This window comes from Moorena bouillonii PNG (genome assembly GCF_001942495.1).
Lineage (GTDB): Bacteria > Cyanobacteriota > Cyanobacteriia > Cyanobacteriales > Coleofasciculaceae > Moorena > Moorena bouillonii.
In genome coordinates, this window is record NZ_MKZS01000001.1 from 4,569,937 (window position 1) to 4,627,607 (window position 57,671).

46 protein-coding genes and 4 pseudogenes (1 of these 50 running past the window's edge) are annotated in these 57,671 nt (G+C 41.9%); 33 read left to right on the forward strand and 17 right to left on the reverse strand.

Annotation, left to right across the window (positions count from 1 at the left end; translation table 11 throughout):
* The first annotated feature begins 786 nt into the window (after window positions 1-786).
* The 4 genes from BJP37_RS18545 to BJP37_RS41245 all read left to right on the forward strand — a co-directional run bounded on the left by BJP37_RS18545 (window position 787) and on the right by BJP37_RS41245 (window position 3,089).
* Window positions 787-1,065, forward strand: a complete 279-nt coding sequence (locus BJP37_RS18545) for an HAD-IA family hydrolase (protein ID WP_158069655.1) — start codon at window positions 787-789, stop codon at window positions 1,063-1,065.
* A gap of 147 nt (window positions 1,066-1,212) precedes the next feature.
* Complete coding sequence (locus BJP37_RS18550; RefSeq protein WP_070394311.1) at window positions 1,213-1,497, forward strand: hypothetical protein; 285 nt, start codon at window positions 1,213-1,215, stop codon at window positions 1,495-1,497.
* Window positions 1,498-1,813: 316 nt separating this feature from the next.
* Window positions 1,814-2,029: a hypothetical protein gene (locus BJP37_RS18555; protein ID WP_075900937.1), complete on the forward strand. Its 216-nt coding sequence runs from the start codon at window positions 1,814-1,816 to the stop codon at window positions 2,027-2,029.
* Window positions 2,030-2,771: 742 nt separating this feature from the next.
* On the forward strand, window positions 2,772-3,089 hold the full coding sequence (locus tag BJP37_RS41245) for a glycosyltransferase (RefSeq protein WP_229415583.1): 318 nt from the start codon (window positions 2,772-2,774) through the stop codon (window positions 3,087-3,089).
* A 727-nt stretch (window positions 3,090-3,816) separates the two neighbouring features.
* On the opposite strand, the gene rpsU is transcribed toward BJP37_RS41245, so the two are convergent.
* Together rpsU and rbp are read right to left on the reverse strand one after the other, a co-directional pair.
* Window positions 3,817-4,017, reverse strand: a complete 201-nt coding sequence (rpsU, locus tag BJP37_RS18565; RefSeq protein WP_070394310.1) for a 30S ribosomal protein S21 — start codon at window positions 4,015-4,017, stop codon at window positions 3,817-3,819.
* An 820-nt stretch (window positions 4,018-4,837) separates the two neighbouring features.
* Complete coding sequence (rbp, locus tag BJP37_RS18570; protein WP_075900939.1) at window positions 4,838-5,143, reverse strand: RNA-binding regulator; 306 nt, start codon at window positions 5,141-5,143, stop codon at window positions 4,838-4,840.
* A 1,670-nt stretch (window positions 5,144-6,813) separates the two neighbouring features.
* Between rbp and BJP37_RS45100 the strand changes: the two are divergent.
* From BJP37_RS45100 to BJP37_RS41260, 3 genes and pseudogenes are all read left to right on the forward strand, one after another.
* A pseudogene (locus tag BJP37_RS45100) lies at window positions 6,814-7,777 on the forward strand (glycosyltransferase family 2 protein).
* Window positions 7,778-7,873: 96 nt separating this feature from the next.
* Window positions 7,874-8,677 (forward strand): annotated as a pseudogene (locus tag BJP37_RS42685) (oligosaccharide flippase family protein).
* Between the two features lie 48 nt (window positions 8,678-8,725).
* The gene (locus tag BJP37_RS41260) at window positions 8,726-9,313 is read left to right on the forward strand and encodes an MATE family efflux transporter (protein ID WP_198954104.1); all 588 of its coding nucleotides are present in this window, start codon (window positions 8,726-8,728) and stop codon (window positions 9,311-9,313) included.
* Between the two features lie 100 nt (window positions 9,314-9,413).
* Here the strand turns inward: BJP37_RS41260 and BJP37_RS43680 are convergent, their stop codons facing one another.
* Window positions 9,414-9,539: a hypothetical protein gene (locus BJP37_RS43680; protein WP_269087025.1), complete on the reverse strand. Its 126-nt coding sequence runs from the start codon at window positions 9,537-9,539 to the stop codon at window positions 9,414-9,416.
* 232 nt (window positions 9,540-9,771) lie between these two features.
* On the opposite strand from BJP37_RS43680, the gene BJP37_RS18590 reads away from it, so the two are divergent.
* The 4 genes from BJP37_RS18590 (at window position 9,772) to BJP37_RS18605 (ending at window position 15,504) form a co-directional block, all read left to right on the forward strand.
* The gene (locus BJP37_RS18590) at window positions 9,772-11,100 is read left to right on the forward strand and encodes an O-antigen ligase family protein (RefSeq protein WP_075900943.1); all 1,329 of its coding nucleotides are present in this window, start codon (window positions 9,772-9,774) and stop codon (window positions 11,098-11,100) included.
* Window positions 11,101-11,272: 172 nt separating this feature from the next.
* Window positions 11,273-13,300, forward strand: coding sequence for a GumC family protein (locus tag BJP37_RS18595; RefSeq protein ID WP_075900944.1), 2,028 nt, complete (start codon window positions 11,273-11,275; stop codon window positions 13,298-13,300).
* 3 nt (window positions 13,301-13,303) lie between these two features.
* The gene (locus tag BJP37_RS18600) at window positions 13,304-14,701 is read left to right on the forward strand and encodes a GH39 family glycosyl hydrolase (RefSeq protein WP_075900946.1); all 1,398 of its coding nucleotides are present in this window, start codon (window positions 13,304-13,306) and stop codon (window positions 14,699-14,701) included.
* Between the two features lie 218 nt (window positions 14,702-14,919).
* Complete coding sequence (locus BJP37_RS18605) at window positions 14,920-15,504, forward strand: acyltransferase (RefSeq protein ID WP_075900948.1); 585 nt, start codon at window positions 14,920-14,922, stop codon at window positions 15,502-15,504.
* Window positions 15,505-15,664: 160 nt separating this feature from the next.
* On the opposite strand, the gene BJP37_RS18610 is transcribed toward BJP37_RS18605, so the two are convergent.
* Window positions 15,665-16,378 (reverse strand): ComF family protein, encoded by a 714-nt coding sequence (locus BJP37_RS18610; protein ID WP_075900950.1) that lies wholly within the window; start codon window positions 16,376-16,378, stop codon window positions 15,665-15,667.
* 233 nt (window positions 16,379-16,611) lie between these two features.
* On the opposite strand from BJP37_RS18610, the gene BJP37_RS18615 reads away from it, so the two are divergent.
* A complete protein-coding gene (locus BJP37_RS18615) occupies window positions 16,612-19,260 on the forward strand; it encodes a putative PEP-binding protein (protein WP_229415361.1) in 2,649 nt (882 codons plus the stop codon).
* A 112-nt stretch (window positions 19,261-19,372) separates the two neighbouring features.
* Here the strand turns inward: BJP37_RS18615 and BJP37_RS18620 are convergent, their stop codons facing one another.
* A complete protein-coding gene (locus tag BJP37_RS18620; protein ID WP_075900952.1) occupies window positions 19,373-20,644 on the reverse strand; it encodes a glycosyltransferase family 4 protein in 1,272 nt (423 codons plus the stop codon).
* Window positions 20,645-22,547: 1,903 nt separating this feature from the next.
* Between BJP37_RS18620 and BJP37_RS39515 the strand changes: the two genes are divergently transcribed.
* From BJP37_RS39515 to BJP37_RS18650, 8 genes are all read left to right on the forward strand, one after another.
* On the forward strand, window positions 22,548-22,706 hold the full coding sequence (locus tag BJP37_RS39515; RefSeq protein WP_158069656.1) for a hypothetical protein: 159 nt from the start codon (window positions 22,548-22,550) through the stop codon (window positions 22,704-22,706).
* A gap of 232 nt (window positions 22,707-22,938) precedes the next feature.
* Window positions 22,939-24,108, forward strand: coding sequence for a DegT/DnrJ/EryC1/StrS family aminotransferase (locus tag BJP37_RS18625; protein ID WP_075900954.1), 1,170 nt, complete (start codon window positions 22,939-22,941; stop codon window positions 24,106-24,108).
* Between the two features lie 3 nt (window positions 24,109-24,111).
* Window positions 24,112-25,011, forward strand: coding sequence for a cyanoexosortase B (gene crtB, locus BJP37_RS18630; RefSeq protein ID WP_075900956.1), 900 nt, complete (start codon window positions 24,112-24,114; stop codon window positions 25,009-25,011).
* A 122-nt stretch (window positions 25,012-25,133) separates the two neighbouring features.
* A complete protein-coding gene (locus BJP37_RS18635; RefSeq protein WP_075900958.1) occupies window positions 25,134-25,961 on the forward strand; it encodes a cyanoexosortase B system-associated protein in 828 nt (275 codons plus the stop codon).
* Window positions 25,962-26,163: 202 nt separating this feature from the next.
* Complete coding sequence (locus BJP37_RS18640; RefSeq protein WP_075900960.1) at window positions 26,164-27,576, forward strand: polysaccharide biosynthesis/export family protein; 1,413 nt, start codon at window positions 26,164-26,166, stop codon at window positions 27,574-27,576.
* 619 nt (window positions 27,577-28,195) lie between these two features.
* Window positions 28,196-30,364: a GumC family protein gene (locus BJP37_RS18645; protein WP_075900962.1), complete on the forward strand. Its 2,169-nt coding sequence runs from the start codon at window positions 28,196-28,198 to the stop codon at window positions 30,362-30,364.
* A gap of 69 nt (window positions 30,365-30,433) precedes the next feature.
* The gene (locus BJP37_RS39520) at window positions 30,434-30,583 is read left to right on the forward strand and encodes a hypothetical protein (protein WP_158069657.1); all 150 of its coding nucleotides are present in this window, start codon (window positions 30,434-30,436) and stop codon (window positions 30,581-30,583) included.
* 106 nt (window positions 30,584-30,689) lie between these two features.
* Window positions 30,690-31,721 carry a glycosyltransferase family 2 protein gene (locus tag BJP37_RS18650; protein WP_158069658.1) on the forward strand — a complete coding sequence of 344 codons (1,032 nt, stop codon included), beginning with the start codon at window positions 30,690-30,692 and terminating at the stop codon, window positions 31,719-31,721.
* Window positions 31,722-32,290: 569 nt separating this feature from the next.
* On the opposite strand, the gene BJP37_RS18655 is transcribed toward BJP37_RS18650, so the two are convergent.
* On the reverse strand, window positions 32,291-32,839 hold the full coding sequence (locus BJP37_RS18655; protein WP_075900966.1) for a hypothetical protein: 549 nt from the start codon (window positions 32,837-32,839) through the stop codon (window positions 32,291-32,293).
* A 293-nt stretch (window positions 32,840-33,132) separates the two neighbouring features.
* On the opposite strand from BJP37_RS18655, the gene BJP37_RS18660 reads away from it, so the two are divergent.
* Genes BJP37_RS18660 through BJP37_RS18670 form a run of 3 tightly spaced genes read left to right on the forward strand, consistent with a single transcriptional unit; the run spans window position 33,133 to window position 37,567 of the window.
* Window positions 33,133-35,088 (forward strand): phosphorylase family protein, encoded by a 1,956-nt coding sequence (locus tag BJP37_RS18660; RefSeq protein WP_075900968.1) that lies wholly within the window; start codon window positions 33,133-33,135, stop codon window positions 35,086-35,088.
* On the forward strand, window positions 35,075-36,322 hold the full coding sequence (locus BJP37_RS18665) for a tetratricopeptide repeat protein (RefSeq protein ID WP_081431246.1): 1,248 nt from the start codon (window positions 35,075-35,077) through the stop codon (window positions 36,320-36,322). The genes BJP37_RS18660 and BJP37_RS18665 overlap by 14 nt, the downstream gene beginning before the upstream one ends.
* Window positions 36,323-36,370: 48 nt before the next feature.
* On the forward strand, window positions 36,371-37,567 hold the full coding sequence (locus BJP37_RS18670) for an IS4 family transposase (RefSeq protein WP_198953943.1): 1,197 nt from the start codon (window positions 36,371-36,373) through the stop codon (window positions 37,565-37,567).
* On the opposite strand, the gene BJP37_RS18675 is transcribed toward BJP37_RS18670, so the two are convergent.
* On the reverse strand, window positions 37,519-39,603 hold the full coding sequence (locus tag BJP37_RS18675; RefSeq protein ID WP_330359441.1) for a tetratricopeptide repeat protein: 2,085 nt from the start codon (window positions 39,601-39,603) through the stop codon (window positions 37,519-37,521). The genes BJP37_RS18670 and BJP37_RS18675 overlap by 49 nt on opposite strands.
* 542 nt (window positions 39,604-40,145) lie before the next feature.
* Here BJP37_RS18675 and BJP37_RS18680 point away from each other — a divergent pair.
* Together BJP37_RS18680 and BJP37_RS39525 are read left to right on the forward strand one after the other, a co-directional pair.
* Window positions 40,146-40,334 (forward strand): annotated as a pseudogene (locus BJP37_RS18680) (hypothetical protein); the annotation flags it as partial.
* 196 nt (window positions 40,335-40,530) lie between these two features.
* A complete protein-coding gene (locus BJP37_RS39525; protein ID WP_158069659.1) occupies window positions 40,531-40,668 on the forward strand; it encodes a hypothetical protein in 138 nt (45 codons plus the stop codon).
* A 115-nt stretch (window positions 40,669-40,783) separates the two neighbouring features.
* Here BJP37_RS39525 and BJP37_RS18685 read toward each other — a convergent pair whose 3' ends face one another.
* Window positions 40,784-41,188 carry an acyl-CoA thioesterase gene (locus tag BJP37_RS18685; RefSeq protein ID WP_075900974.1) on the reverse strand — a complete coding sequence of 135 codons (405 nt, stop codon included), beginning with the start codon at window positions 41,186-41,188 and terminating at the stop codon, window positions 40,784-40,786.
* A 411-nt stretch (window positions 41,189-41,599) separates the two neighbouring features.
* Here BJP37_RS18685 and BJP37_RS18690 point away from each other — a divergent pair, with 411 nt between their 5' ends.
* Complete coding sequence (locus tag BJP37_RS18690; RefSeq protein WP_075906244.1) at window positions 41,600-42,448, forward strand: alpha/beta fold hydrolase; 849 nt, start codon at window positions 41,600-41,602, stop codon at window positions 42,446-42,448.
* A gap of 456 nt (window positions 42,449-42,904) precedes the next feature.
* Window positions 42,905-43,636 carry a DNA/RNA nuclease SfsA gene (gene sfsA / locus BJP37_RS18695; RefSeq protein WP_075900976.1) on the forward strand — a complete coding sequence of 244 codons (732 nt, stop codon included), beginning with the start codon at window positions 42,905-42,907 and terminating at the stop codon, window positions 43,634-43,636.
* A gap of 426 nt (window positions 43,637-44,062) precedes the next feature.
* Here the strand turns inward: sfsA and BJP37_RS18700 are convergent, their stop codons facing one another.
* Window positions 44,063-44,374 carry a hypothetical protein gene (locus BJP37_RS18700; RefSeq protein ID WP_075900978.1) on the reverse strand — a complete coding sequence of 104 codons (312 nt, stop codon included), beginning with the start codon at window positions 44,372-44,374 and terminating at the stop codon, window positions 44,063-44,065.
* Between the two features lie 224 nt (window positions 44,375-44,598).
* Between BJP37_RS18700 and BJP37_RS18705 the strand changes: the two are divergent.
* From BJP37_RS18705 to BJP37_RS18720, 4 genes and pseudogenes are all read left to right on the forward strand, one after another.
* Window positions 44,599-44,793, forward strand: a pseudogene (locus tag BJP37_RS18705) (hypothetical protein); the annotation flags it as partial.
* A 443-nt stretch (window positions 44,794-45,236) separates the two neighbouring features.
* Window positions 45,237-46,058, forward strand: a complete 822-nt coding sequence (locus BJP37_RS18710; RefSeq protein WP_075900982.1) for a phytanoyl-CoA dioxygenase family protein — start codon at window positions 45,237-45,239, stop codon at window positions 46,056-46,058.
* Between the two features lie 95 nt (window positions 46,059-46,153).
* Window positions 46,154-46,888, forward strand: a complete 735-nt coding sequence (locus BJP37_RS18715) for a sulfotransferase-like domain-containing protein (RefSeq protein WP_269087026.1) — start codon at window positions 46,154-46,156, stop codon at window positions 46,886-46,888.
* Window positions 46,889-46,956: 68 nt separating this feature from the next.
* Window positions 46,957-47,943, forward strand: coding sequence for a methyltransferase (locus BJP37_RS18720; RefSeq protein WP_075900986.1), 987 nt, complete (start codon window positions 46,957-46,959; stop codon window positions 47,941-47,943).
* Window positions 47,944-48,228: 285 nt separating this feature from the next.
* On the opposite strand, the gene cobA is transcribed toward BJP37_RS18720, so the two are convergent.
* The 7 genes from cobA to BJP37_RS39535 form a co-directional block, all read right to left on the reverse strand.
* Window positions 48,229-49,890, reverse strand: a complete 1,662-nt coding sequence (gene cobA, locus BJP37_RS18725; protein ID WP_075900988.1) for a uroporphyrinogen-III C-methyltransferase — start codon at window positions 49,888-49,890, stop codon at window positions 48,229-48,231.
* 219 nt (window positions 49,891-50,109) lie between these two features.
* Complete coding sequence (locus BJP37_RS18730) at window positions 50,110-50,301, reverse strand: hypothetical protein (RefSeq protein ID WP_075900990.1); 192 nt, start codon at window positions 50,299-50,301, stop codon at window positions 50,110-50,112.
* Between the two features lie 387 nt (window positions 50,302-50,688).
* On the reverse strand, window positions 50,689-51,219 hold the full coding sequence (locus BJP37_RS18735) for a hypothetical protein (protein WP_143727680.1): 531 nt from the start codon (window positions 51,217-51,219) through the stop codon (window positions 50,689-50,691).
* 559 nt (window positions 51,220-51,778) lie between these two features.
* A complete protein-coding gene (locus BJP37_RS18740; protein ID WP_198954105.1) occupies window positions 51,779-52,318 on the reverse strand; it encodes an RICIN domain-containing protein in 540 nt (179 codons plus the stop codon).
* 381 nt (window positions 52,319-52,699) lie between these two features.
* Complete coding sequence (locus tag BJP37_RS39530) at window positions 52,700-52,846, reverse strand: hypothetical protein (protein WP_158069660.1); 147 nt, start codon at window positions 52,844-52,846, stop codon at window positions 52,700-52,702.
* Between the two features lie 186 nt (window positions 52,847-53,032).
* Complete coding sequence (locus tag BJP37_RS18745; protein ID WP_081431247.1) at window positions 53,033-53,821, reverse strand: HIRAN domain-containing protein; 789 nt, start codon at window positions 53,819-53,821, stop codon at window positions 53,033-53,035.
* A gap of 697 nt (window positions 53,822-54,518) precedes the next feature.
* Window positions 54,519-54,659 carry a hypothetical protein gene (locus BJP37_RS39535; RefSeq protein WP_158069661.1) on the reverse strand — a complete coding sequence of 47 codons (141 nt, stop codon included), beginning with the start codon at window positions 54,657-54,659 and terminating at the stop codon, window positions 54,519-54,521.
* Here BJP37_RS39535 and BJP37_RS18750 point away from each other — a divergent pair.
* Together BJP37_RS18750 and BJP37_RS18755 are read left to right on the forward strand one after the other, a co-directional pair.
* On the forward strand, window positions 54,658-54,864 hold the full coding sequence (locus BJP37_RS18750) for a hypothetical protein (protein WP_075900994.1): 207 nt from the start codon (window positions 54,658-54,660) through the stop codon (window positions 54,862-54,864). The genes BJP37_RS39535 and BJP37_RS18750 overlap by 2 nt on opposite strands.
* A gap of 191 nt (window positions 54,865-55,055) precedes the next feature.
* Window positions 55,056-55,298: a hypothetical protein gene (locus BJP37_RS18755; RefSeq protein ID WP_075900995.1), complete on the forward strand. Its 243-nt coding sequence runs from the start codon at window positions 55,056-55,058 to the stop codon at window positions 55,296-55,298.
* Between the two features lie 254 nt (window positions 55,299-55,552).
* Here BJP37_RS18755 and BJP37_RS36840 read toward each other — a convergent pair whose 3' ends face one another.
* Window positions 55,553-57,671, reverse strand: the final stretch of a protein-coding gene (locus BJP37_RS36840; RefSeq protein WP_075900997.1) for an nSTAND1 domain-containing NTPase. It continues 3,374 nt past the right edge of the window; the window shows 2,119 of its 5,493 coding nt (coding positions 3,375-5,493); its start codon lies off the right edge, out of view — the gene reads right to left on this strand; the stop codon is at window positions 55,553-55,555.

Genomic DNA, 57,671 nt, shown 5'->3' on the forward strand with positions numbered 1-57,671 from the left:
CATCACAATACCTGAATCATTTTACTTCAGTATAGCAGTTTGCAGACACGCCCTAGTCCCATTAACTGCTTATCTATCCTTACTTTTCCCTTGAATAGCAAAATCAGAGTAGTTAGGAACACATAGATATGGCAAGGCAAACCCAACACTGGATTAGGTGGGTTTTTAGGAGCTTAGTTTCAATATAGGTCAGATGGATCACACACTAGCCAAGATCATCAATACATCCCAATACGTATCATTTGATATCTTTGATACCGCAATTATACGCAATGTTTTAGAGCAAAGTGATGTCTTTACACTGGTTCAAAAGCAATATGATTATTGTCATTCCGAGTTATTACCAAATTATCCTAAGCTTAGACAAAAAGCATAAAAAAAATCTAGGGACAAACTCTGGAGACGAGAACAGGTCTCAGAGGTTGTCTGAGAAGTATCATTTGCTACATCCAAGCCCCCTAAATCCCCCGAGCGAGCAATCCCTCGCTCGGGGGACTTTTAGAAGCAAATTGACTCTTCCCCCAAATTTGGGGGGCTAGGGGGGCAAAATTCAGTATCAAAAAACTTTTCATATATCCTCTCAGAAGTTACCTTGGATACCATATTTGAGTGTTTGGTAGAAGATTTTGGACTTAATGACCAAAGCGCACAAATACTAAAAAAATTGAAATACAAACCGAAGGGGATGTTTGCAGACGTAATGAATTTATTTTTTCGGTCTATAACTATTGCCGAAAAATTTATAAACAGATTATTTTTATCTAAGATATGTATCTCCCCCTATCGGTGATCAATAAAATTATTCATTCGGCAGGCTATGATGATAGTGAAAAGCTATTTTTATCCTCTACTATAGGCAAAACTAAATTTAGAGGAGATATTTATGGATATGTTGTTGAAAAGCTAGGATGTAACCCAGAATATATCCTTCACATTGGTGATAATTATCAGTCTGATATTTTAAATGCCAAAGCCAATGGCTTAGTATTTTTTTTAATAAAAAAAAATACATATAGCTATCAAAAATTATTGGTTCCAAAAGGAAAAGTTTCATCAGCTTGTTAACAAAAACAATCTCTTGACAGTTCATTTTATCTAGCAACCATTATCAATCAGTATTATTGTGATACTCAGGATAATCAAACTAGTTACGAAGAGTAATTTTGGTATAACTTCGGGTTTAAGAATGTTGGAATCCTTTTTTTTAGTTTCATGAATTGGTTGCTAGATGCAACCACTAAAGATGGCATAGACAAAATTTTATTCTTATCCCGTGATGGTTATATCATGCATAAGGTTTATTACCTGCTAGCCGGATATAGAGATAATAGTCCAAGGGCAGAATATATGTATGCCTCAAGAGGAGCTCTCAATATTCCTAGCATCTTTGAATTAAACGATGTAGCGATGGATTTTTTAGCGAGTGGAACGGGTATCTTAACAGTTTCACAGTTTTTAGAGCGAATTGATATTGACCCTAAGCAATATCAGCAATAAATTCAAATGGCTGGTTTTTTAGATAGTCATCAAAAGGTTAAAACTAAAGAATATTCTATCCTATTTAATAATTTATATGAAGTCTTAAATAGTGAGATTAGACAGTTATAAAAATCTGAATTATTTTTTTAAAATTACATAAAACTTATTTTTATTTCAATGATCAATAAATAGCCATAGTAGATATATTAGGGAATGGAACCATGCAATATTATCTATCTACATTGCTTAAAAATTTTAGAAAAGATATAGAAATCAACGGATACTATTGTGAAACACTTAAGCAGGCGGCAAAAAATCATAAACAAAGAATTGATTGTCTAGTTATCTAATTGATTTAGGCAAGCCGAAATATTACAAAAATCTAGTAAAGCTATGCTTGCCATTGTTGGAGTTTATCCATGCCGCTCCCCATGGCAGTGTTAATAAGTATGCTTGTATAGGACAAGAGGTTAAGCCATTGCTTGATGAACATGACCTCAGCTTACAGGATAGAATAAAAGCCCTACTTATCCAAAAGGGTGCTTTATAATTCATTAGTCAATACCAGAAATTTCTCCAAAACTATCCCTTCATTAAGCCCCTCAAAAAAATTGCCACTCAACCTTTGTATAGAGTTATCAAAAATCCCACTCTTTATGAAGCCGAAAAACTGGGAGATATTGAGCATTCTGAAAGTTTTGGAAATATTAACGATAAACGGTATATAGCGTTTATCATAGCTATGAGGTACACATTATTTTTTCCCTCTTCCCTCTTCCCTCTTCCCTCTTCCCTCTTCCCTCTTCATTCTTCCCTGCTCCCTGCTCCCTGCTCCCTGCTCCCTAAAAACCAGAGATTTGTACCTCATGGGTATAAGACTTGCTATATTGCTAAACCTCCCACTGATATCCCTCTACTAGTATTGAGTGAGATTTTAGAAATTATTCAGTTCATTCAAATCATCCTATTGGCGTAGGGGCTATATAAAGAGGCTGTTAGCTAATATTTCTTCCTAAAAGGAATTACGAATTTTAGTTGGTTTCGCCCCCCTAACTACCCAAATATGGGTAGTAATGCTAATCAGTCCCTGAAACTGGTTATTTTTTAAAAAAAAATTGCCAATCATAGGATTTATAATCAGCATAAAGTTTTCAGTTCACATATCATCAGGAGGATATAACCTTGAAACCCTTAGTTAGTGTCGTAATACCTACCTATCGCAGACCAAAATTAGTTAAACGAGCTGTTGCGCTCTAGCTCAAACCCTTAGTCAAATTGAAGTCATTGTTGTTATAGATGGTCCGAATGAAGCTACTTGTGCCTCACTTGCAGAAGTGGATGACTCCAGGCTAAGAGTGATTGAACTGCCCACCAATCAAGGTTGCACCGCCGCTCGTAGGGTGGGGGTTGCTGCGGCTCAAGCCCCATGGATTGCTCATCTAGATGATGATGACGAATGGATGCCCCAAAAACTAGAACTGCAACTGGAAGCTGCTAATTGTTCCCAATACAAATACCCCATTGTCAGCTGTTACCTAATTGCTCGGACTCCCCAAGACGATTCGATTTGGCCGAGAATAATTCCCTCTAAATTAGAACCAATGAGTTAATATCTATTTGTTCGCAATACCTTATTCCAGGGAGAAGCAGTAATTCAAGGTTCAACTATTTTTACATCCAAAGAGTTATTGCAAAAAATCCCCCCCAGGAGAAGCGGTGAGGTTCACGAAGATTGGGACTGGCTGTTACGGGCCACTACTTTGGAAGAGGTAGGAATTGAGTTTGTGACTGAACCATTGTCAGTGTGGTATTTAGGATAAAACCGTCCTAGTATTAGTAGCACTACTAAATGGCGGAATTCATTAAACTGGATTCAAAAAGTACAAGACTTAGTCACACCCCGTGCTTACGCATCCTTTATCTTGACAGAGGTAAGTTCAAGAGCCGCCTTTGCTGGTGAGTGGAACGCATTTTTTCCCCTTCTCTGGTAAGCCATTCGCCATGGCAAACCCCTACCTATGGATATAGGTTTGTGGCTACTCTCTCCCAATACTCGACGCTGGTTGCGAAATTTACTGACTAAGAATCCTCAGCCATTAACAACTTGAGCAAAAAATCAGGTCATATCAAGTCCGCTTTTGTTGTTTGTCATTTGTAGTGTTCATAATCGAAGGTTGTTTTGGGTAATCGGTAACAGAAATAGGCAAGGGGTAATCGGTAATGGTACAGGAGTAATCGCAATTGCCAATTACCCATTACCTCTTACCTATTACCCACGCCTTACAATAACGATGCTACCGGAGTGGATCTAAAAAATTAATATAGGAATCTACCCTGCTAGAACCGTCTTCTACGGTTTCGGAGTCTTCGACGTTCCCGATGTCTCGCAATTTCTTTACGTTTGCGTTTTTGTGCAAATGTCTCAAAATGACGATTCTTTTTCATATCAGCAAAGATGCCAGCTTGGGAGACTTTTCGCTTAAATCGACGTAGGGCTGATTCTAAGTGCTCATTTTCACCAACCACCACTTGGGTCATTCAATGTCCTCCTGTTTTGATCGCTTCCGTGGTCGAATAACAAGTCATCATTCATCCCATAAGAACAGGACAGGGCAAACCTCTGATTGACTGACAAAACTCCTACAACTGACGGAAGGTGTTGGCATCCGGCCAGTTTTTAAAACGAATGGCTCATATCTCAAGTCCGTTAAAAATCATAATATTGCACCTGGATAGCCTGCACTCGTCTATGGCAAGGAAATCCGAATTTAGCCTGCCAAAAGCAAGCTCTCAAATCCTTATTTTTTCCTTACTCCTTGTCAAGGGAACTGTGATGGTTTATTTCCACGCTTCAGCCTGCAGAGTTTGCTACAATATATCGCTTAAAACTGACTTTAGCTATGAGCCGTGGAATTAATGGCTTTGCTTAATAATGGAATGATTTGAAGAGTTTTTTGGAATGGGCATCTTGCCCCTTCTCAATATTTTCGGGCAGCCAGGATGCCGACCCCACTCATATTCATTCCTTGATTCAGCAATACCGAATTAATGATATTTTTGGTTAACTCACACACTACAACTAGTGTGATTCTCGATCTGAACACTACCTATGTGGGTTTTCCTACTCTAGGTCTTAAAAGTCCATACTTGTCTGAATCAAAGAGTTTAAGATGCCTTCAATCCACTTATAGACAGCAATCCTAAGCACACTAGTATCTTTCAACTATAGTTCGGGTTTGCTTTACCCTACCAGGATTACTCCCTAAATTCTGACGCGCAGCGTAGAACTTGACAGGGGTAAAACCCCTGCCCTGTCCTCAGACCAGAGAATTGGGTTTTGATTTAGATCAAAGCGAGCTTAGTAGCGACGAGCACCGAAGTTATCACCTCTGCCGCGATTGCCCCCAAATGAGTTTCTTTTTTCCCGAGGCTTGGCTTTATTGACTTTGAGCTCGCGCCCCATCCATTCAGCTCGATCAAGCTCTTCAATGGCCTTTGCTTCTTCCTCCTCTGTGTTCATTTCCACAAAAGCAAAGCCCCTTAAGCGACCTGTTTCGCGATCGGTGGGCATGTGAATTCGCTTGATTTGGCCATATTCTTCAAACACAGATTTCAGATCCTCTTCTGTCACCTCACGTGCAAGGTTACCAACGTAGACAGACATACAATATCTCCAAAATTTGATTTATGTAGAGATAGAAATTTCGGAGGCATGCTTAGCAATATGAAACAGAAGAAACCTGTCAACACTGAAAACAAAAACTGCAACCGATACCTATACTCACCTTTTATGATAACATAGACATTAAGGTGACTAACCTCCTACTTGGGTTGTGCAATTAAGTTGTGCAATTAAGCTGTTGTGCATTTTAATTGCATAGTTGCCAGTGTTGAAACAAATTTTCATACACACTCCTCATCTCTGGGTCCCCCCTCACCGCCTTTTCATTATAGCCGCAAATCTCGATAAACCAGGGAAGGTGACCGAATTTGGGACTGAGCTTTTGACGGACGCTATCAGCGTGTCCCTTATCAGCCCATTTGGGGATAACCCAATGCTTATCACTAGTCGAACCAAAGTTTTTATAGTTATGTAAATTTTTGTGAATTTTTATTCCATCTGCTTGGAGCAAGGATGGGTGATTTTTTAACACTACTTAATGTAGCACCGTTTATTTTTGAACAAACTTCAATTTGTATTACATTAAGTAATATATGTAATGCTCATCCTGACTTTTCAGCATAAGTATAAATACTCAGGTTTAGCCAGGGATTTGTGATTAGCCCTTCAGGCGGCGGCGTAAGCCCCATTGCAAAATCCTCAAAATTCGTAATCTTTTAGAACTACACAATGTAGTGCATAATGTGTGTCATAAAGTCATACCAATTCTTCAAAGCTAGACTACATATGCAGATGGAGCGATGGGGCGATGGGGCGATGGGGTGATGAGGATATGAAGTTGATGTGCAGCCGTAATTTCCCAAATTGGTAAGCTAGTCTTTATTTAAATTCTATTGTTCTGATAGCAGGGGAGCAGTGGAGAGGGTTTGACGGTTTTTTTTCTGACTGAATAATATCCAATGTAAATGCGCAACAGTTTATCAAGTGATTGATGAAGGCAAAAGCTAAAAGCAATCCCAGCATTACCGACCTGATCAAGCAGGGCTGTTTCATTGTCGGACTAAAATGGATTTCTGGGGAGATAGGGAGATAGGGAGATAGGGAGATAGGGAGATAGGGAGATTTTTGCTAATAAAAAGGTATTGTTAACCTGAAAAAAACCTTCTCTCCATTACCCCAGCTAGCTTTCACCCGATTTAATTTACAATTTATTCATGAGCAATGTTATAGCCCTGCCCTGATCAAGGGAGGCAAGCAAAAGGCAATTTTTTAAAAAAAATCGCAAAATTATGTATTTTATATCTATTATTTATACCGCAATTATACTGAAATTTTACTAGATTTTACTGACTTAAATAATACTATAAAAAAACGAGTTTTTTCGAAAAATATTTTCAATAATTAATAGGATTTAATTATATAGCGTTTTCAAATGAGATGTGAAACTAGGATTGATGGGAAAAGGCAACAGGCAACAAGCAACAAACAACAGTAGAAAAAAAATGCTTGTTTTTTTTGTTTTATGAGAAATCAGGATTGGATTTCATGATCTATTTGGTTTAGCTATATATAGTCGAATTCAACGAAAATAAGTCAGTAGGATTTGACTGGGGAATGAGAGATTGAGAAATATATTTCTCACCTCATCACCCCATCACTTCATCATTTGTAGTTTGAATAAATGAAATTGATATTAGAAATAGGAGTTTTGAATGATTACTTCAGCAAAAGTCAGTGTTGTCGTTCCTGCTTATAACGTTCGCTCTTACATTTGGGAAGCGCTAGTCTCTCTTGAGCGTCAGTCTTATCGAGAATTTGAAGTCCTGATTGTTGACGACGGCTCTACTGATGATACCGCTGAACTCGTTAAACCGTTTTGTCGGCGGGATTCACGCTTTCAGTTATTGCAGAAGTCCAATGGAGGACTCTCATCGGCTCGTAACTATGGCATCCGTCATGCTCGTGCTAGCTACATCGCTCTACTTGATGCAGATGATGTCTACAAGCCGGACAAACTAGCTAAGCATGTGGCTGTACTGGATCGGGAACCAGAAGTAGGGGTTGTCTACAGTGCTTCACAAGCAATCCGTGATGATGGAAGTCCCACGATCATGCGTCTGAGTGGTAAGCCAGTTATGTCTGACCCACTCAAGCGCCCTACTGTACAAGAATTTCATTGGTCATGGTTCTAATGGTGTATTCCGAAGCTGTCTAGTGGATGAAGTCGGGGAATTTGACGAAGGGTTACGCAGTTCAGAAGATATAGATTTCTGGTTAAGAATTGCCGCTACGGGACGCTGGCGTTTTCATCGGGAGCCACAAATCCTGTGTTGCTACCGAGTTCGTCCTTTTGGACTTTCTTTTAACATAGCACAAATGCAGCATTCTCATGAACAGGTAATTAAATCAGCTTATGAACGGTCTCCAGAATTGGTAGAGAAAGTATTGCCGACGGCTTACGCTTATATGTATCGCTACCTAGCTCGATTATCTTTAACTGCTGGTGATGCAGCTAAAGCTGTTCACTTTATCAACCAAGCGTTAGCTGCCAATAGTTCAATCTTCTATCGCGATCCGCGATCGCTTCTGACGCTCGTAGCTGTAAGTCTGGCACCACTAGCCAAGCTGGTGATTAAGGGATCACTTGGCTCCGCAGAATACACAGCAAACAACTAAAAATTTTGTATTAGTCATGAGTCATTGGTCATTGGCCTTTGACCTGCAAGCCTTGTACATGCAAGTCTTTTGTCCCTTCCAAACCTTGCTAACCTAATGAAACTCAGCTCGTTACTCACAAGTGGGTTCTGGACAACATACGGAGCCCTCGGGACACGTCTGCTGGTATTGCTAAGTAACCTGATACTAGCTAGGTTGCTGTTGCCATCTGAATTTGGGGTGATCAGCGTTGCCTATATTTTTTGGTCTTTCCTAAATTTGTTCACCCAAGGCACCATCAACTCTTTTATTGTCTACAAGGGCATTGAAGACCAGCGTTATTTAAATACAACATACACAATTGCTATTGCCAGGGGATTGATGTTGGCAGTGGCAATGGTGGCGATATCCCCCCTAGCGGCTAACTTTTTCGGTGTACCAGAGCTGGTCTGGATTCTGGTCGTGTTCGCCTTTAATCTGCTGGTGGCTTCTATCCAGTCTGTTTATCAGGGAGTACTCACTAGACAGATGAGGTATCGGTAAATAGCCAATGCTACCATAATCGCCTCGTTCGTGCGAGTAGTCTCTACCACTGGTTGCGCCTTTATCGGTTTGAGCTATTGGTCATTTGTGGTGGGAGATGCTGCTTTTTGGTTTATAGAGTATTGGATTAGTCGTCGTCATGTAGAACACAAATTCCGCTTACAGATTGATCCACAGGCTAGCTCAGAAGTCTTGTCGTTCTGTTTTGGTGCCACTGTTTCCAGTTTGGGATTTTATGTAAATGCCAATGGTGACAACTTTGTAATTGGTAAACTGCTGGGTAATACTAATTTGGGATACTACAACTTTGCTTACCAATTGACCCAGACCATTAACACTGTAATGGGTGAGGTGATTAATCAGGTAGGAATGTCTTGATTCGCACAGTTAGAGAATGACGAAGAGCAGCAAAGTGTTCTAGTCACAATGGTTGAACAAATGGCTTTCCTGGGGGCTCCTCTATACGCCTTATTTTTTTTAGTGGTAGACGATCAGGTCATCTCTATGATATTTGGCCAGAAGTGGGTGCCAGCCTGCCAGGTAATTCCCTGGTTACTGGTGTTTGCTTACTTTAGGCTGATCAATAATTCACTGATTAATATGCTTGCAGCAAAAGGCAGAACTGGGATTAACGCCAAGGTTAACCTTATGATTGCTCCCGTAGCGTTCTTGAGCTTTATCATTGGTGCTGAGCAAGCAGGAATACTTGGGGTGGGAATTGCAGTTACTTTCGTGCTAGGAATTGTTTGGACAGTTTACTGGTGGTGGGTAGCTTGCGGAGCACTAGGTTGGCCATTGATTAAGTTTTTACTACCGTGCTTTAAAGCTGCTGTGATTGTACTGCTAGCAATTGTGAGTTGTCTAGGGTTACCAACAATCCTGAAGCCCTTCCTATTTATGAGTCTCTATATCGTCTGTATGCGCCTGATCGCTGCCAAACAATTTTTAAGTTACCAGTCTCTACTAGGGAAATTGGCTAATCAGCTGACAAAGTTAGGTAAAAGTCAGTTATAAGCTAATAATTCAGTAAATTTACTGAAGGTTAGGTTAAGCGAATGTACTGTTTAATCGGTAATTTCTCTAATCTAAATTAAGGCATTAAATAGGCACAATGTTATTGTGGCTGCTCATATATAGCAGTTATCACTTGAGTGATGGAAAAAGTCATGGATTGTAGGGAGTAGGGAGTAGGAATCCCCTCTTCCTTAATCAGGGGGGAATAAAATTGACTGTACCTCATAAGTATGATAAACCTTATCAAACAATACTGTTATGGAAACGGCAAAACCTTGCGGTGCGACCCGTGGCGAATTAAATTCTTAATGGGTCAAGCGCACCGGAGGGTATATCAATACAAATAAAAAAAGACAAATAACAGCCAAAACAACACTATAAACGAACGAAGCTAGCAGATTTGAATCACTCTCATATAATGAACGTGCTCTAAAACATCAAAGTATGGACTGTTAACTATGACCTCTAGCATACCATATTTCCAGACCAGAAACTTTAAACTGGGTGCCATGTCATTTCCAGAAAAAGTTATTTACTGGGTGATTGTGCTAACACCGCTCTGGTGGTTGTTGGGAATACAAACACTCTTCTACCCAGCGGTAGTTGTTGGTTTGTTAGGAGTAAACTTTGATATCGACAAACTCACTAGGGTATCGATACCTGCTTGTATCTGGGCTTGGTTAGGTATGGCTCTAGTCATGGTCTGGACTGCTACGTTTGGTCTCAATGACGTAGGGTTTGCCTTGCAGAAAATTGCTGCTACCTTCGTAACTTTTTTCAAAAGCTACTGTTTAATTGTTGCCGCACTGCTCCTACCGTTTTGGCATGTCATCAGGGTTAAGGTGGTCACCCGTGCTGTAGCTTGGATGGCAACAGGATATTTAGTGACTATCGCCATTGAGATGGTCATGCTGGTAGTGGGATTAGGCAAAGAACCTTTTCTACCGCCCTTAGCGCGTCTGATTCCCGGCGGTGCTCTGAGTTTGCTAGTTACATTTGCTGACTTACAACCTTTTTTTGGTATCCCGTTACCCAGGACAGTTCTTTACACCCCAGACCCCCCGATTGTAGGGGTGTGTTCGATTCTAAGTTTTTTCATCTGCTTGGGTGAAGAAAACCGCCGCTTACGTCAAATATCTGTAGCGGGTTGTTTAACGGCTTTGCTAATTAGTTTTAGTCGTTTATCCTGGGTTTCCTTTGTGATCGCATTGGTGATTACAGCTTGTTTCCGGAGCAATTTGGCTCGTCAAGGTTCTTTATGGATTGGTTCATTAAGCTCATTACTTTGTGCTATTTTAGGAGGTTTGACCTTAAGTGATTTAGTGAAAAAGCCCCTAGAAATCTTCAATAGTGCTCGTGCCGAATCCTCTAAAGACCGGGAACTGGTGGTTAGTAAAACCCTTGAGGCTTGGCAACAACGCCCCTGGATGGGATGGGGAATTATACAAGGCTCCGTCAAATGGTATATCTACGACATTGTTTTGGGTTCCTTTTCAACTTACGCCTCAGTTCTTTATTTGCACGGCATCATTGGTTTTATCTTTTTCTTAGCTGCTCTAGGTTCAACCCTTTGGAGTACTTGGACTCCAGCGATTCGTGGTAACCATAATTGCCAGTGGGCATTTGCCAGTCTGGTGGCTTTGTACATGCTTCTCAACGGAACACCCTTGACCTGGATGGCAGTGTATTTGTGGTATTTTTGGGTCTGGTTAGGGGCAATTATTGCCGAAATACAGCGAAATGAGCAGTTTGTCTCTCGATGGGAGCAGTTATCTGACAGAACTTGAAAATCAAAAATTAAAAATTTAAAATTCCAAAAAATTAGACTTTGATTTATATAAATAAATTTATTTATTTTTGATTATTTATAAAAACGTTTATTTAGATTATTGGGATTGGTGAATTGATATAAATTTATATTTTATACAATTAAGATTGTAATTATCAGGAATATATATTATGAAAAAAGTAGCTGCGATTCTGAATAGACATTGGACAATTTTATTAGTTTTTAATTCGTTGGTGCTGGCAGCTAGCTTTGGAGCCTTTTCTTTATTAAAGCCTTTTTGGATTGCTAAAGCACAGCTAATTCTACCGGAAACAGGGAAGTTACAAGCTAGTTTAGGAACCCTTGGGTCATTAACTAAGGGGGATTCTAAATTGGCGACTAAGAGTCATCCTCTGAATATGCAGGCATCGATTCTAAACAGTGATGCTTTGATGAGGCGCTTGTTGGAGTCTGACCCAGAGAAAACGGATTTTCAAAGGCTGGTTCAATACAAGAAGTTGTTCGCGGTATCTCCTGACCAGGAATCGACTACGATCTGGTTGAATGCCACTGGGGATAGTCCAAAATTAGCAAGAGATCGAGTCAAAGCACTAATCAGTGCGTATCAGGAGCGTCTGAATGAACTGCGTCAAGCGGATGGTACCACTAGGGTTGAGTTCAATAAGAAAGCGCTGGAGCGAGCTAAACAAAAATTGGATCAGTCTCAGGAGGCATTAGCAAAGTTTCAGGAATCCTCTGGTTTAGTGAATAGCAAAGCCCAAACTGAAGGACTGGTGAGGGCAATTACTGATCTGAGTATTAGCCAAGCTCAGGCTCAAGCTCAAGCTCAAGCTAGTCAACATCAGCTTCAAATCCTATCGACTCGTTTGGGTCTTACTCCTAAGCAAGCAATCCGGTCTCTAGGTCTAGCAGAAAACCGGGATTACCAGTTTGTGCGGCAGCAGTTGACTGAATTGGAAGCGACTTTGGTCAAAGCTCAAACTACTTATACCTATGCTCATCCGGAGATCCAAAATCTGCTGCTACAACGTGAGGAGTTGCAGCAGCAGATTCAGCAGTACATCTTTCTAGCAGCTGGTGATACGTTAGTAGACCCGACGCTAACTGATAGTGCTCAAGGAAGAGCAATGTTAATCCAGCAACTGATTCTGGCGGAAAGTGCTGCTAGTGGTCAACAACAACAGGCTGAGCAATTACAGCAGCAGATTGACCAGATTAAAAGTACTTTAACGGTGATTCCTGTCCATCAGTCTAGGCTGCTGGAACTAAAGCGACAGTACGATGTGGCTGCTGGAGTCTATAACGGTTTAGTTGCTCAAATGGAGCAAGTCAATCTTGATGCCTTTAGTGCTTATCCCAATGTACAGGTGCTTGACCCTCCCACTGTTGACGAGAAGCCTGCTGGTCCGAAGAAGTTGTTAATCATAGCTAATGGTTTTCTGGCATCGGCAGTGGGTAGTATAGCGCTGGTATTGCTGCTAGAACGGCGCAACCCACTGCTGAGCCCGAAAGATCTAAAGGCAATCAAGTTCCCGATGGTGGTCAATATCCCTCATCTGAGACACGCTGGTATGGGATTAGAGCTGGGTACAGAAACGGATGTAGAGTTTCAGCGACTAGCATCGGTGATTAGCTTACGCTCTGGAGAGGACCGTCGCATCTTGATTACTAGCGCGATGGTCTCAGAAGGCAAAACTACTGTCACTCTGGGATTGGCGAGAGCTCTGGTAGATTTAGGGTTTCGGGTCTTGGTAGTAGATGGAGATTTCCGACAGGCCACCCTTTCTCAGCGCTTGGGTCATCACCATGACCCCCTCAAACCTGGACAGCCGGTAAAGATTCAACCGAGTCTTGACTTACTCCCTACCTCCCACAAAAAAGGCAAAATTGTGGAGCTGGTGACTCAGGGGAAATTTGAGCAGAGCCTAGCTACTGCGGAGGAATCGGGTGACTATGACTATGTTTTGATTGACAGTGCTCCGGTCAGTATGACCAGTGAAACTGCCCTGATGGCTGCTGTCATCCGTAATTTGTTGTTTGTTGTTCGACCTGAGATTAGTAAGCGTGACTTTGTCAGTGACAGCTTGGAACAACTGGCTCAGCACAATGCTCAACTGTTGGGTTTGGTGGTGAATGGGGTAGAAACTAAGTCCAAACCCTACTTGTACAGATCCAGTGATAGTTTAGTGAAGTCATAAGCGATGAAACGTAGAACATTACTCCAGCTAGCAGTATCTGGCGCTGCGATCGCATTCCTCTTACCAAGACTCTTTGAGGAGGAAAGCGCTACTAATTCGGTAAGAGCATCACCAATACAAAATTTGTGGTTGTCCAGAAAGTCAATTAACACTAAAGTTAGGGTGGATTGGAGAAACCAAGTCGCACAAACTACACCCTTCACCTTTGGCTCCAACGACTACGAAATTACTATTCCGGAAAAGGCATCAGACTCGGATTTCCAGAAGCATCTGGCGGAACTGGATATGAGGTTAATTCGTATTCACCATATCGATCTATGCGAACGTTGGACTAACCAAGCTACCAAAACCTGGGACGAGGAAAAAATTAAAGCCTGCTACGATGCCTCTTATCCCCAAAAGCCTACCATTATCCAAAACATTCCCCGCTGGCCTAGTTGGATGGCTACAAATCGGCGTGGTCTACTGTCGAGAAAGGAGTATGACAACTATGCTACCTTCTGTGCTCAACTGGTGGAGATTCTCAATCGACGCCAGCAACGACAGATTAGGTACTGGGAACCTTTAAATGAACAAGATGTGCCTTATCAAAAAGCGGGTAAGTTGAATCAGCTGTGGGTGATCTACAACAAAGTGGCACGGGCAATGAAAGCTGTAGACCCCTCAATCAAGGTGGGAGGACCAGTCTTGACTTGGGATGAACCTAACCGACTAGAAGATTTTCTGAAGAAATGTGCTTCGAATGTAGATTTCATTTCCTGGCACCGTTACGGTAGTGGGAATGCCAAGGAGTCCACAGACAAACTGATGTCCTACACACCAGAGTATAGGACGCAGGTGGAGAATTTTCGCAAAATAGCAGAAAAATACATTCCGGACCGAAAAGTACCATTGTTCTTGGGAGAATATAACATCAACTACTCATGGAATTCTGGTGAAAATCGTCAGAATTCCCATATCGGAGCGGTTTGGTTTGCTTCAGTATTCAAACATTTAGCTGACGCTGGAATTGACATGGCGACCTCCTGGCATCTCAAGGATATGTATTACGGCATGATCGACCACATGAATAATCTGCGACCAGCTGCAACTGTATTTGGCTGGGCGATCAAGTACCTGACTGGGAAGGTGATGTATACCGAGAGCGGCCATAAGTTTGTGGAGGCTATGGCAATAGAGCAGTCCAATGAACAGCGATCGCTATTGTTGATCAATAAATCAGCCAAACTTGCCAGAATCAGGATTGAGGGAACACTCGATGTGGCCAAGACTCGAAGGCTACCCATGTTTTCTTTAGATGCCAACGGTGTCAAGAGCAGAACCCTAGCAACAAGGCTACTGAAGTACTCATCGGTGAGATTGAATCCTTACTCTCTTGTGTTACTGCGTTTGAGTAATTAGTGATTAGGGATTAGCGATTAGGCATGATAGCACTAGGTATTAATTACCAGAAGTATTAGACAACAGAACTGAAAAAGATTTAGTGAAAAAGATTCACCGAAGCCTTACTCCACTTAATCGAACACCATTACACTAAAAATTAACACCTAACAGCTTGCTCTAACTCTCAAAACTAGGTTGACAAAGTACTAGTTCTTTTGATTCACCAATTTCGTGTCATGCAGCAGATTAATCACCCATTTCTCAAATTTCTCGCTAATCTTTATTTTGAGGCTAAGCGTTTATACTATCAGTTTCGATACCCCAATCTAACCCTTGCCAAAGGAGTGCAGATCAAAGGCTCTCTTAAGGTAGCAGGTAGTGTTAAGGTAGTGATTGGCTCAGGTTCTCGCTTGGGTAAAGAGGTATTTATCTATGGTTCTGGTGAGGTCAATATTGGTTCAAATGTACTACTTAATGGGTCTTGTATAGGTTGCGAGTGCTCAATTACTGTGGGAGATGAATGTCTAATTTCTGACTGCTTTCTTGCTGATAGCGATTACCATAACCTACAACCCCATTTGCGTCACTGTCCTCCAGGACCAAAGGTTTCAGCTGAGATTGTGATTGAGCGAAATGTCTGGATTGGAGCTAGAGCTACGGTGATGAAAGGGGTACACATTGGGGAAAATAGTGTAGTAGGTTTAGGCAGCGTGGTTCGTAAGTCTGTCCCTCCCGGCGTGGTAGTTATTGGGAATCCCCAGCAAATTGTGAAGCATTTCAAACCAGTAAGTACTGAGCAGTTAGTACTTACTGCTCAGTAAGACTCTGTGACTGAGAACTTTGGTACTGTCAGGCTTTCTTGTTTCTAGAGCATTGCTTCAGTAATCAAATTTGACGGAAAATCTATAAATTTTAATCACCCGATCACCCTATTATCCCATCACCCGATCACCCCATCATCAACTGACCAACATGTTGTCATTACTTTACCGATGGTATAGATGTTGCGATCGCCTTTGGCGCGGCTACGCCGATCGCAACTGACCCATGTACGGTTATTCCATGCTTTCTCAGGGTAGTGGTGGCTGATTGGACTGTAGCTCCGCTAGTGTAGATATCATCTAGGATTAGTACGGGTGAGGTGCTATGATGTCTGAGAAAGTGTTTACCAATAATAAAGGCATCTGCTAAGTTTTGCGCTCGCTCTTGGACAGATAAACTAAACTGAGGTTGAGTTGCCCGGACTCTTTCTAAACCCAGTGGTGCTTGTTTGTAACCAGTTAATTCACAAAAACTTTGGGCAATCAGCTCTGCCTGGTTGTAACCTCTTTGTTGCTGTTTTGTAGGGTGCATGGGAATGGGAACTACTATTAATTTTTGCTTTTGGCTAGGGGTGGCTGAGGATTTTAACCAAGCTTTACCCAGCCAATGGCCCAAGGGATGTGCTAGCTGGGGTTGGTTTTCATATTTCAGGGCAGCGAGTACTCGTTTTAATGGACCACCGTAATTGCCCCAGACAAATAGTGGGAGATTTTGATTACATAAAAATTGATTTTTGTCAAGTTGGCAGCGGAGTAACTGCTGCTCGCAATAATCACACAATTCATCAGTGGCAGGGCGCTCACATAGGGGACAGTTCGATTTCAGAAAAAGACTTAATAGACCCTTTTTAAGGGTCTCAATTCCCTGTAACATAATTTTGGGGATTTATTTGGCATTATATTTCTCAAGATGCCAAGACTGACAATGAGAATCCCTCAGTATTTTTACCGTTTTCTGCCTCTAAGACCGTGATGCAAAGCACAGGAAGGATTAATCATATCATGTCCAGTTGACTACTTATCATTCTTGGTTGAGACTCAATTTTTAATTAACGATTTATGTGAATAGGACGTGATTAATGGTAAGAGATATGATGCCTTCGAGATATGATGCCAAAATCCCGGAGCAATAACAGGATTAGGCGGCGATTTGTGGATAATCTTTACTCTCTTGATCTGATTCAACCTTCAGAGTATCCCTTCGTGGGCAATGAAGCCTTTAACTTAAGTCAGCTCTTGCAACGGGATTATCCGGTTGTACCTGGCTTTGTGGTGAGTGCAAAGGCATTGTGGGAATTTATCGCAATTATAGGTGAGTCTGAACCCCTGTTAGCTGATTTACCTTCTTCTTATCTTTACGTAGATGTAGACAATCCTCGCCAGCTACAGCAAGTGGCTCAGCAAATTCGTCACAAAATTCAAGGGGCGACTTTAGCTTCGGTGTTGGCATCAACCCTATCGGAAATATCAGAAACTACACTCGCCCCAGCAGCAATTTTTCACCCTTCCTTATCCATGACATCACCAAGGTCGGGAATGGAAGAGGATACTGGGGAAACTGGAGTGGCAAGATTAGATCAACCCCAGATTTTTTCAACCTTACCAGATAAAATTTTGGGATCCTATATTTGCCCTAGGCAACCACTAGCAATGGAAGTGTCTTTAAAACAGGTTTGGGCAGAACTATTTCGCGCTAGAAGTCTATTTTACTGGCAACGGCATAGTATTGGTCTCCAGCAGCTCAATTTGGGAGTCTTGATACAACCAATGTGGGATGCGATCGCTTCTGGTACACTCCAGATTAACCAAGGTGAGGGTTACATCCAAGCGACTTGGGGGTTAGGTACTGCATTGGCGAAGGGGGAAGTAGTGCCAGATTATTACCAAATTGAGATCGAAACTGGTATTGTTCTAGCCTCACGACTGGGTCGTAAAACCCGTGCCTATGGATTGTGTCTGGAACCAGACTCATTATCACGAACTGAGAACACTGTGCAAGCCTATCTACTCAGTGAGGAGCAACAAAAACAGTACACCCTAAAGGATAAATACCTCCAAGAACTAATTACTATCAGCCAGCGTCTAGTGGCTGATATTAGTCCTACCTTTTCTCTAGAGTGGACACTATGGCAAACCTCAGAAAACTCAGAACCAGAGTTACAAATTACGAAATTTAGTCCTCAAACTGGGCAAAAGTGGGATGCTAGCCAGTTGAGGGTTGAACCGTCACATCATGCTTCCAAACTAGCTTACTCTGTTGGTTCTACTACTTCCTACGGCCAGCTGTTTACGTCTGTACAAGTGGGTAGCCGACCCAATGTGCTTGAAGCCTCATCGGACTCCATTGGGAGCAACTTTAGTGAACACACTGTCAACCCATCCATCACGCCTATGCTTGTGAGAGGATTACCCGCAGCACCAGGAAGAGTTACAGCCACTGCTCATGTGATATCGGGTGAGGGCAAAAACGTCTCAGCAATTGTATCTGGTAGAATTTTGGTTGCCCAAAGTGTTTCTCCTGACTGGCTACCTGGGCTCAAGCACGTAGCCGCTATTATTACTGAACAAGGAGGGATAACTAGTCATGCTGGGATTATTGCTAGAGAACTTGGTATTCCCTGTGTTGTGGGTGCGGCTGGTATTACCCAAATCATAGAAACTGGCGAGTCTCTACTCGTGGATGGGGGACAGGGGGAAGTTTATCGGCTAGGAACAAAGCAAGGGTTTCCGGTTGAAAAGTTGCATGGCTCAGGATTCAGAAAAAGGGAAGCAAAAGTCAATTTTCAACCTTCTAACTTTCAAAATACTTTCCCCATTGCTACTCAATTATTGGTTAATCTTAGCCAGCCGGACTCCCTAGAAAAAATTGTGGGTTTGCCAGTGGATGGAGTGGGGTTATTGCGTTCAGAAGTGATGATGTTGGAGATTTTGAATAATCTGCACCCCAGTCAGTGGCACAGACAGGGCCATGAGCGTGAGTTGGTAGAACGCTTGGCTCAGTTAATTGTTCAATTTACGGTTACCTTGGCACCACGTCCTGTATTTTATCGCTCCACGGATTGGCGCTCCCATGAATTTCCATCCCTGAGTGGGGATCACCTGGTAACGGAAGCAGAAGTTAACCCGATGCTTGGTCTACGTGGCACTCGTCGCTATCTGAGTGACCCAGCTAGCTTTGATTTGGAACTGGCAGCTTTACAGGAGGTTTATGCTTACGGCTGCAGGAATTTACGGCTGATTTTGCCCTTTGTACGTACTGTGGAAGAGTTTACCTTTTGCCGCCGTCGGGTAGAACAGGTAGGACTTACTGATAATCCTGATTTTCAACTTTGGATTATGGCAGAAGTGCCATCTGTGTTGTTTCTGCTACCAGACTATGTTAAGGCAGGTGTTCAAGGAATTTCTATTGGTACTAATGATTTGACGCAACTTTTACTAGGAGCTGATCGGGAACAGAGGCAGTTGGAAACACTGATGGCAGGGTGCCATCCAGTGGTCAAACAAGCAATTCAGCAATTAATCGAAATGGCAAAAGAAGCTGGTATTCCTTGCTCAATTTGTGGTCAAGCTACGGTTCAGGATCCGGAATTGATTGATCTGTTGGTGCAGTGGGGAATTACTTCGATTTCTGTTGATGTTAAAGATGTGGAAGCGACTTACCAGGCAATTACCCGTGCTGAGCAACGTTTACTCTTGGACGCAGCACGAAATAAGTCAAAAGGCTTGGGTGTAAAAGGCAAAGGGGAAAACATCTAAATATATGGAAGTTCTAAATTGGGTTATGATATCCAGTCCGGTAGTATCGGTGAAAATTACCACGTACCACGGGACAGGATCTGATTTGGTGTATCTGCTCTGACCTAGGTTATCAATCTGAAAACTGCTGTAATTCAATCAGTGAATTATGGTTAGGTTTCTTAGTAATTTGAGTTAATAGTGCTTCATAGGAGTTGAGAGCGTTTTGATAGGCGAAGTGCTTCAGAGCAAATTTTCTACCTTGTTGACCTAGAGATACCCCCTGCTCAGGATTTTCATACAATTCGACAATTGCAGATGCTAAAGCCTGGGACTGTTGTGGTGGTACCACTACACCACCACCACTTTGTCGAACAACTCGCGCTGCAGTTCCATTCAAAGGCACAGAAGCAATGATCGGTCGTCCGCAAGCCAATAGCACTTGAATTTTTGAGGGCATATTAAAGGAAACAACGTTACGCTTTTGCACAACTAAACCTATATCTGCTGCTGCCAACATTTCTGGTAACTTCTCTCGGGGTTGGAAAGGTAAAAGCTTGATATTACTAGCATTGCAAGTCTGACAGTCTTGCTGTAGCTGCTGTAGAGCCTTAGATTCTCCAACAATGACGAAGACAATTTCTGGAATATGCCTGACCAGATTAGCCGCCTTCACTACTGTTTCGAGTCCCTGAGTCAAGGCAATATTACCGGAATAGAGTACTACAAACTTGCCATCAAGATGGTAAGCAGTGCGAAAGGAATTGCCTTCTTTGGGTAAGGGACGGATAAAATTAACATTCGCCCAGTTGGGGATACAGGTAATTTTGTCTAATGGTACTCCTTTACTTACTAAATTGTCAACGAATCCCTCAGAAATAACAGTGATTGTATGAGCACTGTGGTAGGCAAACTTCTCTAAAGCTTCAAAGATACGGATAGCTAGTTTGTTTCTAATTAGACCAACCTGTACAGCAGCTTCTGGCAAAATATCCTGTAAATTCAGTAATACTGGGCAGTTGTACAACCAACCAAGTAAAGCAGCTGGCACACTAACCGGCAGCGACGGTACTGTCAGTAGAATCACATCAGGTCGCCAGCCCCGGAAAGCCTGAATCAAACTGGTCACGACGAAGCTACCATCTAGTAGTATCCGTGTCACTACACCAGGCTTTGGTCGAATCCAGACATAGGAGCGTTGAATTATTACTCCCTTTCTTTCTTCAGTCAGATAGTACTTGCCTTGATATTTATCATAGATAGAGCGCTGGGGATAGTTGGGCATACTAGTGAGGACTCGTACTTCATGTCCTGCCTTGACCAAACCTTCTGCCAGTTCCGTCATTAATGGGGCAATGCCTATCGGTTCAGGATGATAATTATAGGAGTAGATTAATATGCGCATGAATGTTATTGGTAGAGCGAGTAGTCTGTCAAGTTAACCTTTGACAGGTGGACAAGCGATGCATCGCTTTTTACAATTCCTACACGAAACACCTATATCTAGTTAGTTATATCTATCAGTTACTTAGCAACTGGTGTCTAATTATCCTAGATACTTTAGTGTTTGAATTTTCACCTTTAAGAGAAAAATTTTCACTTTACTAATTCAAAGAGTTTGGTTTAACTTTCGACGTTATAGCCTTGATGACTAGATAGTCAATCTGCTTTGTCTGTTGATGCTTATGGACTGAAGCAACAGCGAATATACCAAAAGCTATTAATCTCAATAGAGCAGTAGGTTAGACAGACGTGCTTAGGCGCTATTCTCTCTAAGAATACAGACAGAAAAACTAAATTAATCTGACCTTTTGTAGTAGGCAATAATTAGTCCTAACACTTAGGGTAGCTCCTGCTGAGCATTCCATTTTATTGGTTCTATTCATATAGCTATCAAAACTATCAGACTCACTGGTTGGACTCCTCATACCATCTTAGCAATCGTCAATTTTATAATATACCTGGGAGGGTACCTTTTTGATTTTTGATTACAACTCTACTAACAATCCCCTTAAATAAAGATGGTTATTCAAGCTTTTTTTAAAAAAACATTAAACGCAATTTATAAAATTATTATCCAGATAATAATTTTATAAATTAAATGCCATTATTCTCCCTAGAGAATAAACCAGATAAACCTCTAATTTAAATAGCTCCATAAATTCCACTACTGCTGTAATCTTAGATAGTTCTTTAAGTGTTGATTTTTGCATAAGAAATCTCTTGATCAAGGCAGATAATTAATAGATAGCTAAGCTTTATAGGTCTCTATTATTTTAGATAACGCTAATGGTGTTGCTGGTTTTATCAAAACTATCTATATAGTAGAATAGTATCTATTTTATAGATGAAGTTTATAAATGAGTCGTGAACGTAAAACTAGCTGAAAGTATTATTTCAAAAGGGTGCTTTGTTCATAACTCAAATGGAAACGCCATAGGACTATACAAAATATTGGGTTCAGCCATGTTACTATGCCCCACTACCTGTTTTTATAAAGTAACTACGGGAAAGCTTATCAAAAACAGCTGTTAATTTTCAATTATATAATTTTAAAGATTGTGTGAATCAAATGTGAAACTATAGACTTATTATAACACTCTATGGGGAAATCTGAAATCCTTACCTAGCTAGGAGCTAGTTTTGGGAAATATTACTGGATTAATAAGCTATAGACTTTATAAGCTGTTGAGGAAAAAATGAGCACGGATTCTTTGAATGCTTTTGCCCTGCTCTAACGGTGTTTGAAAATTAACAGTGTTGCCGAATTACCTCCAAACTTCAGCAAAGCGATGCAGCGTGGTCTTGGGGAGCCAATGCGGTCTTGGGGGGAACCCCCATGAGCAACTGGCATGGAAACCCCCACTCGCGCTTTGCATGGCTGACAGGGGGTTATAAACCTGGATTTGGAATCAGGCTATCAAGGAAAGGGCTCTCCTAACTATCTTGACTTAAGTGGTTAGCCCAAAATAAAAAATCAGTAAAGACTTTGTGAAGAAATTTGTGAATAAATGGTAAAGAAAAGGGGGAGATAAGACCCAGTAAGGCTTACAAAAATAAGCGATCGCAACAGCACGGTGCTTAGTCCAACGTTACCGCAGGGGATACTCACCACACTCCGTACTCAGCATTCCTTCAGTACTAAGTTTGGTAAACCAGAGGAATTCAGAACCCTAAAATCTTACCCAATTACCCCTAAAGTAAAGGAAAAGCCCACTTTTGGGTAAGATGTTTGATGGTTTTTGGTGATGATGTGTGATGCCGCGATGGTTTTGGGAACGCTGTAATTGTAATCAAGAACGGTAGGGATGGGTAAACCGGGGATGGGACAATGGCGGACAAACAAAACTCTTAAGCTTAGACCTGATTGGCTGATCGCTTTATTTATAGCACTACGCATTCAGATGTTTGACATTCCTAAACTCCGAAACGTAAGTAATCGCTTACTTCTGACTTCTGACTTCTGACTTCTGACGCTAAGCGTAGCGCTATATATACCATTTTCCGAGAGTCAGTGAACTTCTGCTATGGTCAAAGCCCCAATTCCTCACTCCTACCAGTGGCTCAAACTTTACCAAATCTTGACAGTTATAGCGTGTTAACTCATGTAGATTCAACATACATTCAAGAAGAGAATAATGATGTGAATCTGTGCTGTTAATACCCATACAGTGTACTATCAATTCCTATACAAAATAGATGAGTTACCAAGTTCCGGTCAAAGTTCCCTTCGTTTCACTAGCTCAACAACACGGACCTATTCAAACCGAGCTAGAGCAGGCAATTCAAGCTGTAGTGCAGCAGGGAGATTTTGTTCTCGGTAAAGCCTTGATCAATTTTGAGACAGCATTTGCGGCTGCTTGTGGTGTCGAATACGGTATCGGAGTGGGATCTGGGACCGATGCGATCGCACTCGGATTACAAGCCTGTGGCATTAGTGCTGGGGATGAAGTGATTTGTCCTGCTAACACCTTTATCGCTACAGTGATGGGGATCATAGCTGCTGGTGCTACGCCAATTTTGGTGGATTGTAACCCCCGTACTGCCCTAATTGATCTCAATAGTGCCAAACAAGCAATTACAGCCAAAACCAAGGCAATTGTCCCTGTGCACCTTTACGGTCAGATGGTATCTCCGAGTGAGTTAATGGCATTTGCTGATGCCCACAACTTACTAATTTTTGAAGATGCAGCACAAGCTCACTTAGCAAAGCGAGAGGATTATTATGCTGGTTCTGTGGGCAAGGCGGCAGCATTTAGTTTCTACCCGAGTAAAAACTTGGGTGCCTTTGGTAACGGTGGCATGGTAATCACTAATGATGCTACGGTGGCAGAAAAAGTGCGATCGCTTCGCAATTACGGAGCACCTCGCAAATATTTTCATACCGACATCGGCAAAAATAGCCGTTTAGACACGTTACAAGCTGCTATCCTCAATGTCAAACTGCCTTATTTGACTGGGTGGAACCAGTCACGCTACTGGGCAGCTGCGCAGTACGACAATCTACTCAAGGCTTTGGAAGGTCAGGGGATTGTGCCCATAGAAAACCACAGCGGGCCAGGTCATGTCTACCACCTTTATGTGATTCGGGTGGGTAAACAATGTCCCTTTAACCGAGAGAGCATCCAGGATGCTCTGGCCTCAGTGGGAATTCAAACCGGTATTCATTATCCAATCCCTTGCCATCTCCAGCCAGCTTACAAGTACTTGGGATATCAAGCCGGTGACTTTCCCCATGCCGAAGCTCTGTGCAATGAGATTTTATCTCTACCAATTTATCCCAACTTGAGCAAGGAGCAGATTGAGCAGGTTGTTGATGGGTTAGCTAATTTATTAGGCATCCTTGAGCCATTAGTTATTAATCATTAAACTATGCAAATTGGACGCAAAATTCCTATTGCCATTGATCGCTATCTACTGGACGGTTTGATCATCGCTTTGCTAGTCATTATTTATGGTCCTGTGCTGATGCATTGGTATGATGGCTGGCTGAATAAAAGTATCAGCATTACCCATGAATACTTTAGCCATGGTTTGATTGGGCTACCGTTTGCTGCCAATATTGTGTGGACGAACCGACGACGGTGGCATAATCTTACTGATACAGCGCATCCCTTTGGTGTAGTGTTACTGATGATTGGAGCAGTAAGCTATCTTAGCGGTCAATCAGAACTGGTAAATTTATCGTTTCCAATGGTTTTAGCTGGTATGAGCCTATGGTTAAAAGGGATTGGTGGCTTTAAGCTACAAAGTTTTCCTTTGCTGCTAGTGGCTTTGGCAACTCCAACAGCAGTTCCCTATTTGATTGAACCTTATATCTTGCCCCTACAACGCTTTATTGCTGCCATGGCTGCCTTTATTCTGACTCAGTTTGGGATGAATGTCAGACTCGAAGGGATTAACTTGTTCGTAAGTGACCGAATTGTGGAGGTAGCGCCCCACTGTGCTGGTCTTAAGATGTTATTTACTTGCCTGTATGTGAGTTTGATGTTGCTTTACTGGAGCGGTGCTATTGAGTCACGTCTAAAGACTATTTGGCTGTTATCCGGTGCGCTGGTTATCAGTGTTAGTGCTAATATTGTCCGCAATAGTGTGCTTACGTTTTTCCATGGCAGTGGGCAAGATAAGGCATTTCATTGGCTGCATGAAAGCTGGGGCGGCGACCTGTATTCAGCGATGATGTTAGTGATGCTGGTTCTATTAATGAAGTTGATTGAAAAATACTTCCCTTCAGACCCCAACTTGACTCCGTTGGCTAACCATCAAGATTAAACATTATAGTTTTTAATTGGGTGAGGTACACAATTTTGGTATTTTAGGGAACAGGGAATAGGGAACAAAGAATAGGGAAAAAAATATGTGTACCTCAGAAATCCGATAAAGGCTAGAGAATCATGAAATCAGTAAGTTTAATTAAGTTAATTAAGCCCTGGCAAATCTCCAGGGGAGTCTTACTGGTGTTGCTGTTAGTCTTGGTAATAATCGGAGCAGTACCAGGTTACTTGACAGGAAACTGGCCTTGGGCAAAACTGCCACCAGTGACTAACCTCCAACAGATAAAAGTTATCCGCAAGACGGGAATAGAACTATCTGACTGGCAAACTGTTGAGCAACAAACCATAAGGATTGGCGGCCATAAATGGTCTTTGCAGTTCATAGAGCAGGATCAGCAAAAACCAGTGTGGTTATTTTTGCTTCCCCAAAATGGTCCTAAATCCCAGCCACAGGTAGAATGGGAAGATCTTAGCGGATTTATGAGACAACGATTGGGACAATGGAAGACGGATTCTTATAGTCAAATCAAGTTTGTGGTCAACGGATCTGATGTTGAGGAGAAGACCGAGGCTGATCCGACCATCACAACCCAGCCCAAAAGCTACCCCAAAAGTGTGGTTAACGCCCGTTTCTTTCGTGGGTGGAATCAGCGGCAAACCTTCGCTATAGTACAATGGTATGCCTGGCCAGAGGGTGGTAATCCTGCTCCTAGCCGTTGGTTCTGGGCTGATCAATTGGCTCAGTTACACCGGAAACGGGTGCCTTGGGTTGCGGTGAATATCCAAATTCCCATAGAACCTTTGGGTGATCTTGAAAATTTTAGGCCAATAGCCGAATCTCTCAGTAAAATGGTTCAAACTGCTTTGATGAGCGATCCTTTTGCGGAGCAAGCTAGTAGTATTGAAAGTATTAAGGATCAAGGCTCAAAGATGAAGGCTCAAGCATGAAGGATGAAGGCTCAAGGATGAGGAATCAAGGATCAAGGGTGAAATGGGTTTATTGCTGGAACACTTAGGGTTGACTAAAACGTTTATCGACAACTAGAAGTTAAACGTCAGAGTTGCCTCTTCAGACTTACCTCTTCAGACTTTCTACTTCCCACTTCAGACTTGAGATTTCAGACTTGAGATGATAAGTGACCATTGGAAAATGACAACTGACACCCACAGGTTTGGTAACCAAGTTCTGAATTTATCTTTATTTGGGGGTACCGTATTATTATGGCTGGTTAGTTCTGGAGTTTGGGTCAGCCCTGGTTTGGCTAAGCTTGTCGGAAATTTACCGACATCGGTGCAAAATCTTGGCGATGGGATTAGCGATCGCGCTCAGTTGCCTACGTTTAGTTCCATGGAACGGGAAACAAGGGAAACTGTTGAATCAGGGGAAAGGGAAAGGACTGAACTGGAAACCTCTGAAACCACGCCTGAGACAACCCCTGAGACAACCCCTGAGGTAACCCCTGAGGCAACCCCTGAGGCAACCCCTGAGACCATAGAGGTAACGGAAACGTTGCCACCTCCACCACCGTTGAGCAACCCTGAACCGGTCTCAGAGGAGAATCGATTAGAACAGTTGGAGGAAATGTTACCTCCTTTGGGCTACCCAGAGACTCTGTCACAGGTGAGTCCATCTGATGAATTTAATCTCCACTACCTAGGGCGAGAAGATGTAATCGCAGTGAGTGTGACAAATTTTCCGAATCTGGCTTTTCAAAGTGCTATTGATTCTGACGGAAATATTGTGGTACCGCTGTTCGGTAAGCTACGAGTGGTGGGACTTACTCTAGAGGCGGCTCAAGATGTAATTCAAAATGTCTTAAATGAATTTGTGATTGATCCTGAAGTAGTTGTGAGCCTACTGAGTACACCACAGGTTCAGATTACGGTGAGTGGTGAGGTGTTTCGACCAGGCTATTACCCCCTGCCACCAGGAACTCAACCGAATCAAGCCCTTACTGCTGCGGGTGGTACGACTACGATTGCTGATTTGCGGACTATTTTGATTCGTCGTAAGTCGGTGGTGAATAATTCCATCATTGAGCGAGAAATTGATTTGCTGACACCGCTGCAAAATGGGACAACTCCATCGGAATTGAACCTCCGGGATGGGGATGCTATTATTGTGCGAAAGTTGGAGGTGGGTAATACTACCGATTATGATCGGCAGCTGGTAGCTCGTTCTAACCTAGCTCAACAACAAATCAGCGTTCGAGTGTTGAGCTATCCTAATGGCACAATTGGTAACTTGACATTAGCTAATGGTAGTACGTTTATTGATGCCTTAACAGCAATTTCTCCTAACCCAGATAATGCTGATTTGGATAGCATTGCCTTAATTCGTTTTGATCCAGAACAGGGCAAAGCAGTTACTCAAAAGCTAGACGGGGAAAAGCTACTAAAGGGTGATGTTTCCCAAAATGTGCCACTTCAAGATGAAGATGTGATCGTGGTTGGTCGAAGTCTTATTGCTAAGATTTCTGCTGCTCTGAGTATAGTGACTCGACCCTTCAACGATTTTCTGGGATTCCGGAGGTTTTTTGAGGAAATACCAGACCTGTTTTGATCAGCTAAGGGTATGACGGGAGCAGAAATCGATGGAAGCTCTGCCCTAGGGGGTTAGCTTTTCCATCGACAGCACAAAAATCTCCGGATACCTTAATGAATGGACAGAAAACTCCACTACCTGTCTCGGTTTGTAACTGGTGCTCCGAGTCCCTGTTGACTAAGCGGTAAAAATAGAAATAGGCTACAGGATTTTTCGATCACAAAAATCAAAAAACGCGGAATCCCCGTCTTTTTAAAGCGGGGAGGAAGCGTAATAGCGCGCTTTTAGCCGTCAACTATAATTAAAGAAGACTGAAATAGGCAAAGGCACTCTTAACTTCAGAGTAACGGCTAGGCCAGTAAGTCAGTGTCGGCGAGTGATGCGCAAAACGAAGTATTGGGGCTGTCCGAGAATTGACTCGGTTGTAGAAGCTACGAATGCGAGCAATCCCTCCCATTCGTAGAGTAAGCCAGCCTGGAGGTTCGGCGGTTGACCCTTGGATTCGATTAATTTGGAGTCTAGGCGCGTCAAGTATGCTAGGGCTACTGAAAACCAACGTTCTGAAGTCTGGGCGAAAGCCCCCGTGCTTCAGCCGGGGGTAAGCTTACTGCTGCCTTAACAATAGCGAAAATTACTTATGACTCCCCCTTTTGTCACACGTTACCTGATTGCTCTCAATCAGCATAAGTTAATTGGCTTTGCCACGTTTTTCCTGATTACCGGCATATCCGGGATTGTGGCTATACAGCCAACGCCAGCTCCGATTTACCGAGCTGAAGGTCGCTTGATATATACCACTCCTGTGAAGGTATTTTCCCAGACAGGGATACAGATTTCAGAACAAGGTAAACAAAGGGCGACACCGGAAACGCTGCTGGCAGACAATGTGGTTAAGGAAGTAGCAGCTGGGATGCAAGTCAGCTCGAAAGACATTGTTAAAAATACACAGGTGAAATTGCCAAAATCAGAAGGACCACAGTTTATTTCGGTAATCTATACGGATAAGAATAAGGAAATTTCTGCAACCATCGTTGCAATGCTGATGGAGAAAATGGTGGAGCAGAGCCGTTTTATCAACACAGCACAACTAAGACGGATTATTGAAACGATAGAAAAACGTTTGCCTCAGGCGGAGCAAGAACTAAGGGAAGCGGAACAAAAACTGGAACAGTATGACCGCCTACAGGGACCAGCTTTATTTGCTGCTCAAGATGGCACCTTAGTGGGTGGGATAACTGGTAGCCAACAGCAACAACGTAATCTCGAGATACAGCTAGAGGGGGTTGAGGCTCAATATTCTAGCCTAATTGAACGGCTAGGTTTGACCCCTGACCAAGCCTACACGTCTTCTGCCCTCAGTGCTGACCCGATCATCGCTAGTCTGCGAGCTCAGATTCTGGATACTGAGACACAGATGGAACTGCTCAAGGGGCAGTTGCGTCCGCAACATCCAACTATGATTGAGTTGCGCAAACAGCAACAGACTTATGAGACCTTACTTCAGGCACGTGCGGCTGAAGTTCTCGGTGGTAATGGGTTTACCTCTCCATTGCCCAGTCAAATCCGCCAAGACAGTACCCTGGACCCGGCACGGCAGGCACTGGCTAATCAGCTGGTAGCTCTGCAAACCCAGCGGGAAGCACTTCAACGGCAGTTGGCAGCTACCCAAAGAACGGAACAGGAACTAAGACAGCAATATCAGCAGCTGCCCAATAAGCAGCTAGAGCGAGGGCGACTGGCTCAGCAAGTTACTTTTAAGCAGGAATTTTACAATCGGTTGCAGGCGGCATTAGCAGATACCAAAATAGCTGAGGCGGAGACTGAGAGTAGTCTTGCGATCGCTGGAATTGCAGAACCGAAAGCAATAATGACCCAGACAGCAAGTAATCCGATCGTTACCTTGGCAATAGGTGGTGTAATCGGTATTGTAGTGGGTGCTGGTGTGATTCTGCTGCTATCAACCCTGGATAATACCTTATACACGCCAGAGGATGTTAAGCCCATACTTCGGGACAATGGTGTGCCATTACTGGGGGATTTACCGACAATCGGTCTCAAGTCCTACCGGGGTGAAGTTGCTATAATAACCCGACCAGAGGCTTTGGAGTTAGAGTTCTACGAACGGTTTCGCACTAATCTTCGTCTGCGGGAGGAACCTGCGGTAAAAGTGGTGTTGGTGACTAGTACAGCAGCGAATGAAGGAAAGACGATCGTGGCTTACAATTTAGCGATCGCATCTGCCCAGGCCGGTATGCGTACTCTGTTGGTAGAAGGGGATTTGCGATCGCATTCTGTAGCTCAATCTCAAGACGTGATTCACCTGATGGACGCGCCACTGGAACCTTTGCGCTTCTATGGCTCTAAGAGTGAATGTATTCATTTAGCCCAAGATTTTGAAAATCTCTCGATTCTCCCTAGTCTCGGTCCCCTGCGCAAAGCTGCGGGGATCCTAGAATCGAGTGAAATGAAGCATTTGCTGGAAGATGCTCGTGGTCGCTTTGATTTTGTTGTAGTTGATTCGCCTAGTCTGTCTCGTTGTAATGATGCCCTATTACTACAACCATTTACTGATGGGATTGTGTTGGTGACTCGACCAGGCTATACCCAGGGAAGTATTTTATCTCAGGTGATCGAAGAGTTAGATGAAAACGAGGTACTGTTGGGAGCAGTTATCAACGATATCAAGCAGCTACAACCCCCTGTTCCTGTGGATAGTGGCAGGGGGTATTCAGCGGTAGATACCCCTGTGGATCAAACCCCAGCAAAGAACCATAAAGTTACTAGTGGAGTAGGGAGTCGGGAGTAGGGAGTCGGGAGTCGGGAGTCGGGAGTCGGGAAAGAGAGGGAGGTGTGGGAGGTGTGGGGAGATGGGGAGATGGGGAGATGGGGAGATGGGGAGTCAGAGGTTGTAGGGAGTAGGGAAAGAGAGGGAAGTGTGGGAGGTGTGGGGAGATGGGGAGATGGGGAGATGGGGATTCAGGATTGCTTAAGAACCGCGATAATTATCCAGAATTTATTGATTTAGTAATACTAAAGTAGTGGGCTTTTTTTATTTGTAACTGATAGACTTGAAGCAAATCATAACGTGGTTAATCTATCAGCTTATGGGTTTATCTAAGGTAACATTAATCGTGACTCAGAGGGAGCGGTTTAGTTTAACAAAGCCTTCCCTAGACAGTATTATTGCTGATTATTCCTCTTATCCGTTTGAGCTAATCTATGTAGATGGCAACGGTCCATCCCCAGTGCATGAGTATCTGCAACAGCAGGCAGATAAACACGAATTCATGAGTTTGATCCATCGCGGACGCTATTTGAGATCCAATGTTGCTCGTAACATAGCTCTACCGTTTGTTAAGGATGCGGATTACATTGTTTTTATTGACAATGATGTGATTGTAGAGCCTGGTTGGTTAAAAGGTTTGGTTGAGTGTGCTGAAGAAGAGCAAGCTGGTATCGTTGCTCCCCTAATTTTACAAGGGCAACCAGGGTCTCCTGATATTGAGGTACATGTTGCTGGGATTAAAACCAAGTTTCACCAAAGAAAGCATGGTAAAAAGTGGTTTGAGCAAAAGCAGTTGCTCTACGCTACTAAATTACGGGATGTTGAGCAGGATTTACATCGTACCCCAGTAGATTCTATTGAGTTTCATTGTATCCTAGCTCGTCATTCTCTGATCAAGTCTATTGAACTGGATGAAGTCTTTGATAGCTTGGCGAGTCATACGGATTTATGTATGCAGGCAACGGATTTAGGGGAGACAATTTTCTTGGAACCAAACTCTAGAATCACTTTCCTCAATCCTCGACAGATCACTCGGTTTGACCAGGATGATGTGCCATTTTATGTATTTAAATGGAATGAACAATCTGTACGAGATGTGTTCTCTCGTCAAGTCAAAAAGTGGAATTTGGCTAAAGATGATCCTTCAATGTGGTCGATTTGGAAGTGGGTGATTGAGAATCGTCAACTCCCAGCTAAGTGGTCAACTCAAGAGGGGAGTTTCGAGAGAAAGTTATTGGAGTTCTGTCGGCGTCGCTGGTGTCCAAGTTGGCTGCGCACACTGTTAGAATCCTATGTGATTAAGCGCGCATTTCCTGAGACTGGGATTGCTGACAATTTAGTGGAAAATGTCAAGAATCAACCTTCATTGAGTGTTTAGGGAGTTGGGAGTAGAGATCCCCCCTAACCCCCCTTAATAAGGGGGGGATATGAGTAGGGAAGCCTTAATAAGGGGGGGATATGATTAGGGAAGCCTTAATAAGGGGGGGATATGAGTAGGGAAGCCTTAATAAGGGGGGGGATATGAGTAGGGAAGCCTTAATAAGGGGGGGATATGATTACCTTAAAACCCTCTTTTATATTGCATTTTGCCTATTGCATTTTGCCTTAATTTGTGGCCAATACTATCAGATTCGGTAGAGATTGTATTGATGCAGTATCTACTTTTTTTTGATTAGTAAATCTGGGTTATAAATCTCCTTTAACTGAGCTGTGGCACCATTATGATTAATCCTATGGTGGGCAGTTCCTAGCAACCGGATGGCAAGGTTTGGGATCTGTCTGATGCACTGCCCACCCTACATCTGTGGCACCATTATGATTAATCCTATGGTGGGCAGTTCCTAGCAACCCGATGGCAAGGTTTGGGATCTGTCTGATGCACTGCCCACCCTACAGGAAATTCCCACACTCCCGACTCTCGACTCCCGACTCCCGATTCCCGACCCCCTATCGACCTTTAGCTAAGTCAGCATAAATTATAATTTCTATGCCTAAGATTAGCAATAGGATAAGCTCAATAGCGCAGATAAAATGAACTATCCAGGGGAGAGTAGTTCCGGAAAACCAGAAGGTAAATAAGGCGAGTAAACCTGAACAAACAAAGGTAATTTCGTCAATAATTAATTGCTCTAGTTTTCGTCTTTTTCGGCGTCGATCGCTTCTATGAGCAATTTCCCAGCCAAAGATAGACTCAAGATCGGTATGGCCGGTGTGGGCTTTGATTTTTTCAGTTAGAGTAAAGCGAATATACTTGCCAATGGCGGAAATCTTTTCATCATTGACTAAGTAAGTCCATCCTAGAATTAGACAAACCCAAGGAATAACTAGAAGGGCATAGGAATTAGTCTTATTGGAGAGGGCGAAGGAGAGAATACCACCAAAGATCCCTAGGGTTATATAAATCATCTGGTCTCGGAAGCCAATACGCTGGGCTTGCTCTTCTTTCAATTTTTCGTATTCGAGCATAAACACTTGGAGTATCTGTTGGTCGTCCATAGCCCTTTCGTTGCTGAATGCTTACCTGTCATCTTCTTTTTTATCTCATTTATAAGCACCTAAACAAAATTAATTTCCTACTACAAATCTCTGTAACCCTTACATCGTAAGGCTTTGAGGTTTGCAAAATGTGTAATTAATTTTGTGCACCTGCTTACAGCAGTTTTCATATTAATCAAGTACACAGATTGATTTTTTGCCTGCTCCCTGCTCCCTACTCCCTGCTCCCTGCTCCCTATAAGAAAGAAATCATCTAAAATAAGGTAAATCAATTCAATTAACAGGTTTAAGGTATGTCTTGTGCGGTTATCCTCACAGCAATTCCGAGTGAATACATGGCAGTACGTGCCCATCTCACTGACTTGAAGGAGGAGATTCACCCCCAAGGGACTATTTATGAGAGGGGGAAATTTTCTAGTCATGGTCAGGAGTGGGAGGTGGGTATTGTGGAGACCGGTGCAGGAAATTTCCGGGCAGCGGTGGAAGCAGAAAGGGCGATCGCTTATTTTAATCCTGATGTGATTCTGTTTGTGGGGGTAGCTGGAGGAATTAAGGATGTGAAACTGGGGGATGTGGTAGCTGCTACTAAGGTTTATGGTTATGAGTCTGGTAAGGTAGCCGAGACCTTTAGACCTAGACCAGAGGTAGGACTTTCAACTTATAAGATGATTCAAGGGGCAAGGGCTGAAGCTAGAAAACCAGATTGGTTAGAGAGACTTTCTTCTTCAGCAAGCCCTAAGGTATTTGTTGCTCCTATAGCAGCGGGAGAAAAAGTAGTTGCGAATAAAGAGTCAGATTTGTTTAAGTTTCTTCAGCATAATTATGGTGATGCTTTAGCTGTGGAAATTGAAGGGCGTGGTATTTTACAAGCTACCCATGCTAATCAACAGGTTTCAGCGTTAATTATTCGGGGTATTTCTGATTTAATTGATGGTAAGGGTGAAGCAGATGAAGGGGGGTATAAAGAAACAGCTGCTGGTCATGCTAGTGCTTTTGCGTTTGAGGTTTTGGCAAAGCTTGAGTTGAATTCACCAGCTCAGGCACTTGCTGCTACAGAACTTATAAAAAAGACTAAAACCCCTAAGTTTTTTGCTTATGTTCAGGCTTGGGTAGGTCGTGAAAGTCTAATCAATGACTTAACGAATAAACTTAAAGGGTCATGTCGCTTGTTGATTTTACTAGGGATTACAGGAATTGGTAAAACTGCTTTAGGGGAAAGATTAGCCCTTGAACTAGAAGATTGGTTTGAAGATTGGAATTCTTATCTCCAAGAAAATTTTGATAATGAGGAACAAACTGCTGATTTTGGGAGTGTGGCTGCCAGATTACTAGAAAAATGTGGTGAAGTGGTGACTCCTGATGACCCTAAGGACACTCAACGGTTAATGTATCGTTTGGTAAGGCATTTACAAGAAAATCGTTATTTAATTCAAATTGATTCTTTAGAAAACCTTTTACAAGGAAATGAAGAAGAAGGATGGAGTGATTTTATAGATGAGTGGTGGGTGAAGTTCTTTCAAACTTGGTTAACTGTTGATACTTGTGAAAGTTGTTTTATTTTAACCTCGGATGAATTACCAGCACAAATTCCGATTATCGGGACTCGTTATCAAAATTTTTGGTATTGTCAACCTTTAAGCGGATTAGATGAACCGGAACAGTTAGCCTTATTTGGTAAGACCGGATTAGATATTACTGAAGAAGCAGAAGGTAAACCTTATTTAGAACGTATTGGACGAGCTTATGAAGGTCATCCTTTAGCTTTACGGGTAATAGCTGGTGAAATTGTTAATCGTCCTTTTTATGGCAATGTTATAGAATACTGGAATAAGAATGGAAAGGAAGTAGAAGAGGTTGAAAAAGCCATTGAAGAAGGAAAAACTAAAGGAATTACCGCATCTGCAGATGATCAGTTTAATTTGCATAAATACACTCCCCAATTACGCCGCAATGTAAAAGTTAGACTGGAGAAGGAGTTTAATCGGCTAAAAGAGAAAGTTCCTGAAGCTTATTTATTGTTGTGTGCGTCTTCTGTTTATCGCTGTGAAGTACCAGAAGATTTTTGGTTAAGTCATTTGGAAGATTGGGATATTGATGAAGATCGACAACAAATGGCTTTGGATGCGTTGAGAGATCGATATTTAGTTGAGGAAACTGTTGATGACAATAATCAATATTTATTAAGACAGCATAATTTGATTAGGAGTTTGTCTTTGGAACATTTAAGAGGGTTAGATGATGAAGAATAATTTCATATATTCTAGTGACAAAGTTTTGTCATATCTTGGTATTGATCCGAAAAAAATAAAAGATATTAGATCAACATTAAAACGCAGTCATTATAGATCAGCTATTAACTGGTTAACAATATATTCTCCTAATTCAAATTCTTCTAATTTAGAAAAAGTAAAAGGTTTACTGGAAGCATTTTATCAGTTTTCTGAAATAGAAGAATGGGATATAGCTAGCAAAGTCATTTCAATTCCTCTTAATACTCCTACCAATCAAGCACTTTATAATCAACTAAAAACTTGGGGATACTATGGAGAACAAATTGATATTTATCAGAGATTGTTAGGTAAAATTAATTCAGATTGGGATACCATTTGTATTGACGGTTTAGGAAATGCTACAAGAGCATTAGGAAAATGGGATCAATCAAGAGAATATTATCAACAACAATTAAAAAAATCTAAAACTATTATTGATCCAGATACTAAAATTACTGCTTTAATTGGCTTGGCCAATAATTTTAAATTTCAGTGTCAGTATCAACAAGCTACAAATTACTATTTACAAGTTTCAGAAATTGCTTTTGAAAATAGCAATCATAAAGGAAGAATCATGGCACTAGCAGGTTTAGGTAGTGTCTTAACTTGTTTAGGTCAATATGAAATGGCTCTTGAGTACCATCAACAACAATTAGCTATTGCCAGAAAGAATGATGATAATTTAGCACAAGCAGAAGCACTTACTAATTTATGTTGTATTTATTATTTTATCAAAGATTATAAACAAGCTATAAAATATCAAAACCAGAGTTATAAAATTGCTATACAAGTAGAAAATAAAGAATTAGAAGCTAAAGCCTTACTATATAAGGGAATGATTTCTCATCAACAATGGGAAAATAAAGAAGCTATTAATTGCTATGAACAATCTTTAGAACTTATATCTGATATGGGATTAATTTTAGAAAAAGCAGAAGTTTTAGCTAATTTAGCAATTAGTGAAAGAGAATTAGAAAAAGAGAATATTAAAAAGCTACAAGAAAAAATTTTAGATCGATTTCAGCAAGCTTTATCTATATTTAATAAGTGTGGAAATTCTGTTCAAATTGCTAATCTTCTTAAAGAGATCGCAAAAACTTATGATCTTACAGGTGATTTTGATATGGCTAAAAAATATTGCCAAGAAGCGTTAGAAATGAAAATTAAGTTCAACCTTGCCTTAGAAAAAGAATGCAGAGAGTTACAGACCTAACGGGGGGACAGAGCGGGTATAGCCATTGTGTAGCAAGGGATACAGCAGATGAAGGAAAAAAAAGATAGGTCAAATATAGTCATGCTGACCTATCTAGCAAAAATGATAGCTAAACCATACCAGAAAATCCTACAAAATAAGCTGCATCACACCAGGTATTTGTTACTAATCTTAGTCGTTGCCAGCCTACAATTGCTCAGACAGGTCAAACTAGAAGTGTTAGCTGAAGCGCTGCCGTTACCTATTTTATTTGAAAGTCGTCGAAAGAAATTACGTCGGTTTTTGCGCATCAAACAGTTCAATATTGAAACAATCTGGTTTCCCTGCGTAAGTGCTCTGGTAGAAGAGATGTTTAACCCGAACGATAGGATATATTTAGCGATAGACCGTACCAGTTGGGGGGTGATTAATATCTTGATGGTTAGCGTGATCTATGATCATCGTGCCTGGCCGATTTACTGGGAGTTGTTGGATAAAAAAGGCAGCAGTAACTTTGATGAGCAAACGGCTGTTTTGGCTAAAAGTCTTGGGTTACTCTCCAACTATAGCGTAGTGGTGTTAGGAGACCGGGAATTTTGTTCACCCAAACTGGGCAACTGGCTGAGCTTCGAGGGTGCATACTTTTGTTTGAGACAGAAAAATAATACCCTTGTTTGGCAGGATACTGAGGTGGCTCGGGAGTTGAAAGACTATGGAGTTAAACCAGGAGTAAAACTATTTATTAATGACTGCCATGTGACGAAACAAAAAGGATTTGGGACGTTTAATATAGCCTGTAAGTGGAAGCGGACTTACCAGGGATTTAAGACGAAAGAACCCTGGTATATTTTGACTAACTTTGATGATGTTGAACCGGCTATTGTAGCTTACCAAAGACGATTCTCAATAGAGGAAATGTTTCGAGATTTCAAGTCGGGAGGCTATAGTCTTGAAGGGTCTAAACTGAGTGGTGAGTATCTATCAAAACTGATGATTATTGTGGCGATTGCCTATACCAGTGCGATTCTCCAAGGGCGACACATTAAGCGAATGGGAATTCAAAAATATGTGGTCAGACCAGAAACCCAATCAAGTGGACAACGGCAACATAGCGCTTTTTATGTTGGCCTACATCAGCATTCGTGGCTTTTCTTAAGGGGATTATGCCAAAAAATAGTGGACGAACTTTTGGAAATTAACCGTCGTTGGCTCAATTATTACAAGAAGGGTGAGCGGGCTATAGAGTTTGCACTGTGTACGTTATAAGCTTTATGTCCCCCTGTCAGGTTATTTTTAGTCTCTAGATACTCTTGGGGAAAAGCTTCAAAGGTATAAACTCTAAGAGCCTGTTGGTAACAAGCGATCGCCTCTTCTATATTCTGTGTTTTATGACCTTTGATTCGGTCACCGTAAGCAATACCCAGATTATTTTTTGTCCTTGCCCAATCAATAGGAAATGCCTCAAAGGTATAAACTTTTAGAGCTTCTTGGAAAGAAGCGATCGCTTCTTCTATATTCTGTGGTTTCTCACCTTTGATTCGGTCATAGTAAGCAGCACCGAAATTATTTTGTATCCTTGCCCACTCAACAGGAAAATCTTCAAAGGTTCTGACTATAAGAGCCTGTTGATAACAAGCAATAGCTTCTTCTATATTCTGTGCTTTCTCACCTTTGATTCGGTTACGGTAAGCATTACCGAGATTATTTTGTGTCGTTGCCCACTCAACAGGAAATGCCTCAAAGGTTGATACTCTAAGAGCCTGTTGGTAACAAGCAATAGCTTCTTCTATATTCTGTGCTTTCTCACCTTTGATTCGGTCATAGTAAGCAATACCGAGATTATTTTGTGTCATTGCCCAATCATCAGGAAATGCCTCAAAAGTTCTGACGCTAAGAGCTTCTTGGTAACAAGCGATGGCCTCTTCTATATTCTGTGCTTTCTCACCTTTGATTCGGTCACGGTAAGCAGCACCGAGATTATGTTGTGTCATTGCCCAATCAATCGTAAATGCCTCAAAGGTTCTGACTCTAAGAGCTTCTTGGTAACAAGCGATGGCATTTTCTATATTCTGTGCTTTCTCACCTTTGATTCGGTGATAGTAAGCATTACCGAGATTAGTTTGTGTCATTGCCCAACCTTCGGGAAATGCCTCAAAGGTTAATACTCTAAGAGTCTGTTGGAAACAAGGGATGGCAACTTCTATATTCTCTGCTTTCTCCCCTTTGATTCGGTCACGGTAAGCAGCACCGAGATTATGTTGTGTCTTTGCCCAATCAATAGGAAATCCCTCAAAGGTTCTGACTCTAAGAGCTTCTTGGTAACAAGCGATCGCCTCTTCTATATTCTGTTCTTTCTCCCCTTTGATTCGGTGATAGTAAGCAAGACCGAGATTATATTGTGTCATTGCCCAATCAATAGGAAATCTCTCAAAGATTAATACTCTAAGAGCCTGTTGGAAACAAGCGATCGCTTCTTCTATATTCTGTGATTTCTCCCCTTTAATTCGGTCATGGTAAGCATTACCTAGATTATTTTGTGTCATTGCCCAATCAACAGGAAATGCCTCAAAGGTTAATACTCTAAGAGTTTCTTGGTAACAAGCGATGGCAACTTCAATATTCTGTGATTTCTCCCCTTTGATTCGGTCACGGTAAGCATTACCGAGAATATATTGTGTCCTTGCCCAATCAACAGGAAATGCCTCAAAGGTGAAAACTCTAAGAGCCTGTTGGTCATAAGCGATGGCCTCTTCTATGTTTTGTGATTTCTCCCCTTTGATTCGGTTACTGTAAGCAATACCGAGATTATATTGTGTCATTGCCCAACCTTCGGGAAATGCCTCAAAGGTATAAACTTTTAGAGCCTGTTGGTAACAAGAGATCGCTTCTTCTATATTCTGTAATTTCTCCCCTTTGATTCGGTCATAGTAAGCAAGACCGAGATGATTTTGTGTCATTGCCCAATTTTCGGGAAATGCTTCACGGGTGAAAACAGTTAGTGCGACTTCATAGCCAGTGATCATAATGTCAATATTGCTGGCTTTATTATCCAAAGTAAATTGCTGAATTAGATTACTGAAAAGGAGAATCACTAATGCTAAGTATTCCGCTTCATCTGCTTCCACTTCCGCCAGCTTAATTGTTGCCCAAGCCCGCAATAGTTCTGCTAATCTATCATCCAGTTTGTCTGTATTTGCTGCCAGTAATGGGTAAAGTACCTGCGCGTCACCCTCACTGTCTACGGTTGCTTGTAGTACCTGTAAGAGAAAGTAAAGTTGGGCATCAGATGTATTGTCAGCCATTGCCATCAACTGCTGTTCAATATTTATTGAAATATTATAGCCTTTCTTAAAAAGTCATAAGTGGGTAGTGTTGTATAAATATCTAACACACGAGTATCCATTAACCGCAAACGAGTACTCGTTTATCGCAAAGCAGTACACGTTTCTCACATACCAGTACTCGTTTCTCGTTAACTAGTACTGCTGTATAACAAACAAGTACCCATTTCTCACATACCAGTACTCTTTTCTCGTTAACTAGTACTGCTGTATAACAAACGGGTACCCATTTCTGGTTCACTAGTACCCATTTCTCACTGACAAGTACTAGTTACTGAGAAACGAGTACTTTTTTCTCATATGGCAAGAGGCAAGAGGCAAAAGGCAAGAGGCAAAAGGCAAGAGGTAAGAGTCAATAGGCAATACTCAATTCTAAATTTTCAATTTTTAATTCTTAATTATTAATTTTATAAAAGCTTTTATAAACCCTTGACAAATAAAAATATAATCATTACAATAATTATTGTAAACACAAGTTCAACTTTTGAAAGATGTCAGAATAATTTACTCGGAACTTCAAGAAAAAAGCTACTAAGCACACTCTCAAAGGTCCTCGTCAATCAGTAATTTATAGTATGCAAATGTTTTATTCACTGGGCTATGCCGAGATTGCTGAATGGACTCCTCTGGAGCCGACTGAAGTGCCGGGTGAAGTGATAACTACCATGACCAAGTATTGGTTGTTGCCATAACACCTTAATTTTCTGGGGGGGTTTCCCCCCCGGCCTTGGGTTTGGTCTGATAGTATAGGATCACATCCGAAAGTTTCGGGTATTCTTCTGACATAAATCAAAACTTGAACTCGCTAGCCGTAGATAGTATTTCTACGGCTATTTTTTGTTTAAGCGGTCAGCTGTCAGCGGTCAGCTGTCAGCTATATCATAAGGGATGATAAAATTAGTAAAGATTTTTTCAGAGCTATCAGGTAAACAGGATTTTTTCCCTATTGCCTACTCCCTAGCCAGTAAGCATATGCGCTACGCGCAAGCTACGCCAACAGCCGTCAGCTGTCAGCCGTCAGCCTAATACTTAAAATAAAGCTCTTTGGCCTATGGCCACGCTACGGCACAGCGTTTCGTAACACAGATTAAACGAATGCTTACCCATGCAAACTGAAAGCTGATGGCTGATAGCTGAATGCTTACCCAAGCCATTGCACTATTTCCTCAGGTAAGGGAATTTTAGTTCTACTCATTGCATTAATACAAACGTGCTTCGTAATTGCCTTTGCCAGTAACTGTTGCGATGACGAAGCTGTAACAACCTGATAAGCAATTTCAAACTTATTTTCACTCAACTGCTCAGGCATCACCTGAATCAGCAGTGGATCCCCACAAAACATAGGACGCAAGAAATCTACACTGGCATGAACAATCGGAATTGCCACAGCGGGCTTAGTGAAAAAAGACTTGAGATTAATGCCCGATGCATCTAGAGAGGCTTCATAGGCTTCATGACAGATAGATAAAACATTAGCAAAATAGACCACACCAGCCGCATCCGTATCTGAAAACCGAACAGTGCGATTATAAGTAAAAGAAACCATAGTATTTTACTTTATGATTGGGAAAGATAGTTAGTCGCTTTACCCATTACCAAAAATCCCAGAACTATTTGATAAGTGATTAACTAGACTTGATATAGCGTTTATTGCATTTATGAGGTAGGCTTATGAGCCTCAAAGTCCCCCTTGTTAAGGGGGATTTAGGGGGATCTCTTTGTACCTGATTAGGTGATAAATCGCTCTAGACTTGATATATTGATATCAGTGGTAAATTAGCAACTAACGATTATATCATGTTCATATAATCAGTTATCAAAAAACCTAGCTTCCTTCTGGTAGGTAATCTCTCTTCTGATGCCCTGTTCCCTGTTCCCTGTTCCCTGTTCCCTGTTCCCTGTTCCCTGTTCCCTATTACCTACTATTTATAATTGTTCAACCGCACATGATATTAACATGAATGGGATTAAAAAAAACTACCAAGCAGCAGTATATCTCAACACTGACCTCCAGGGGTCAGGATTCCCAATTCTGTGCCTTCACGGTCATCCAGCCTCAAGTCAGTGCGTTTCGGTTTTTACCCAACATCTATCCCAGAGGTTCTGGACTATCAGCCCTGATTTGCGAGGATATGGTAAAAGTCCAGCTGATCGGGATTTTCAGATGACCGACCACTTGACTGACTTGGAATCCCTGCTCGACTACTACAACATTGACCGCTTTTTGATACTAGGTTGGTCTTTAGGGGGAATTTTGGCCATGGAGCTTGCCCTGAAGCTACCTCAGAGAGTCACGGGTTTAATTTTAATCGCCACAGCTGCTCGACCTTGGGGTAATCATCCCCCCATTAGTTGGCAGGATAATCTCTATACCGGCATCGCTGGTGTCTTAAATTGGTTACAACCAGGATGGCAGTGGAATATTGACACCTTTGGTAAGCGATCGCTTTTTCGGTATCTGATCAAACAACACACAAGCAGCACCTACGAGTATATTGCCAAGCACGCCATATCAGCCTATTTACAGACCTCCCAAGAGGCTACACAAGCACTCAACGCTGCCATTAGGGCTGGGTATAACCGTTTGCCAGACTTACACCAGATTCAATGTCCCTCCCTGGTCTTAGCAGGAGCTGCTGATCGCCATATTACCGCAGCATCAAGTAAAGAAACCGCTAAACATCTTAAGGATAGCCAATGGCAATGCTATAAAAATACGGCTCACTTGTTTCCTTGGGAAATTCCCGATCTGGTGTTAAAAGATATCGACAGCTGGATTAGCAATAATCCCCAAGTTTTAAGGTAATCAGAATGTAGAATTAAGAATGGAGAATTAAGAATGTAGAATTAAGAATGGAGAATTAAGAATGGAGAATTAAGAATTCTACAAGTATTCAACCTAATGCAATTAGCCGTGGGCTAAAGGCTCACGCTGCGCGAACAGCTTTCCATAACATAGATTAAACGAATGCTTAGCTGTTTTATAGCCTTTATTCCATGTAATAGGTACAGTTATCAACCTCAAAGTCCCCCTTTTTAAGGGGGATTTAGGGGGATCCTTTTGTACCTCATTGGAAAGAGAATTTCTATATTCAAAAGCTGTTCGATGTAGCGTGCCTTATGCCCATAAGCTGTTCGCGTAGCGCTTAAGCTGATAGCTTACAATTCTAAATTCTAAATTCTAAATTCTAAATTCTAAATTCTAAATTCTAAATTCCCGACTCCCTTAACCAATTAACCATTAAAAACTAGTAAGTATAACATGACTAATGACAATAACTTGATTTACTCCTACCCACCCCTAAAAGCTGGAACTTTACTCAAACGCTACAAACGCTTTCTTGCGGATATTGAACTGCCATCAGGGGAAATTATTACTGCTCACTGCGCCAATACTGGCCCAATGATCGGAGTTTCAACCATTGGCTCTCCTGTACAAGTGTCCCATAGTGATAACCCAAAGCGGAAGTTACCATACACTTGGGAAATGATTCAGGTCAAGGACAATGAACCCACTTGGGTAGGGGTTAATACGGCTTTACCTAATCGAGTGATTAAGTTAGCGTTGGAACAAAAACTGATTCCCGAATTAGCGGACAGCTACAGCGAAATTCGCCCTGAGGTGCGTTACGGAAAAGAACGGAAAAGCCGCGTGGATTTTTTACTGACTGGCTCAGAGCGCCCGATTTATTTAGAAGTGAAAAGTGCTACCTTAGCTGAAGAGAATCGTGCTTTATTCCCTGATACAGTTACTACTCGTGGACAAAAACATCTGCAAGAACTAATGGCACTACTTCCTGAAGCACGAGCCGTGATGCTTTATTTTATTAATCGTGCTGATTGTTTGCACTTTTCTCCTGGTGATAACTATGACCCAGACTATGGTAAACTCTTAAGAGAAGCAGTTAGTAATGGTTTGGAAGTGTTGCCTTGTCGCTTTGAAATTACCCCGTCAGGAGTTCGCTATTTGGGGTTAGCAACCTTTGAGTGCTGAGGGTGTTAGTAGGTTATATATAATTTGTCTTTAAGTTGTTAATAAAATCCCTTAAGTAAAGGCAAGAGGCAAGAGGCAAGAGGCAAGAGTTAATTAACTATAGAGGGATTTTAGGTAGCGATGCAGTCTATCCCCATGAGCGACTGCATCAAGACACTGGATTTGATCTAATCTTTAATCAAATCCAACCTTAGCAAACTACGCCACTATTAAGCCTTCTGAGTAATCTTCTCTTATCCCAAATAGCTAAAGTCTAGCATCCATAAGCTGAACTATAGCGTTTGTATTTGAGATGTAAACTTGTATGGTCTTGTTTTATTGGACAATAAAAGTGAGGATCTCTTTCCCCTCTTGCCTCTTGCCTCTTGCCTCTTGCCTCTTGGCCTTTGGGAGTATGTTCACAACCCAGATACAAACGCTATAGTATTAGTGATTCTTAATGGTAAAAACCTGCTTAAAGACAAAAACGCGATTAAAGTTAACGGGAAACTTTTTAATCACAAAAGGACTCTTCTTAGGCACAAAGCGCTTAGGTATTGTGAACTTAAATTTAAAGTCAAAGTCATCGTCATCAAATTTAAACTCAAAGTCATGATCATCCCGTTCATCATCGCGGTCATCATCAACTTTGCCCTTGCCAAAGTCTTTAGATCTGCCTCGGCTTCCTGCAATCTCCTTGAGTTCATCCTCTGACAAATTTGCGATGAACTCCAAATCAGTGGTTAGATACTTATCCATGGGAAAAATCTCCTGTTCAAAAAAGTGAGTTATTGGGATTACCTAATTAGGTAACCTTGTAAAATCTTCGACAGGATTAATCTATCTAAATAAATTCTTTCTGTCTTGCCATTTTGGCTTCTTGTTAGTTGTGGGATTCCATTAAAAAGGATTTAATTCAAATGGCACTTAGTTAAGGCTGAAACCAAAGCCCAGACGGGCAAAGGGGATTTTTAGAGAGAGTACAGAGGTCTTTACCTTTGGCAGTGACCAAGGGCAAGGTTAGTGGTAACTCTCGTTATCTCCAAGGTTTTGAGCAGACCGCTAATTTACTCACCGTCTTCAAAATTTCTCGCTTCCAGGAAGGTTCGGTGATGGATTTCTTTGAGCGAAGGTCACGCTACGGGAGCAAACTCTTATGGCTCAATCGGGTGATTTAACCCAACCTCCTATCCTCATCCGGTCTCTCCACACTTGAATCCTAACGTTATTAGACAAAAATCTGGCGTAAGGGAAGCCATGCCGGAGAGGGAAGCCATGCCGGAGGCTGATCGCTTAATATACTCTCAGCTCTAGAACTGGGAAATGGCAGATGTTTTCGCAAAGTCAAATAAAAGGGATATGATAATATTTTTACCGAAGGCATGTATTGTAACCTTACTTTTGTCGATGTTTTCCATCCTCCGACTTTAGTCGAAGGTTTTGGATTACTTTTTCAATTACCTCCGACTCAAGTCGGAGGCTTATTATTGTATCGGATATCCTCAAGAGATTTGATACAATAATAAGCGGCTTTCGCCAGTGGAGGACATTCAGTCCGAAAATCAACCCATCGACTTCAGTCGATGGAGTCGTTGAGTTAATTTAAATCGGAGTTTGAGATATGTACCTACAAGAAGAGCAACAAAAAACTTACCAAGAAAATGGTTTTTTACTGTTAGATAATCTTTTTGATAAAGCTCAGATTAAAGCGATAACAGCTAAATTATCAACTGTTTCTTGGAAAAATACACCAGGAACAGTTTTAGAAGAAGATCAAGCGACAGTAAGAGGAATCCACGAGGATCCAACTGAAAATGGCTTCTTGGATAAGATATCAAAAAACGCTCTAATTGTTGAGCCAGCCATGCAACTTCTTGGCAGCCAAGTCTACATACATCAATTAAAAATTAACTTCAAAGCTGCCTTTAGTGGTGATCTATGGCCGTGGCATCAAGATTATATCTTTTGGCAAAAAGAAGATGGAATGCCAACACCACGAGCGGTAAATGTTGTTATTTTTCTAGAAGAAGTAAACGAATTCAATGGACCGCTTTGTCTTATTCCTGGTTCCCATCAAGAAGGAGTAATTAGCTCTCTCAACCAAATTGAGCAAGATTATGCTGCTTCAGAAGACTCCAAATGGATATCGAGTTTTCAGTCCAACCTTAAATACACTACCCCAGAACAAACCATTATAAAGCTAGTAGAAAAATATGGAATAGAAGCGCCCAAAGGTAAACCGGGAACTGTGTTATTTTTTCATCCTAATTGCGTTCATGGCTCAGCTAATAATATTTCTCCATTTTCGAGAAAAATTGCAATTATAACCTATAATAGTATTGACAATATTCCGATTGCCGTAGACAATCCGCGTCCTGACTTCTTAGTTGGTCGAGACTATAGAGCAATCAAACCTTTACCAGACCAAGCCTTAATCCTATAAACCATTGAAACAAAGAGTGGGAGCAGAACAAATTAGATTGTTTGAGCAGCGTTAATCTAATGCCTAATTTTGGAGTTGAGAAAGGAATAAACAGGATGACAACAAATAAACACATTGCCCTATGGACTTGCCCGAGAAGTCGTTCAACACTGATGACGAGAGCTTTTGAACAGTTAGATGGTTGTCTAATTTTTGATGAACCATTTTATGCTCCGTACCTGTTGAAACATGGTTTCAATCATCCTCATCGTCAAGAAATTATTGAATCCACTGAAAGCAACTATGAGAAGGTAATTCAACAAATTACTGGAAGTTTACCCAATAGTGCATCTTTTTCATTCCAAAAACACATTGCAAAACATGCTCTCCCGGAATTTTCCAGAGACTGGCTTAAATCTCTTCATAACGTTTTTTTGATTAGAGACCCTAAAGAGATCGTTTTATCTTGGTACAAAGTTTTGGGGAACGTAACGTTCCATGATATCGGCATAGCAGACCTTTACACTATATTTCAAGACGTTAAAGCATTGACAGGAAACTCCCCGCTGGTTATTGACTCAACGGAGTTTGTCAGAAATCCCAAAGATATTCTGAAAAGGTTATGCGCAAACTTGGAGGTAACATTTTCTGAAAAAATGCTGAGTTGGGAACCTGAACTAAAAGACTCAAACTTATCATTGTCATCCTTTGCCCCAAGTTGGTATTCCACAGTGAGGAATTCTAGCGGTTTTCTTCCTTATGAGGAAAAAGCGATCAATATACCTGATGACCTAATACCTATAGTGGAAGATTGTCTGCCGTTTTATGAGAAATTATATCAAGAGGTATAATTTGGCCAATTTAACTAGCTCTAACACTATCTGACAATAACGTGGATGTAGATTTAGGATAAGTATAAATGAAGGACACCATCGACAATATATGTTTTAGCTTCTGGAACTCTGCGGTTCTCAGAGCGGCGATAAAACTTGGAATATTTCCTTTACTGGAACAACCTATTTCTGCCCTAGAAGTCTCCGATCACCTCAAAGCTAATCCTGGTTTTGTCCAAGCTTTTCTTGAATCCTGTGCTGGATTAGGTCTGCTGGAAAAAGAAGAGGGTAATTTTAAAAACTCTCAAGTCGCTTCTAAATTTTTAATACCAAACAAGCCAGAGTATCAAGGTGATTACATAGTCCATATTACCAATTTCTGGTACACTTGGGGCAATCTAGACCAGCTCATCCGTGAAGGCAGACCAGATTTTCCCTTTGAGAATGGTTTTGTTGATGCTGCTACCTATTGGACAAGCTATATCAAAGGTCGGCATAACCTAGCTATGGCAGGACAAGGAGCAGTGCTGGCTGAATATACTAACCTGAACAATAGGCGTAAAATGCTGGATTTAGGGGGAGGCTCTGGAAGCTACAGCATTGCTCTTTGTAATGCTAATCCTAATTTAACAGCTGTAGTTGTCGATCTCAAAGAACCTTTAGAAATCGCCCTCAGCCTCTTGAAGCAATACAATCTCCAAGAGCGAATTACCCTATGTCCGGCGGATTTTCATACCACTGAGTTTGATCAGGACTATGATGTTGTTCTGCTTTCTGCAGTCTTGCGTCATATATCTCCGGAGCAATGTCTGAGGCTATTGTCCAAAGCTTACGATGCTCTATTGCCAGGTGGATTGCTGATCGTGCAGGAGTTTATAAATCCAGAAGATAATCCTAAGCAGTCATTGCGCAGTACAATGATGGAACTGTACTTAATGATTGGCTTTCATTCCGAATCGGGCAATCGCTCTAAAGAAGAAATTGCCCTATGGCTCGAAAAGACAGGATTTAAAAATATTAAGGTTATTCCTTTGCCTACACAAACAACTCTCATCCTTGGGGAAAAGCCCTAATATCAAGTCTGCTTGAATACCCATAATTAAGGAGAGGGTGGGACCCACCCCTAACCCCTCCCAGGAGGGGAATGTGGGGAGATGGGGAGATAGGGAGCGGTGCGACCCGTGGCGAATTTAATTCGCCTACGGAAAGCGCACCGAGGGAGATTTTTATTATTAAGGGTAATTATTCTGAGATGATATAAAACTCCTATTTCTGGCAAATAAGGCTGTTTAGTAGGGATTGAAACAGGCAAGATGCCTGTTCCACGCCTGATGCCTGTTCCACCAATCAGATGCACCCTATGTCTTTCCCCCTCTCTCAGTCTCCCATGCTACAATCGCCTCAGTTAAACCTTCTAAAGTATATTCAACTGCTTCTACATCTACTCTGCCTAACAACTGGCGACAGCTTTCGGATGTTTGGGGACCAATGGAAGCGATACAGACATTGTCTAAAAGGGAATGGAGAGTTTTTGAGGGTGCAGATTGTTCGCTGTCGGCATTAGAGTGGGGTAGGTTAGTTTCCGTTGAAGAGTTAAAGGCTTGCTTGAGAAGTTTGTAAAAATTCTTGACGGTTTTAGAACTAGCAAACGTAACAATATCTATTGCTCTCTGTTGCCAAGCATCTAAAATAGCAGGAGCCATGTAATCTGGACAACGAGATTCATAGGCAGCAACTTCTACCACTTGAGCACCTTTTTCGGTTAGTTCTTTTACTAACACCTCTCGCCCACCGGTTTCGACTCGGGGGAAAAGCACTTGTTTGTTAGTTAAAGACTCTGGAAAATGTTCTACCAAAGAATCAGCTACAAAGTTTGGTGGGATAAATTCCGGTTGTAAATTGTGTTGTTTCAGACTCGCAGCAGTTTTCTTACCCACCACAGCAATCTTAATCCCGACTAAAGCACGGGCATCTTTACCATTATCCAGTAATCGTTTAAAAAAGTAATCCACCCCATTGCTAGAGGTGAGAATCAACCAATCGAAGTTAGCGAGATTAGCGATCGCATAATCTAATCCAGCCCAACTGGAAGGAGGAGTAATCACCAAGGTGGGCATTTCGATAATAGTCGCTCCTTCTTGTTCCAGGAGCTGGTTAAATTTCTGGGATTGACTAGCGGAACGGGTAACTAAGACGGTTTTTCCAGTAAGCGGCTTAGTAGTTTCAGTTGCCGGTTGATGCTTGTCTTGACAACCTTGACTGTTCAACTCGTCTTGCAACTGGTCTTGATCAGGTAATCCCATAAATGCCCTTAACCCCACTACTTCACCAACTACAATTACCACAGGTGAGAGGGAGATACCAAGGGTTTGGTTTACAATAGTGCTTAAAGTACCCAGCCAAACCTGTTGCTGGGGGCGTCCACCATTCCGAATCAGAGCAATCGGGGTCTGATGCGATCGCCCATAGTTTTGCAGTTGCTGGACAATTTCTGCTAGATGACGTCCTCCCATTAAAATCGCCAAGGTGTCAATTCTTGCTAGTGCTTCCCAATCTAGTTGCTCTGGCTGATGAGCAGTGACAACCGCAAAGCATTTGCTCAAAACTGAGTCTGTTAAAGGAATTCCCGCTAGTAAGGGAGCTGCTAGGGCTGAGGAAATGCCTGGTATCACCTCAAACTGACACTCAGCAGCAATCAATGCCTGAATTTCTGAGCTAGAGCGCCCGAAAATAAACGGGTCACCACTTTTTAGCCTTACCACTTGCTTGCCTTGTTGGCATTGGTCTACTAGTAGTTGGTTAATCGTAGCTTGGGGTGTAGAAGGGCGTCCACCCCGTTTCCCAACATCAAACAGTTGACAATCACAGGGCACCAGTTGCAATAAAAGGGAATCTACCAAAGCATCATAGACCAACACTTCAGCTTCAGTCAGTAGTTGTTGCCCCCTTACGGTTAAGTAGTTAACATCTCCTGGACCAGCACCTACGATGTAAATTTTTCCCTTTTTGTGATTAGTCATTATATAGCGGTTTGCAATTGCTGTTAGGTACAAAGTTCTGGGTTTTTAGGGAGCAGGGAGCAGGGAGCAGGAACCCACCCCTAACCCCTCCCAGGAGGGGAATAGAGAAGGAACCCACCCCTAACCCCTCCCAGGAGGGGAATAGAGAAGATAGAATAGCGATGCGCTGCTATCTCTCTATCTCCCTATTTCCCCATCTGCCCACCCTTGCAACACTCCCTATTCCTCTGGCTCCATCGGCAGACTTATATCTAAAATAATTAGAAACTTAGCATCAGGCAGCAGCTGTTTCAGGGTCTGGGAATAACCTTTGGCATCAGAACAGTTGCGGAACCGAGCGAAAACGACTGGTGGCATCGGTGGTAATAGCCGAATCAGGACCCATGGGTATAGGCTTAGACGATGCGACATAATATGAAGTTATCTCCTTTACTTTAAGGGGTAGCCAGAGCCAGCCTGTGGCCTAGGAAAACTCTTAGGCTGGCTCTTCCCGTGGATTTTTTTGTCCACGGTTTTATTTTAGCACAAAAATTTTAATATTATAGCATATTTTGAGAAATTTTGTAAAAAATTATTGAGAGAGTCGGTAGAAGTACAGTCTTATAGCGCTACGCGCAATGGCATTGGCAAGAGGCAAGAGGCAAAAGTTTACGTGCATTAGCGTTTGAGCTTGTATCAATGTCAAACACGAAGAATGCGTAGTGCTATACCGAAAATATTCAAGTCCCGATAAGACCTATTAACAGAAATAAGATGACTTTTCTTTATCTTTTATAACTGATATAAAATCAAAGATCATCACCTGGACTCCTTAGGGAAGTTGAATAACCATACAAGTATACGACCTTGGATAAAGCTGGCGATGGGAATAATTAAAATTATGAGTTTTACTGCCATCTCTTGAGTTATATTGTAGTGGTAGCCTCTTGGATCATTGTAGTTCCTAAAATCGTTCATAAAATCATGAACACCAATCTCAATTATCCAACTAGAGAATGCAGTCCAAACTAAGCTGTTAAGAACAATCCACCAAATTCCCCGAGTTGTATGCTTAGAAAGAGCTACCGATTGGAAGAAAGATATCACTACGCAACCAATTAGGGTCGCAAAAATAGATGCTGTCCAGGTCATGGGTAATCGGATACTTGGATCCTTTACCCATGTAAATTGAGCTGTTATATACGTTATATACGAAAAATAGGAAACATGAATGGTTGGTATGGCACCGTAGACCCCTGACACAGTCACCACAACCCATTCCCAAGCGTCGGAAATGTAACGTCGCAGAACAACCCATTGTGCGATCGCTGGCCAAAACGGTATAAGCATGAACAAATACAGAGAAAAATTATTTTCAGTTAGCGATAACCATGACGCAATAGTAATTATCATACCCGTAGTTGTTGCTATCGTCCACTCGATTAGAAATCTCAGACTAAGTGATCGTTTTAGCATTGGATTCTAAATTCTCTGTTCCTAACTTTAGGGTGATGTCTTTGGCAAATTTAAAATCAGGCTGATTTCCCAAATCGATATAATCATCCTACGATCGCGGTTCACAAATATCTAAGGAACAGGAATTTTTAACAAGGAATTTCTCCCCATCACAAAACTCCTTCTAGGAATGTGCTGATCAAGAAGGGTTATTGTTGTGGCTTCATCGTAATCATTGATTTGTAATCCATACTTGACATAGCAAATCCCATTCAGGACTTCCGAGCCGGTTATGATTTAAAGAGTATTACTTACATCGGTCAAGCTCTGTTTATCGACGTAATAAAGTGACCGCTGGCATTTGACATCACAGCGGTCACCATTGTTGTCAACGGCTCTACCCGACAATTAAACAACCCTGCCCGAAAGGGTAATTTCCAGTTCAAACAGTTAATTAAAAATTAGGTATTTGCCAAAATTGCCCTGAATAATTACCACAATTAGCCATAATCGGTTTATTGTCTTGGGAATCATTAATGATATCTAAACATTTATCACTGCCCGTAAACATGGTTTTGAGGCGATAATATCCAGACTTGTTTGTTGCTTCTATTTGCCAAAATTGTCCTGAATAATTACCACAGTTAGCCATAATCGGTTTATTGTCGTTAGAATCATTAATGATATCTAAACATTTATCACTGCCCGTAAATAGGGTTTTGAGGCGATAATATCCAGACTTGTTTGTTGCTACTATTTGCCAATATTGTCCTGAATAATTACCACAGTCAGCCATAATCGGTTTATTGTCGTTAGCATCATTAATGATATCTAAACATTTATCACTGCCCGTAAACATGGTTTTGAGGCGATAATTTGTTTGTCCTTGGGCAACGTTAGTAGTACTGGCAAAAGCAAGCACAGAAGACGCAACAGCTATACCAAAAGTGAAAATTATCTTTATATTTTTGTTAGACATGGTGGTATGAGACATTTTTTTAGTTTTAGAGAAAAATTGATCAAGAATTGTGCCACAAACTCAACTTACCTGAGTTCGATATACAGCGTTTCTAGGACTCATGAGGTATACAGGATTGTTTCACTCTTGCCTAATCCCTGCTCCGTTCGCGTAGCGTGGCCTACGGCCTCAGTCCCTGCTCCCAGAGTATTGATGTTTCTTTCCTTTTGCTTTGAACTCTAAGATAATCATCAGTTTCGATCTGAACTCTCCTATACCTTTTACTACAACGCCATTAGTAAGATTCCCGATTCTCTAGAAATATTTTTATCACAGCGGGTCAAGCCGCTATGAGTCTTGATCCCCGGTTTGAAAAGACGGGGCTTTAGACTTAAAGGTTCCCTCGTAAATCGGCTATTAAGCACTTTCCTTGAGCAGGTAATAGGGAATAGGTAATAGGGAATAGGTAATAGGTAATAGGGAATAGGGAATAGGGAATAGGGAATAGGGAAAAAATAATGTGTAGCTGATAGTTATGCAAACCGCCGTAGCTATATATAGCAATTCTCTATGCCATGAGGTACAAAAAGATCCCCCTAAATCCCCCTTATCAAGGGGGACTTTGAGGTTGAGAAGCGTACCTCATAAATCCTATAAACGCTATAGTACCTGAATGCGTTCGCGCCCCGCGTGGCCTACGGCCAATCGCATTCAGGACTTCCGAGCACGTTATGATTCAAGGAGTATTACTTACATCGGGCAAACCAAGTTTTTCGACTTTTCTTTTTCCTTAGTTAAGGGCTGATAGGTCTTGTGATCATACGGCACATATCCCTCAAAACCTGAATAAGTCATCTCACACAATAACCGAGACTTAAGCGGAGAAGGAGGTAAATTTACCTTTGCTACTTTCACTTCTACTAAACCTGGATCACGCCTTAAAAGGTCAAATACATCGTGTGACAAGTAGCGGGGACAATACCCTAGGTGATAATGATCTTCTGTGGTTAACGCTAAAGCCTTATTGTCATAAGGATTCTGAAGCTCGTGACATAACCACAAAGGATCACCGACTTGTAGCTGCCCTATGCGATCCATAGAACACTCTGGTAAGTGACGCAAACCATGTACTAGAAAACAAAAGTGGTATTTCCCGTCACTGTCGAGGTCTGGATAAGGAAAAACTTTAAAATTATCTGTTTGTCGATTTCCTTCGCTCCTTCCTAAAAATTCCATCAAATCAAAACTCTGGGCTGATAAGTTGAGCCGGTCTAGATGCTTTCGGTAATCTGGACGCGAGGGTGACATAACTCGGTTGGCAAAAAACGCAAACAACTCCGCCGAACAATAGGTTTTATTCCACTCTGGGAAAGACATTAGAGGCTCAAACCCAAATTGTTTTTGCGCTTCCTTTGCACCTTTTATATAAACAAACTCGTAATTCTTTCCATCAAATGTTAATCGACCCACCGGGTTCCAGGATCGACTTTGATAATCTTGCCAAGCTAAAAATAAAGTTTTTAGGGAAGTGATACTCATAAATTTAATAGAGAGAGCAGTCTTTTTTTGTTGGTGAGCAAAATTTTCTTAGCAAAGTCAGATGCTTCTTTTGAGATCCGAGAATCTGGAAATGCCTGTAAAGTTGAATTTATCTGTTGCTCTGAAATTTGTTCAAGACGGTTGAGCCACTCCTGACTAGCTTTAGGATAGTGAGTGTTAACATATTCAAAAAGTTCAAATGTTTTCAGAGGCTTTTTTTCATTTTCGTTAAGATAAAAGGCTGACCAGCACCGATTTACGTAAGACTCTACAGACTTATGCTGGCGTTTAGTATCAGAAAGTTCACGACCCAGGCATGAGGCGTGATCGTAAGTGATAGGGTAAACGCATCTTAATTTTTGTCCAAAATATGGTAAGATTAAAAGTAGGATTAACCACCGATTATAGTTGATTAGTACTAATCAATGGCCAGAGGCTTCAAAACGGCTGTATTCCCAGGGTAAACGCATCTATTTGATCAGCGAGATCACATCTTAGAAGTAGCTTTAATCTAAACTCCAGTGTGTTGGCTTGCTGAAACTATTCTACCAGTGGAAACTATTTGGCATTGCTATCTAAGACAATTCCCTGTTCCACACGTCATGCAGTTTCCCGTCTGATAGGTAACCTCACCCTTCCCGGTGTGAGGTTTTACTTTTATTAGTCCCTAAAGCTGATCAAAAGAAGAGTCTACCACTTACATTCCATTGATTTTCCTGTCGTCGGAGGATATACTGATGCCAGACAACGACAAATCTAAAAAGCGATCGCACTGACCTGTCCCGGAAATGCGATCGCTAACACAAGTAACAACTTGCAATAAATCACTTACAATCATGAACGAGATTTTAACTGTTCGCAAATCTTCCATTAAACTAGTCCACGACTTAACCCTGGACACCTATACTGCGGATGAAGTGGACAAGCAGACGGGAATGTTCATTAACTACTTCAGTGGTTCTGGAATGGCTCTTGCAGTTGACTTACCGGATAACACAGCCCTACAAAGTCGCCTATCCAAAAAGCTGAAGGCTATGCAATAAGAGAATTTCACAGTCCTACAATCTAAGTATCGGATGGAGTCTGGAGGACTAACTGATCTGTTCCTCTGGACGATTTCAGATGCTTTGACTTTCTGGGAGTACTAGGCATTTGTTTCCAATTCTGTCAAAAAAAAGCCAAGGAAAAAGCAAGAAACATTATCATTGCTTCTGCTCGGGCTAACCTCCAAATCGTGACCGACGAAGCCTTTGGTCGTGGGTACACCTCTGGGAAAGCACAAGAACTGATGCTGGCCTATCAAGGTCAAAACCAGCGCCTCAAGAAAGACCTAGACCTAGCCAAGGAAGCCCTAGCCGAGCCAGACATCCTAGACGATGAAAACTGGCGGCTGCGGCAGCAAATCCGTGAAATGGGAGGAGTTCCGTACGACGAACAAATTGGATACACCAGCAACAATCCCAACGAACCTTTTTAGATCCCAAATTTTTCCAAATTAATTGCGTACGCTTGAATGGCTTGAAAAACAGCACTTGAATAGAAGTAGAGTGGGCTCCTTCCTGCCCGCCCGAGGCAGGAAACGAGCAAGATACCTGTTTCACCAAGATGCCCATTTCACTGTACAGAACTAGTGCCAACGAGAGACCATTTTTTGGGAGGAAGCTATTGCGTAAGTGTTGCCTCCCAATCCCGGTAACCCCAGTTACAAGCCTTATCAATACTGTAAATTGATTATTTCGAGTCTGGCGGTAACTGTTGCGCTACGGTTTTGGGATCTTTATCTATTTCCTCTGTATCTGGGTTGAGGTCGATGTCAGGATTGAGTTTTTGTGCTTCTTGATAGACAGAAATAGCCTTTTTTATTTTCCCCTGTATTGCTAGCCACCTACCCTGTCGTACCTTCTCTTGTGCCGCTAACAGTAGTGCTACTTTTTTAGGGTCTTTGTCGATTTCCTTTGTACTTGGGTTGAGGTCGATATCGGGATAGAGTTTTTGTGCTTCTTGATAGGTAGAAATAGCCTGCTCTATTTCCCTATTCATTGCTAGCCGCCAACCCTGTTTTACTTTTCCTTTTGCAGCTAACAAGTGCGCTACTATTTTAGGGTCTTTGTCTTTTTCCTCTGTCTCTGGATTGAGGTCGATGTCAGGATTGAGTTTTTGCGCTTCTTGATAGACAGAAATAGCCTGCTCTATTTCCCTATTCATTGCTAGCCGCCTACCCTGTTCTACTTTTCCTTTTGCGGCTAACAAGTGCGCTACTATTTTAGGGTCTTTGTCTTTTTCCTCTGTCTCTGGATTGAGGTCAATATCAGGATTGAGTTTTTGCGCTTCTTGATAGGTAGAAATAGCTTCCTTTATTTTCCCCTCTTCTGCTAAGATCGCTCCAAATTGTATCTTGACTGGTGCGGCTAACAAGTGCGCTACTATTTTAGGGTCTTTGTCTTTTTCCTCTGTCTCTGGATTGAGGTCGATGTCAGGATTAAGTTTTTGCGCTTTTTTAAATTTTTTAACAGCACTCTTGATATTTTGCTCTTTTTGTAAAATAGCTCGACCTTGTCTCACCAGAAATTCGGCTTTGGTTTTATCTTCCCAACTGGCATGCTTAAGACAAGCTTCTCCTGCTTTATTATTTTTAGGTGCAACGAGGTCAGGATGAAATTGCAGCTGATCACATCCCTCTTTTAAAGCCTCTTGCCAAGAGTAATTGCCCCACAAACGCACTGTTCTGTCGTTACTGCCACTGAGAATCTGTTTGCCATCTGGACTAAAAGCGATCGCATTGACCCTACTTGTATGACCTTCAAAGGTATGGATTAGTTGACCGGTTTCTGTGTCCCACAACCGCACTGTTCTGTCGTTACTGCTACTGAGAATCTGTTTGCCATCTGGACTAAAAGCGATCGCAGTGACATAACTAGTATGACCTTGTAAGGGATGGATTAGTTGACCGGTTTCTGTGTCCCACAACCGTAAGGTACTGTCGTTACTGCCACTGAGAACCTGTTTGCCATCTGGGCTAAAGGCGATCGCATCGACATAACTAGTATGACCTTGTAAGGGATGGATTAGTTGACCGGTTTCTGTGTCCCACAACCGCACTGTTTTGTCCCAACTGCTACTGACAATCTGTTTGCCATCTGGACTAAAAGCGATATTAGAGACAGCCCTTGTATGACCTTGTAAGGTATGGATTAGTTGACCGGATTCTGTGTCCCACAACCGCACTGTTCTGTCGTTACTGCCACTGAGAATCTGTTTGCCATCTCGACTAAAAGCGATCTCCCAGACAGCATCAGTATGACCTTCTAGTTGATGGAGAAGTTGACGGGATTCTGTGTCCCACAACTGCACTGTTCCGTCGTAACTGCCACTGAGAATCTGTTTGCCATCTCGACTAAAAGCGATCGCATTGACCCTACTTGTATGACCTTCTAGTTGATGGAGAAGTTGACGGGATTCTGTGTCCCACAACCGCACTGTTCCGTCGTAACTGCCACTGAGAATCTGTTTGCCATCTGGGCTAAAAGCGATCGCAGTGACCCTACTAGTATGACCTTCAAAGGTATGGATTAGTTGACGGGATTCGGTGTCCCACAACCGCACTGTGCGGTCCCTACTGCCACTGAGAATCTGCTTGCCATCTGGGCTAAAAGCGATCGCATCGACACCACCTGTATGATCTTCTAATGTATGGATTAGTAGACGGGATTCGGTGTCCCACAAGCGCACTGTTTTGTCCTTACTGCCACTGAGAATCTGTTTGCCATCTGGACTAAAAGCGATATCCCAGACCTGATCTGTATGATCTTCTAATGTATGGAGAGTTTGACCAGATTCGGTGTCCCACAAG

Excerpts from the sequence above, each read along its gene's own strand:
- BJP37_RS18550 (WP_070394311.1), top strand. The coding sequence starts at position 1,213 with ATGAATTGGTTGCTAGATGCAACCACTAAAGATGGCATAGACAAAATT.
- rpsU (WP_070394310.1), bottom strand. The coding sequence starts at position 4,017 with ATGACCCAAGTGGTGGTTGGTGAAAATGAGCACTTAGAATCAGCCCTA.
- rbp (WP_075900939.1), bottom strand. The coding sequence starts at position 5,143 with ATGTCTGTCTACGTTGGTAACCTTGCACGTGAGGTGACAGAAGAGGAT.
- BJP37_RS41260 (WP_198954104.1), top strand. The coding sequence starts at position 8,726 with ATGGTTGAACAAATGGCTTTCCTGGGGGCTCCTCTATACGCCTTATTT.
- BJP37_RS43680 (WP_269087025.1), bottom strand. The coding sequence starts at position 9,539 with ATGAGGTACAGTCAATTTTATTCCCCCCTGATTAAGGAAGAGGGGATT.
- BJP37_RS18590 (WP_075900943.1), top strand. The coding sequence starts at position 9,772 with ATGACCTCTAGCATACCATATTTCCAGACCAGAAACTTTAAACTGGGT.
- BJP37_RS18595 (WP_075900944.1), top strand. The coding sequence starts at position 11,273 with ATGAAAAAAGTAGCTGCGATTCTGAATAGACATTGGACAATTTTATTA.
- BJP37_RS18600 (WP_075900946.1), top strand. The coding sequence starts at position 13,304 with ATGAAACGTAGAACATTACTCCAGCTAGCAGTATCTGGCGCTGCGATC.
- BJP37_RS18605 (WP_075900948.1), top strand. The coding sequence starts at position 14,920 with ATGCAGCAGATTAATCACCCATTTCTCAAATTTCTCGCTAATCTTTAT.
- BJP37_RS18610 (WP_075900950.1), bottom strand. The coding sequence starts at position 16,378 with ATGTTACAGGGAATTGAGACCCTTAAAAAGGGTCTATTAAGTCTTTTT.
- BJP37_RS18615 (WP_229415361.1), top strand. The coding sequence starts at position 16,612 with ATGATGCCAAAATCCCGGAGCAATAACAGGATTAGGCGGCGATTTGTG.
- BJP37_RS18620 (WP_075900952.1), bottom strand. The coding sequence starts at position 20,644 with ATGCGCATATTAATCTACTCCTATAATTATCATCCTGAACCGATAGGC.
- BJP37_RS39515 (WP_158069656.1), top strand. The coding sequence starts at position 22,548 with ATGGGTAAACCGGGGATGGGACAATGGCGGACAAACAAAACTCTTAAG.
- BJP37_RS18625 (WP_075900954.1), top strand. The coding sequence starts at position 22,939 with ATGAGTTACCAAGTTCCGGTCAAAGTTCCCTTCGTTTCACTAGCTCAA.
- crtB (WP_075900956.1), top strand. The coding sequence starts at position 24,112 with ATGCAAATTGGACGCAAAATTCCTATTGCCATTGATCGCTATCTACTG.
- BJP37_RS18635 (WP_075900958.1), top strand. The coding sequence starts at position 25,134 with ATGAAATCAGTAAGTTTAATTAAGTTAATTAAGCCCTGGCAAATCTCC.
- BJP37_RS18640 (WP_075900960.1), top strand. The coding sequence starts at position 26,164 with ATGACAACTGACACCCACAGGTTTGGTAACCAAGTTCTGAATTTATCT.
- BJP37_RS18645 (WP_075900962.1), top strand. The coding sequence starts at position 28,196 with ATGACTCCCCCTTTTGTCACACGTTACCTGATTGCTCTCAATCAGCAT.
- BJP37_RS39520 (WP_158069657.1), top strand. The coding sequence starts at position 30,434 with ATGGGGAGATGGGGAGATGGGGAGTCAGAGGTTGTAGGGAGTAGGGAA.
- BJP37_RS18655 (WP_075900966.1), bottom strand. The coding sequence starts at position 32,839 with ATGGACGACCAACAGATACTCCAAGTGTTTATGCTCGAATACGAAAAA.
- BJP37_RS18660 (WP_075900968.1), top strand. The coding sequence starts at position 33,133 with ATGTCTTGTGCGGTTATCCTCACAGCAATTCCGAGTGAATACATGGCA.
- BJP37_RS18665 (WP_081431246.1), top strand. The coding sequence starts at position 35,075 with ATGATGAAGAATAATTTCATATATTCTAGTGACAAAGTTTTGTCATAT.
- BJP37_RS18670 (WP_198953943.1), top strand. The coding sequence starts at position 36,371 with ATGAAGGAAAAAAAAGATAGGTCAAATATAGTCATGCTGACCTATCTA.
- BJP37_RS18675 (WP_330359441.1), bottom strand. The coding sequence starts at position 39,603 with ATGGCTGACAATACATCTGATGCCCAACTTTACTTTCTCTTACAGGTA.
- BJP37_RS39525 (WP_158069659.1), top strand. The coding sequence starts at position 40,531 with ATGATAAAATTAGTAAAGATTTTTTCAGAGCTATCAGGTAAACAGGAT.
- BJP37_RS18685 (WP_075900974.1), bottom strand. The coding sequence starts at position 41,188 with ATGGTTTCTTTTACTTATAATCGCACTGTTCGGTTTTCAGATACGGAT.
- BJP37_RS18690 (WP_075906244.1), top strand. The coding sequence starts at position 41,600 with ATGAATGGGATTAAAAAAAACTACCAAGCAGCAGTATATCTCAACACT.
- sfsA (WP_075900976.1), top strand. The coding sequence starts at position 42,905 with ATGACTAATGACAATAACTTGATTTACTCCTACCCACCCCTAAAAGCT.
- BJP37_RS18700 (WP_075900978.1), bottom strand. The coding sequence starts at position 44,374 with ATGGATAAGTATCTAACCACTGATTTGGAGTTCATCGCAAATTTGTCA.
- BJP37_RS18710 (WP_075900982.1), top strand. The coding sequence starts at position 45,237 with ATGTACCTACAAGAAGAGCAACAAAAAACTTACCAAGAAAATGGTTTT.
- BJP37_RS18715 (WP_269087026.1), top strand. The coding sequence starts at position 46,154 with ATGACAACAAATAAACACATTGCCCTATGGACTTGCCCGAGAAGTCGT.
- BJP37_RS18720 (WP_075900986.1), top strand. The coding sequence starts at position 46,957 with ATGAAGGACACCATCGACAATATATGTTTTAGCTTCTGGAACTCTGCG.
- cobA (WP_075900988.1), bottom strand. The coding sequence starts at position 49,890 with ATGACTAATCACAAAAAGGGAAAAATTTACATCGTAGGTGCTGGTCCA.
- BJP37_RS18730 (WP_075900990.1), bottom strand. The coding sequence starts at position 50,301 with ATGTCGCATCGTCTAAGCCTATACCCATGGGTCCTGATTCGGCTATTA.
- BJP37_RS18735 (WP_143727680.1), bottom strand. The coding sequence starts at position 51,219 with ATGCTTATACCGTTTTGGCCAGCGATCGCACAATGGGTTGTTCTGCGA.
- BJP37_RS18740 (WP_198954105.1), bottom strand. The coding sequence starts at position 52,318 with ATGTCTCATACCACCATGTCTAACAAAAATATAAAGATAATTTTCACT.
- BJP37_RS18745 (WP_081431247.1), bottom strand. The coding sequence starts at position 53,821 with ATGAGTATCACTTCCCTAAAAACTTTATTTTTAGCTTGGCAAGATTAT.
- BJP37_RS18750 (WP_075900994.1), top strand. The coding sequence starts at position 54,658 with ATGAACGAGATTTTAACTGTTCGCAAATCTTCCATTAAACTAGTCCAC.
- BJP37_RS39535 (WP_158069661.1), bottom strand. The coding sequence starts at position 54,659 with ATGATTGTAAGTGATTTATTGCAAGTTGTTACTTGTGTTAGCGATCGC.